This is a genomic window from Bradyrhizobium sp. MI1.10, from assembly GCF_055811035.1.
Map to the genome: position 1 here is coordinate 1 of NZ_JBVVPN010000053.1, position 41,437 is coordinate 41,437.

Below are 41,437 nucleotides of genomic sequence, written 5' to 3' on the forward strand. Positions count from 1 at the left end.
TCCCTGCAATCTCAAATGCCGCCGCAACCGGAAAACTGACTCCTGCTCAATCGCTTAGAGCCTTGTTCACGGACGACTTTCTACGGTGCGAGGGTGCCGCTAGATGTTGAAGCGGTTGCGATCGATGCCATCGAGGCGGCGAGGGGGGAATAGTTCCTGTCGTTAGAACCTCTCAAGCTGTCTACGTAAGCGCGATTACCAATGTGCACATCTTCCCTGATGATGTAATAGTGGAAGTGACATTTGCGAGCATTTCATCGCAGCCTAGGAGATCGGAATACCCATTTCTTGATCGGGACCTATGTCTTGCGCTTCGTCATTTGGCCGTGCCATTCCATCGACTCGATCAAGATCGGCAGGCGCGTGTTCAGAGGCTTGCCGCACAATCGATCTGCGACTCCCATAGCACTACTAGCACGTTTCTCGCGGCGTCTGTACTACACCCGTGTACGATCGCGCCACCCGCTGCGTTCCCGCCAGAGTCGTAGCGCAGCAGTCGCATCGCATGCTCCCGGTGCAGCCCGGTATTCGCCACGAACTCATCGAGCATGCGGCCTCTTTTTCGACCAGGCACATACCCTGTAGCACCGCGCCAAAAGCAGATCTTAACTTTCCTGGGTCCCCAGACTCGATTGCCTCATAGTCGCCCCCGCGCTTCCCTCGCGACTGCAATTTACGTCAGTGAGCAGCTCGGCGTGAGAAACATTTCTGGCGAAGCAATGCCCCTTCGCTAGATGATTGAAGCGCGGCATAGCGATTCGAGCTCAGCAGAGGCGTGCGTAGGAATGGAATTGGGCGGCTTCATCCCTGCGTCGGCGAAACCTTTAGCGGAACAACTGGACGTATGGCACGCGTGATCTGATCGGTATCGATGATGCCACCACGGTAACGAACACCTTTATCAAGTCCCGATCAAACGCGCTGCGGGTTGCGCCGTCCAAGATCGCGCCGGGTGGAGGATCGCCGGCACTCGACGCTGTTGAACTCATCGGCCACGCTGAACCGCGCCTACACAGAATCTGAGGCTGCGAAATGCTACGTGCAATGTAGGACACTGATATGCCAAAAAACATTGCGCAGTGGAATACGTCATAGCCGCGGTTCTAAACGCAGGATTCACCCGCCATTTGGCGCCTGATTGCATGAACCAACGGCTCCCCATTGCTAGACTTAAGAATTAATCGTGGGTGAAGGTCAAAGGGGTTGACCGCCAAGAGTTTCTCTCATCAAGAGACGGGCCGCAGTATGACCGACCAATTCCTGTCCGTTGTCGGTGGGCGCGATAGCTCCGAAGCTGCCGCTCTCACGCAGGCATCTGCTACACCTATGCTGCTCCGTCCTGGTGCGATGCGTTCCAATGCGCGGCCTTTCGTCCGAAACGCGATTCTCGCGAGCACTTCTCTTCAAGAACTCGCCGTAATAGGAGAATACCTTGAGCCGGTCGTTTTGAGAGAACGCATGGTACTCCAAGAACCCAAAAGGGCTCTTGACCACATCTACTTCATAGAGTCGGGGCTCATCTCGCTGAGGATCGTCGCAGCGGGAAGCGTCCTCGAAACGGCCGTAATGGGACATCGGGGTGCGATCGGCGTTTCGCTTTTAGCCGGAGGGCATCTTGCCACGCGTCAATCTGTCGTCCTCGTTCCCGGAAGCGCGCACAGAATTCTTGTAGAGGATTTGAGACGTGTCCTGTCTGCGTGCTCCGACATACGAGAGCATCTTTATCGGTACGCTCAAGCGCAGAACTTGCATTGCGCTCAGACAGGATTGTGCGGCGTTCGACACGATCGGGAAAAACGGCTCGCGTGCTGGCTTTGCTTGGCAAGCGACGCACTGAATTCTGATGTACTCCCTATTACACATGACTACCTCTCTTCGATGTTGGGATTGCGCCGCCCTGGTGTAACGGAATCGCTGATTCGATTTGAACAGCAACTACTGATTCGCAAGACACGCGGCATGTTGCACATCCAGGACAAGCAGCGCCTCGAGCAACAGGCATGCACCTGTTACAAGCTGATTGCAGGAGCTTATGCTCCAACCGCGACCACCGTTTCTACTATCGATACCGCATGCGGCGGCTTGGAGTCTCATTTCTGAGTCTTGTAGCGGCGACCGCAACGGGCCTTTTGGGCTGCTAAGCGGCGACCCGACACCGCCACATGCTCAGCCAACTTCTTTCTACGCACCGGCTTGAGCGAGCAAAGTGGTGGCGGACGCCACCGGCGCAATGGGAAGCCCGGCATAACATCAATCATTTGCTCGAGCACTTCCAGTCTAGCTCGTCGCGGTGAGCCAGGCCCACCATATCTGTTAGTGAAGTTGACGATCGGGCACTCCTGCCGTCAGCTTACCCTTTATCGAAAAGCCAAATGGGGTGGGCGAGGCCGGGGGTTGGGGAGCTACGCCATCTGCATGCGTCAATAAGTATCACTGCGGCAAGCATGGTCAAAGTATTCCTGCGTTGAGGGCCGCCTTGTTTGACGGACGCGAACGCTGCAGGTCCTAGGAGTAATCCTAGGAGAAGCGCTATGACGATTTCGAGGGCGGAGGTGATCACATCGGTCGAGCGGCGGCGCCGGTGGTCACAGGATGAGAAGGAACGGCTTGTTGCAGCATCGCTCGAGCCCGGAGCCTGCGTTTCCGAGGTAGCTCGCATGGCTGGCCTTCATGTAAGCCAGCTGTTCAGGTGGCGCAAAGAGCTTTGCAAGCACGCTGAAGCGAGTATAGCGCCGTTCGTGCCGGTCGAGATTGGGTCGTCTGTGCCGCCGCGGGCGGTTGCCGAAGCGCCACTGACGACGACGGCGGCGCGTCGACGGAAGAGCCTGGGCATCATCGAGATAGATCTTGGTAGCGGGCACTGCATCCGGGTCGATGGCGACGTTGATGGAGACGCACTACGTCGCGTTCTCGATGCTTTGGTGCGCCGATGATCCCGGTTCCGACGGGCGCACGCGTGTGGCTTGCGACAGGCTACACGGACATGCGGCGAGGCTTTCCGACGCTGGCACTCCAGGTGCAGGAGGTGCTGCGCAAGGACCCGCTCAGCGGTCATCTGTTTGTTTTCCGCGGTCGCCGAAGCGATCTTGTGAAGGTGATCTGGCACGATGGCCAGGGAGCATGCCTGTTCACCAATAGACTGGAGAGAGGGCGGTTCATCTGGCCTTCGGTTGCGGGCGATGCGGTGACGATCTCGCCGGCGCAGATGAGTTACCTGTTGTCCGGGATCGATTGGCGCAACCCGCAAGAAACCCCGCGTCCGACGCGGGTCGGATAGCCGTTTTGGGTTTGAATCTGCTGCTTGATCTGATTCAATGGCTTCATGATATCGAAGCCGGACGACCTTCCACCGGATCTTGTCAGTGCCCTGGCGGCGCTGCAGGCCGAGCGTGAGGCCCGGCTGCGAGCCGAGGCGATGGCTGCCAGCGCGCAAGCGGAGCTGTCGGATAACGCGGCGCTGATCGCGCATCTCGAACTGCGGATCGAGAAACTCAAACGCGAACTGTACGGGCAGCGCTCCGAGCGCACGGCGCGTCTGATCGAACAATTGGAATTGGAACTCGAAGAACTCGCCACCACGGCGAGCGAGGATGAGCTTGCGGCTCAGGCCGCGGCGGCGAAGACCCAGAACGTGCGTGCCTTCACGCGCAAGCGGCCGGTACGCAAGCCCTGGCCGGACGACATCAAACACGAGCGCATCGTCATTGAGGCTCCAACGAGCTGCGCCTGCTGCGGCGGATCGCGGCTGGCGAAGATCGGCGAGGATGTGACCAAGACGCTGGAGGAGATCCCGCGCCGCTTCAAGGTCATCGAGACAGTGCGCGAGAAGTTCACCTGCCGCGATTGCGAGAAGATCAGCCAGCCGCCGGCGCCGTTCCACGCGACGCCGCGCGGCTTCATCGGCCCACAATTGCTGGCGACGATTCTGTTCGACAAGTTCGGCATGCACATCCCGCTTAATCGGCAGAGTGCGCGCTTTAAGGCCGAGGGGATCGACCTGCCATTGTCGACGCTGGCCGACCAGGTCGGCCACGGGACCTTCGCCGTGATGCCGCTCTTCCACTTGATCGAACGCCATGTGCTTGCTGCCGAGCGCCTGCATGGCGACGACACCACCATTCGCATCCTGGCGAAGGGCAAGTGCAAGACCGGTCGGATCTGGACATATGTGCGGGATGACCGGCCCTTCGCCGGGCCAGCGCCACCGGCTGCGGTCTATTACGCCTCGAGCGACCGTCGAGGCGAGCATCCACAGAAGCATCTGGCCGCCTTCGCCGGTATCCTGCAAGCCGATTGCTACAACGGCTTCGAGCCGTTGTTCGATCCGCAGAAGAAGGTGCTGCCGATTACGCCGGCGTTTTGCTTCGCCCATGCGCGGCGGGGCTTCTTCGAGCTGGCCGACATCGAGAAGAACGCCCGGGAAGGCCACAGGGGCAAACCGGTCTCGCTGATCGCGTTAGAGGCGGTCAGACGCCTCGACGCTTTGTTCGAGATCGAGCGCGCCATCAACGGCCGCGGCGCCGACGAGCGGTGCGCCGTGCGCCAGGAAAAGAGCAAGCCGCTTCTCGAGGACATGCATGCCTGGCTGCTCCTCGAGCGCGAATCCCTCTCGCGCTCCTCCGAGGTCCTGAAGCCCATGAATTACATGCTCAGGCGCTGGGACGACTTCGCCCGCTTCCTCGACGATGGCAGGATCTGCTTGACCAACAATTGTGCTGAGCGCGCAGTGAGAGGCATCGCCCTGGGAAGGCGCAATTGGACCTTCGCCGGCAGCCTGCGCGGTGCCGACCGCGCCGCCATCATGCTGACGATGATCACCACCTGCCGTCTTAACGATGTCGATCCCAAGGCCTGGCTTGCCGATATCGTCGCCCGTATCGCCGCTCTTCCCGTATCGCGTCTGCACGAACTGCTGCCCTGGGAATAGAAGCTCCTCCGCCAAGGCGACACTCCCGCCGATCAGCAGGCTGCCTGATCTTCACGCAACGCCCTTCATAGAGCTCGTCGCGCTCGCGCGCATGCGTCAATCAGGCGGCCTTCGTCGTATGCGTACAAGAGCTCGTCGCGCTCGCGCGCATGCGTCAATCAGGCGGCCTTCGTCGTATGCGTACTGGTCAAATGCTTTGCCTCCTCGCTCTACTCAGAAGCAGGCTGGACTCGTTCAACTTACTGCGCTGGTCCTGAGTGCGAATGTGTTGCAATCCGCGCGGCTTGTTTAAGCGCTTCAATCATTACACGTCTGCTCATGTAACCCAGCCGGGTTGACGAATAGCGCGCCGTGACTTGCGGCCTCCGGAACGCGCGACGAACGCAACTGATCCCATTGCGTCAATATTGCTTCTCTGCAGTCGAGATCACGAACGGTAGCTGCGCATACGCCCATTCCTATCGCGAGCAGAGAGGACCCGACGATGATCACGCGCACACCGCAATGGCGACATTCAAGTCAATGCGTCAACTGGGCGGCGCTCGCATCCAGTCTCCTCCAGTCTCATCATCACTAAGGCGGACCGTAAGCGCGGCTCACGCATAGCCGTTGCACCCACCGTACTAAAATATGGACTCATGCGTACGAAACGTACGCATACAAGTCGTTACGGTACAGATAGTACCCTTGTGAAGCGATTACATCACGCTGGCCCAAAGCACACTTGCTTCTGTTCGTTTCGTACGAAGTTTTCGTGCCGCTGACTAACGCAATCTGTCAACTTATTCATGCGAGCGGCGGAATGGTCCGCGCCGCGACGTCACCGATGGAATTCATCGGCGGTGTTCAAGGAAGGCCCTGTAGGTCGTGAACGATTGGGGCGGAGGTGGCTGATCTCCTTGAAAGCGAGATTAGCCATTCTTGGGTTAAACAACTGGAGGTTTTTTTTATGCAGATGGCGAAGAGCCTCTTTCTAGGTTCGGCAGCGGGTCTGATCGCTATTGGCGGTGCGCAGGCCGCCGATCTCCCCGTCAAGGCCAAGGCGATCGAATACGTTAAAATCTGCTCCTTGTACGGCGCTGGATTCTATTACGTTCCGGGCACCGACACCTGCATCAAGCTCGGTGGCTACGTGCGTGGCACAACAATCCTCGGGTCAAACGGCGTTTGGGGAGCTGCGACCAGCGGCCTTGGTGGCGCGCACAACCGCCTTAGCAACTACTACACGACTCAATCCCGTGCGGGCCTTAGCATGGATAGCCGGACCGCGACCGAGTATGGTGTCCTTCGCACTTACGCTGAGCTGGCCTTCACTTGGACTGCGGGCGGCTATGGCGGCGCCGGCACGACGGCCATCAACGGCTCGACGGCCTATAACGGAAGTAACCCTGCAGGAAGCGGCAGCGGAATGATTTCCGGCGGTTCGCTCTCTGTTTACTACGCATTCATGCAGTTCGCTGGCTTTACCATCGGTAGAGCGCAGTCGCAGTTCTCTTCACCTTGGACCAACTATCCAGCAAACGGCTTCGATGGCCTGCCTGGCGGCGGTGGTTGGGAAGCTGTTAATCAGTTTGCCTATACCGCTGATTTTGGGCAGGGCATTACGGCGAGTTTCTCGGCCGAGGACCAAGTTTCTCATAGCACGACAAACATTTGGAACGTGAGCGGTGCGACTGCCGCAGGTCTTGCGACGGGTACATATGGAGCAGGCGACATCGGTGGTTCGCGCTCTCCCGATCTCGTCGCCATGCTACGCGTCGATCAGACTTGGGGGCTTTTCCAAGCATCGGTCGCTGCGCACGATAACCACACCGGTTATTACGGTGCTGACGAAACAACTGGACATCCGGGCGACAAGTGGGGCTGGGCCGGCCAGCTTGCATTGTCAATCAAGAACATCCCGACCGGTGCCGGTGACACGATCAACATCCAAGGCGTTTATACAAACGGTGCATCCGCTTACAACTTTCAGCAGTATGCTCCCTGGACCTTCGCGATATACAGCGGTGCGGGACTTCCTGGTGCATACCAGAGCGTGGGTATTGCTGGTCTCTCTGACTCGGTTTTCGTTGCCGGCGCTGGCCAACAATTGACCACGACCTACGGCTTCAACGGCGGCTACACCCACAATTGGAACCCCTATTGGAACTCCTCTATCTTCGGCGGCTTTGGTGCTGTTCGGTACAACGGCACGGCCAAGGGTTACCTCTGCGGAGCAATCGTCGCAACTCTTGCCCTGTCAAGCGGCGCGGGTGGTTGCAATCCGGACTTCAACTATGCAGCGGTCGGTACGGCCTTGCGCTGGAACCCGGTTAAGAATCTGACTTTCTCGACCGAGCTCGCTTACACGATGCTTGACCAGAAGTACGCGAGCGGAAGCACCGTCACCTTGCCGTTGCAGTCCGGTATTGCCAAGCCCGGCGGGGTATACGAACTGAAGGACCAGCAGAGCCTTCAGCTGATGCTGCGCGCTCAGCGCAACTGGTGAGTTTCATTATCTTAGCGGAAGGAGACAACTCAGGCTCAAATACATTTAGGTAGACCTCCAAGAGGCCTCCGGCATGCCCGCCGGGGGCCTTTCTACTCGAAGGTGAAATTCGCAGGCCACATTTCGATTGACTTTGCCGTCACAAGACGTGGCGCACGAGCGGTCGTAAAGCGTCTCGGCGGCTGCCTACGGCAGCTTGCTACTAGACATCGAGGCGACTGGCGCGAAAGTCCAGCGGACCCATGAGTGCGAACGCTCATGGTCAGACCAGCGCTGTAATAGCCCAGCATCGGTTCTTCCAGCAATGAGGCTCAGAGGCAATTCTACCAGCGTCAGTTTCCGCGTGAGACCCCCGGATTGAGCCGCCATCACGGAGAGCGTCGTGAACGGCAACCGTCGGCTGAGGCGCGGCGGCTCGGAAGGCGCACGTCGGGTGCAAGCCGCGCCGCGCGAATCTGACTCAGGTACATCGGCCGACCAGGCAGTAGATGGCTGATGGCAAGCACATGATGACGATCCCGCTGTCATGAGCGTCGCTGCCGCACAGTCAGCAGCTGGATCGGCGAGTTTCACGATTTCTTTGAACGGATCGGACGGGTTTGAGATGCCACCTTCGACCTGCGCCTGCTGAGCCCCCTGAAACGGCGTTTCGCAACCCGCCAGCAACAGTTCCACCGTTTGATGACCGATGACGGATTCTTTGCAGGATGAGCCGCTCGGGCAGGTGCAACAACTTCCAACGATCAGCGGCGGCGATCATGCCTCCTCAAGTTTACTAGCTACGAGCGCTCTATTCGTTCAACATCATGCGACCTCTCACTTCGATCAGCGTCGAACCCTCGGCCTCAAGCGCGCGCAATCGTTCGGGCCACGGTTTTTGGTGCGTCGGGCTTTGGGCGCTGCAACAATAGCGTTGGCAAGCGCCTGACAATCCGATTGACTAGAGCACCGGTCTTGTTCGATGCCAGTCTTCACGTCGTCGGGGATTGCGCCGCGAGCGTCAATGCTCCACGACAGAATGACGAGCGGCAGCATATGCTCGGTCGCGGTGCCGAGTTCGTCGGTCGTATATTCGATCCCGCAACCGCCCATCACTACCGTGCTGGATTTGTCGCGGCAACCAGCTTGCGCCGATTCTGCCCGGAAGCCCAACTCGCCGCTCAGCACTTCTTTTAGCGATTCAGATTTGTAAGATCTGATCGCACTCATTTGTCGTCCTTGTGACTGGATCTAGTGAAAATCTTTGAAACGGGGGGTGAGATGCACAAATTCAACGTTGTGGCAGCAAAGATTGATCAAAAGCGGCTCACTTGTCCGATATCGTCCGCCAGGCCGCTAGTTAAAATGAAACGGGGGAAACGGTGGATCTGATGCGTGCGCCTCTTGCGGGGGTGTCCTTACGAGCTCGATTGTCCGCGGCTGTTGCAATCCTTCGAGAGCCAATTGTGGTCTGGTCAACAGCGGCGCAGTAGTGCAAGCGCCAGCACGCGCGGGGCGGAAAGAGGGACGATGTCGGGCTCGAGCTTTGTGGAATTTTGTGACGTTCAGAAGACCTATGATGGCGAAACGCTGGTCGTAAAGAACCTCAACTTGGGTATCGCGCAAGGTGAGTTTTTGACGATGCTAGGGCCGTCTGGCTCGGGAAAGACGACCACACTCATGATGCTGGCCGGCTTCGAAGCGCCTACCCATGGCTCGATCCTCTTGGCGGGTCGCTCAATCGACAAGACACCGCCGCACAAGCGCGACATCGGAATGGTATTTCAAAATTACGCGCTTTTCCCGCATATGACCGTGCAAGAGAACCTCGCGTTCCCACTCAGGGTTCGCAAGATCGGCAAGTCCGAGACGGAGATCAGGATCAAGCGGGTGCTCGACATGGTTCGGCTCAGCGCATACGCAGGGCGTCGACCCGGGCAGCTCTCCGGTGGCCAGCAGCAGCGTGTCGCACTCGCACGCGCGCTCGTCTTTGATCCCAAACTCGTACTGATGGACGAGCCGCTTGGTGCGCTAGACAAGCAGTTGCGCGAGCGAATGCAGCTTGAGATCAAGCACATTCATGAAAATCTAGGTGTAACCGTGGTCTATGTGACGCACGATCAGGGCGAGGCGTTGACCATGTCTAACCGGATTGCGGTGTTCAATGATGGCATCATCCAACAGCTCGCCGCTCCGGCCGATCTCTACGAGCACCCGCAGAACACATTCGTCGCTCAGTTTATTGGCGAAAATAATCGGCTGCTGGGGAATGTCGTTGGCATCAACGGCACGACCTGCGCGGTGGAGCTTCCCGGCGGTGGTACGGTGCAGGCGCTCGCGGTCAACGTCGACACAATTGGTCGACGGACCCTGTTGTCGCTACGGCCGGAGCGGGTGAAGCTTAATCCGGCGCCGGGGTCGCTGCCCAATGTTTTCAGCGCGCGGGTCACTGAGCTCATTTATTTGGGAGATCATGTGCGCACCCGCGTTTCGGTGTGCGGCCATGACGACTTTGTGGTCAAGCTCCCGAATTCGGACTCGATAGCACAAGTTGAGCCCGGCGCAGAGATCACGCTCGGTTGGAAAACGGAGGATTGTCGGGCGCTTGACGCGCCCTGACTTACCTCGAGCCAGATAGCTGTCTTCTGTAACGCCGCCCCCATCCTGGGCCAAAGAGGGAGAATGGATGATGAGAAAGTCATTGGTGACCGCGAGCGCTCTCGCCTTAACTGCTTTGACGCTGGGCGCGCTGATCCCGCTCGACTCTGCTTCCGCCGGCGATCAGCTGAGGATTGTTGCTGGAGGCGGCGCCCTCCAGGCAAGTCAGCGTAAGGCCCTGTTCCAGCCCTTCTCGATGGCCACAGGCATCAAAATCACCGAAGACGAATACAATTATGAGTCCGACAAGATACGAGCCATGGTCGAAACGAAAACGGTGAGTTGGGACGTAGTCGACATCAATCCATCGGCGGCCATGAGGCTATGCGACTCCGGCATTCTCGAGCCACTCGACTGGAACAAGCTGGGTCTTGATAAGGCCAAGTTCCTGGGAGACAGCAAGTATGATTGCGGCGTGCCGACTCACGTCAACGCCGCAATCGTCGCCTACGATAAGGACAAGCTGCCAAACGGCCCAAAGACCATCGCCGACTTGTTCGACCTGGAGAAATTCCCCGGAAAGCGCGGACTGTATAAGGATCCCTGGCCCAATCTCGAATGGGCGTTGATCGCCGATGGCGTGGCCAAAAAGGACCTCTACGATGTGCTCCGGACGCCAGAAGGCGTGGAGCGCGCGCTCAAAAAACTCGATACGATCAAGAAGGACGTAATCTGGTGGACAAGCGGCGCGCAGCCGCCGCAGCTACTAGCGGACGGCCAGGTCGTCATGACCTCGGCGTTTAACGGCCGGATCTATGACGCTGTGAAAAACTCCGGTAAGCATTTCGAGATCATGTGGGACGCGCAAATTGCGACGTTTAATCTGTGGTCGATCCCCAGAGGCACTCCGCACCGGGACGAGGCGTATAAGTTTATTGGTTTCGCTGCGTCGGCGCACTCCCAGGCCGAGATGACGCGCTATATTGCCTACGGTACCGGCAACACGGAGGCAACGAAACTAATTGATCCGACGATCCTGGCCGACCTTCCAACTGCGCCGGAGCATGCCGCGCAGGCCATCGATTTTGACGTCCTCTTCTGGATTGAGAACGGCGATCAACTGCGCCAGCGCTTTACCGCCTGGCTTGCGAAGCAACAATGAAGCAACTGCGGGGAGGGCAGCCGTAGTCCTCGTCGCCTAATATGCACGAACGAACAGAGAGAGGAATTGATGGCGACAATGGCCGTCCAAATCGCTGGAAGCTTCGACGGCGTGCCGCTGCGTACTAAGCTACAGCGGATCGAGCGGGCACGCAAGCTGAGGGCTTTCGCGCTTGTTCTGCCTCTCCTGTTCTTCATGCTGATAGGTTTTGTATTGCCGATCGGCCGTATGATGTTCAATGCGGTCCACGACGATACGCTGCTATCCCTGATGCCACGAACCATGGCAGCCCTGAGAGGGTGGGACGGAAGAGACTTGCCCGACGAGACGGTTTACGCCGCACTGGTCGACGAATTGAAAGCGTCGTGGGCGGAGAGGACGGCGGCCCGGATCGGCGAACGAATGAACCATGAGCTACCCGGGTCTCGTAGCGAGCTGATATCGAGCGCCCGCAAGGTGAGCACGCTTGCCGCCGGTCCCTACAAGGCGGCGCTGATCGAGATGAATCCGCTATGGGGGCGGCACGAGATCTGGACCCTGTTGAAGCGAGGAACGTCAGCTTTTACGACGTTTTATCTGCTCCGAACTCTCGACTTCCAGTACGGTCCCAACGGTCAGATTGTGGCCTCACCGCCAGAGAACGCGATCTTCCGCGACGTCTTCTTGCGAACGCTCGGCATTAGCATCGGTGTAACAGTTGCGACGCTGCTGCTCGGCTTCCCGCTGGCCTATCTGCTGGCGACATTGCCCCGCAAGTCAAGCAATCTTCTGATGATCATGGTCGTGCTGCCGTTTTGGACTTCCTTATTGGTGCGCACGACGGCCTGGGTCGTGCTCCTGCAGCAGCACGGCATGGTCAATGACACCTTGATGGCCCTGCACGTCATATCGCAACCGGCCGAACTCATCTTCAATCGGGTCGGGACAATAGTGGCCATGACCCACATCCAGCTTCCCCTTACTCTTCTGCCAATATACAGCGTCATGAAAACTATTTCTCCAAACTACGTCCGAGCAGCTCGCTCCCTCGGCGCTGGTCCTTTCTACGCGTTTTGGAAAGTCTACTTCCCACTAACCCTGCCAGGAATCGGCGCCGGCTGCCTGCTGACCTTCATTTTATGCCTGGGCTACTACATAACCCCCGCACTGGTCGGCGGGCCGGCTGATCAAATGGTCAGCTCTTTCGTCGCCTATTATACTAGCGAATCGCTCAATTGGGGGATGGCCTCGGCGCTCGGCGCCATCCTGCTTATCATGACGCTGCTACTGTATTATATTTTCAACAAGCTGGTCGGCATTGAGCGGATCAAGATTGGATGAGACCGATGGCTGCTTCCGTCTACGCCTCTCCAATGGAGGCCGGCTGGTATTATCTCCACCGACTGCTATGCGGGATGGTGCTGCTGTTTCTAGTCGCTCCGATCCTCGTGATCATCCCACTCTCTTTTAACTCTGTGCCCTTCTTCACATATCCCATGCCAGGCCTGTCGCTTCGCTGGTATGAGGAGTTCTTCCTGACTGAACGGTGGCAGGGGGCACTCCACAACTCGCTTCTGGTTGCCGTTTCCGTCACGCTTCTATCGACCTTTTTGGGAACGTTAGCCGCGCTCGGACTCAACCGCCCGCAGTTCGCTTGGCGAACGCCGGTGATGAGCGTGCTTATCGCGCCGATGATCGTACCGGTTGTGATCACCGGTGTTAGCCTCTATTTCTTCTATGCCGATGTCGGGCTGCTTAACACTTTTACTGCGCTAATCTTGGCGCACACCACGCTGGCTACGCCCTTCGTCGTTATCACGGTCGGCGCGACCCTGATGGGCTTTGACTACTCGCTGACCCGCGCTGCGGCCGGCCTCGGTGCGCCGCCAATCACCGTTTTCTTCACGATCACCTTGCCCCTCATCCTTCCAGGAGTACTGACTGGCTCGCTCTTCGCTTTCATCACCTCCTTCGATGAGGTAGTGGTCGCGCTTTTCGTCGCGAGCGCTGATCAACGCACCTTGCCAAGGGTCATGTTTTCGGGGATCCGGGAGTCGATTAGTCCGACAATCACTGCGGCAGCGACGGTGCTGATCCTATTCTCCTTCGCTATGCTGATTACCATTGAGTTATTGCGGCGGCGCTCCGAGCGCCTGCGCGGTATACGCGACAGCTGAACGCCTGCCGTAGCGTGCAACACCGACGGAACGAAAGCGGCCTCATACGTAGAACATTCGAGTAAGACCTGTCTGGCCAAAACGTTGTCCCGCCGTACGCAGTCGACACCGGACGCGCCTGAGTTAGTTGTGGCGATGTTAGCCTTACGTCCAGCAGCTGGAGGAGAGAACGAGCTGCTCTTCTGCTGCCGGCTTGATGGACAACGAGCATAGGTCTTTCATGAAGCCGAAGTGGGCTATGGGACGTTGGACGTTCGGTCGCGAGTTCAACTAGAGGCAGTCAAGCTGGTCGGCCCGACCCGGCGCAAGCGGTCCGAGCCGAACCTCAGCAGCAGCTGACCGAACGGCTGCGCCATGAGGTGGCCAAGCCGGTGGCCGGGCGGGACATCCTAAAACACTGTCCAGCGTCGGGCGCGTTTGCGCGGAGTAGAAACTTGGCTACCATCTGCGGCTGGGAGGCTAAGGGCCATCAGCCTATCGGAGGCACCGTCCCCATTAGCTTGCACAACCAGACATTTGCTAGATCTTGGAGGAGGCCTGGAATGTCATTCTCAAGATCGCCGTGCAGGGACCTACTGCTGCACGCTGCCCGTACGAATTGGCTGAAGGAGGTCGTCTTCGTGATACGCGTGACATCCTCAATTTCGCAATCGTTTCGGAATTCCGGCCAGGCAACCGACTAAGCGGCCAAGGCGTCCACTATGCACCGATACGAGTCTCTCCATAGGGGGCGCAAATACTTCATTGGGGTTAGAAGTGATCCCCAGGGTTTCAATAACCTGCAAGGTGCGCCAGGCGGTTCGCATGATAGTCCGCGTCGCCAAACAGTTCGGCTAGCACTCGCTGTCGTTTCATATACAAGCCGACATCGTACTCGTCGGTCATGCCAATGCCGCCATGCATCTGAATGCCTTCCTGAACAGCGAGCGCGCTAGCCATGCCAGTCACGGCTTTTGCCACCATGACAGCCTGTTCGGCCCGACCCTCGTGATCGTCGAGCAGCTGCTGGGCTTTGAGCACGGCGGCGCGAGCGACCTCCATTTCCGCGTAAAGGTGAGCGGCGCGGTGTTGCAGCGCCTGAAACGAGCCAATCAGACGCCCAAATTGTCTCCTCTGCTTCAGATAATCAATAGTCATGTCCATAGCGCGTGAGCCGACACCGATCAATTCAGCCGACGCACCGGCCCGCAATGCGGTCAGCGTTTTCGTCAGACCTCTAAACCCGTCATCTACCTCGCCTATAACCGCATGTGCGCAGACCTCCACCCCATCGAACTTCAAACGTGCTGCGAAGCTCGCGTCGATGAGCCGTTCGGATTCCGCCTTGAGATCTAGCGCGTTGCTCTCGACGAGGAATAGCGTGACGCCCATCTCCTCGTCCGACGAACCGGCGGTTCGTGCCGCCACGATCACGAAGTCAGCCACGTGGCCGTACGCCACAAAGCGCTTCTCGCCTGTAAGCCGAAAACCACTGCCGACGCGCTCGGCTTTCAGTCCGATTCGATCCGGCCGATGACGCACCGACTCGTCCACAGCCAGCGTGCCCACAGCGTTCCCAGCGCAGATCCGAGGCAGCCAGCTTTGCCGCTGCTCTGCTGAGCCATTCTTCAGCGCCATAACTGCTCCCACCGCCGTCGTGAGGAAGGGCGAGGGGGTAAGATGGTGCCCAATTTCCTCCAGCACAATCCCAGCTTCGACGTGCCCGAGCCCGGAGCCGCCCTCGGCCTCATCCAGCAGCACGCCATTCAGCCCAAGGTCGGCAAACCGCTTCCAAAGATCGGGCGAAAAGCCAACCTTGTCTTCTGCATCCCGCAACGCGCGCATATGGCTGACCGGCGCTTGTTCTGCGAGAAACGATCGAACCGTGTCAGCAAGCATTATTTGATCTTCGGTGCGGAAGAGGGGCACGATTTCACACTCCGGGCAGCTGGAGAATACGCTTGGCGATGATGTTGAGCTGCACTTCAGATGTGCCGCCTTCAATGGAGTTGGCTTTGGTGCGCAGCCAAGCACGAGCGTCAACGCCTAGCTGAGAGCGCTCACTGTCCCATTCCAACGCATCCGAACCTCCTATCGCCATGATTAATTCATAGCGAAGCTTGTTCAACTCAGTTCCGAAGTACTTGATCATCGACGCCTGGGCCGGATGGCCGCGCCCGTGCTTTAGCTCGTCGGCAAAACGTTCAGAGCTTGCTTCAACCGCCTGAGCGCGGAGTTCGAACATTGCAATGCGGCTCCTCAGAATCGGATCATCCAGTCGTCCATCCGATTCGGTTCCGAGCGCCAACTTGGCCCTTTCCCCGAGTGACAGCCGCGGACTTTCCGATCCGCTTCCAGAAATGTTTTCGCGTTCATGGCTGAGTAGGTATTTAGCGACTTCCCAGCCTTTGTTAAATTCACCTACGAGGTTCGTCTTCGGCACCTTCACATTGTCGAAAAATGTCTCGCAAAAAACCGAGTATCCCGAGATCAGCTTGATGGGCTTGACCGAGACCCCAGGCGTTTCCATGTCAAAAAGCAGGAACGAGATGCCGTTGTGCTTGCTCGATCTATCAGTCCGCACGAGGCAAAAAATCCAATCTGCCTTGTGCGCGTAACTGGTCCAAATCTTCTGACCATTTACAAGAAAGTAGTCGCCCTCGTCCTCTGCCCGGGTCGCCAGCGAGGCGAGGTCGGAGCCCGCGCTCGGTTCGGAATAGCCCTGGCACCAATGGATTTGGCCGGCTGCCATTTTCGGCAGGTGTTCTAACTTCTGTTCTTCCGTCCCGTATTTCAGTAATGTTGGGCCGAGCGTTTCGAGACCGAATGGCTCCAATGGACTGCGGCAGCCGAGACGTCCCATCTCCTCGCGGAGGATTTTGGTCTCCTCATGGGAAAGGCCTCCGCCGCCGTATTTTGTCGGCCAGCTTGGTGCCGTCCAGCCCTTTCTGACCATGCGGTCCAACCAGACTTTCTGCGCGGCGTTCTTGAAGACGGGCCGCCGGCCACCAGAGACGATGTCGTCTGCGGAGCGAACAGGCTCCCGCATTTCCGAAGGGCAGTTGGCCGTAAGCCATGTCCGTACCAGTTGCCGGAACGATTCAAGATCACTCACCCTCGCACATCTCCCACCGTAAATTCCACGTCAGTGCCAACATTCCGTTTGTGCATTGTTCTCTAGTCGCCATTCACTTGATACGAAACAACTCCTGTACCCCGAAGTGCTGAACACGCGCGCTGGCTAACAACGTCTTGCTCCCCGGTGCTGTGGCATGGAAAGCCCGCGCGCCTTCTTCAACGCCGTAGGCGCTTTCTTCGGCAGCGACTGTTGCACTTACCGGACGAGCCACTCACGCCATGGGCAACCTAGCGCGTCAATCACGACAAAAGCGGCCGAGAAAAAACCCATTGAAGCGGAATTTCGTCGAAAAACATGCAGCGCGCGCCTTTTTACGCAACCGCCCGGTTTGCGGCCTTTACCCTGCCGAGAGCACAAGTCCACCCCTGTGGTGCCGCCTGCCTAGCCCGCCAAACGAAGGCCATCTGCCGGTCGCTTCGCCTCGCTACAATGCTCGACGATGCATCACGAAATCGGCTAGCGATGAACAATGTCAGCCGTCCTCCTAATCGATGAGGGAACCTGACACCTTGGACCCAGCCGGTGCGAGCAGCGCAGAGCTCACAGGGGCGCCGCAGCCCATACAAAGGCGATTCGCATCGGTGGCCGCACTGCTCGCCGTAATCCGGGCCGCGGTATCAACGTCGTATTCAAGGAAGGAGTGCGGGTTCTCGCGGCACCAGTGCGTGTCCCGCATATTCAAGGGGAATGCTCTATGCATCATATTGGTCGAACGCGCGTCTAATCCCGCCAGCTTAGCAGCGCCCATCTGGCGTACGATTCCTTGCGGCATAACGGCGGAGTACCTTGCAGGCTTTCGCCACTGATCGCCGGACATCCGCAGAATTTGTGCAATGACCTTAGCTATGCTGGTGGCGTCCGATTGAGAAGATCTCGCTTAGCCCGATGCAATTCTTTCGTTTGGCACAATCATCCGCTCCAAGTGCGGATCCATCCGTCCTCTCGCGGACTGGGCCGAACGCCAATTGACGAGGCGAAATAATCAAGGGGCATGTAAGTATCAAAGCGATGGGGAACATGGATAAAGTTGTCCAAACCGAACTTCACGGCAAGATCGCGGTCATCACGATCAACAATCCACCCGTAAATGCGCTCTCGGCGCGAGTACGCGATGGACTGCTCGAGAGTTTCCAGCGTGTTCTCACATCGGATGCCGATGCCGTGGTGCTCATTTGCGAGGGGCGCACCTTTATTGCCGGGGCTGACATCACTGAATTCGGGAGTCAGAAAACGGGGGCGAGCCTTTTTCAGGTGCAAGCAGCAATGGAGAATGCGACTAAGCCGGTTGTTGCCGCGATCCACGGCACCGCTTTGGGCGGGGGGCTGGAGGTCGCATTGTGCGCTCACTACCGTGTGGCGGCTGCGTCGGCCAAGCTGGGGCTTCCGGAGGTGGCGTTGGGTCTCATCCCGGGCGCAGGAGGCACGCAGCGGCTGCCGCGTATCGTTGGCGTCGAGGGGGCGCTGACCATGATAACCTCTGGGCGCCATGTCAACGCCCGGGAAGCACTGGCCATGGGATTGGTCGATCAGCTTGTCGACGACGGCAAACTGAGGGAGGGCGCCCTCGCGTTCGCGCTCAAGGTGCTAGCCGAGGGCGCGCAGCTGGCGAGGGTCCGCGACAAAAGTGCCAAGCTAGAAGCGGCCAAAAGTCATCCCGAGATCTTTGACAAATTCAGGAAGGACAACGCGCGGAAATTCCGGGGGCTGATCGCGCCCGAGTACAACATACGCAGCATTGAGGCTGCAGTAAATTCAAGCTCATTTGACGAGGGCTTACGAGTCGAGCAGCAACTTTTCGCGGAGCTGCTGTCTGGCTCGCAATCGCAAGCTCAGCGCTACTACTTCTTCGCCGAGCGTCGGGCGCGGAAAATCCCGGATGTGCCGGACAGCACGCAGACACGGCCAATCAAAAAAGTGGGCATCCTAGGCGCAGGCACTATGGGTGGCGGTATCGCCATGAATTTCGCCAATGTCGGCATCCCTGTTACGATAGTTGAAGTCAAGCAGGAGGCGCTCGACAAGGGCTTCGCCGTCATCAAGTCGAACTACAACCGAACCGCCGCGCGCGGCGGCTTGACGCTCGAGCAGGTGACCCAGCGGATGGATCTGCTGACCGGCTCGCTCGCGATGGAAGACTTCGCAAACTGCGACCTAATCATCGAGGCGGTGTTCGAGCGCATGGACATCAAAAAGCAGGTGTTCGCCAAGCTGGACAGCATCTGCAAGCCCGGCGCGATCATGGCCACGAATACGTCGGAGTTGAACGTCGACGAGATCGCTGCGACGACGACCCGGCCGCAGGACGTGATCGGACTGCATTTCTTTTCCCCGGCCAACGTGATGAAGCTGCTCGAGGTAATCCGCGGTGACAAGACGGCGAAGGATGTTATCGCGACATCGATGAACTTGGCAAAGAGGATCGGCAAAATTGCGGTGCTGGCGGGCGTCTGTCACGGTTTTATCGGCAATCGCATATTGACGTCGCGCGAACGCGAAGCCAGGAAGCTAGTTCTAGAGGGAGCGAGCCCTTGGGACGTGGATCGGGTGCTGTACGAGTTCGGCTTTCCGATGGGCTCCTTCCGCATGGCCGATCTGTCTGGATTAGACCTCGGCTGGGTGAGGGAGGAATCAACAGGATCTACGTTGCATGAAGTCTTGTGCGAGATGGGCCGTTTTGGCCAGAAGTCTGGCGCCGGCTACTATGACTACGACGATAATCGCAACGCCAAACCCTCGCTGATCACCGAAGGAATCATTCGCGACTTCATCGCCAAAACCGGCACGATTCCTCGCAGCATCTCTGATGGGGAGATCTTGGAGCGCTGCCTTTATCCGATGATCAATGAGGGCGCTAAAATCTTGGAGGAAGGCAAGGCCCTTCGGGCTTCGGACATCGACGTGGTGTGGGTCAACGGTTACGGCTGGCCGGTCTACCGTGGCGGGCCAATGTATTACGCTGATCAGATCGGCCTAGGTAAGGTCCTCGCAAAGATGAACGAGCTGCAATTCTCGATGGGCGACGACTTCAAGCCGGCGCACTTGCTGGAAAAGCTGGTTGCCGACGGCAAGACGTTCGCCAGCTTCGACCAACGCCTGAGCTAGCCTAGTCTACAACTCGCTTCATCCCGACGAGGGATGGGCCAATCAAATCTAAGGACAACTCTTTCCATGCGTGAAGCTGTTATTGTCGCCGCGAAACGGACCCCTCTTGGCAAAGCCTACCGGGGCGCATTCAACAACACCTACGGCGCAACTCTCGCCGCAGAGTCGATCCGCGCGGCTGTAGTGCAGGCTGGGATTGATCCCGGCGAGATCGATGACGTTGTCATGGGCACAGCATTGCCGCAAGGCACCACCGGCTATAACATCGCTCGTCAGGCCGCGCTGCGTGCTGGTCTTCCGGACACCGTCTCTGGCATGACTGTTGACCGGCAGTGCAGCTCCGGGCTTATGGCTGTAGCCACTGCTGCCAAGTACATCATAAACGACGGCGCCTCAATCGCGATCGGAGCGGGGGTAGAGTCGATTAGCCTTGTGCAAAACGACAAGTCGAACCGCTTTATGACTGCTGACCCCTGGCTAGAGGAGCGCATCCCTGAAGTTTGGATCTCGATGATCGAAACTGCCGAACTTGTCGCCGCACGCTATGGAATCAGCCGTGAGGCTCAGGACGAGTACGCCCACCACTCACAGCAGCGCACCGCCCAAGCCCAAGCAGAAGGAAGGTTCGCTTGCGAGATCGTTCCGGTCACTACCACTATGAAAGTCGTAGTTGACAAAGACACTGGCCAAACCGCGGACAAGGAGATCACTATTTCCGCCGATGAGGGCAATCGTCCGCAAACCACGCTCGACGACCTCAAGAAGCTTCAGCCCGTTTTCAAAGGCGGTCGCTACCTGAAAGAAGGCAAATTTATCACGGCGGGCAATGCCAGCCAGCTCTCTGACGGCTCGGCCGCCGTCCTGATGATGGAACGCAAGGAGGCCGAGAAACGTGGTCTGCAGGCGCTTGGCACCTATCGCGGTATGGCCGTGGCAGGCTGTCGTCCGGAGGAAATGGGCATTGGTCCGGTCTTTGCAATTCCGAAGCTCCTAAACCGCCACGGCCTCAAGATCGAGGACGTCGACATCTGGGAGCTGAACGAGGCTTTCGCGTCTCAGGTGCTTTATTGCAGGGACAAGCTCGGTATCCCATACGAGAAGCTGAATGTCTCGGGTGGCTCGATCGCCATCGGCCACCCCTACGGCATGACGGGCGCACGCTGCGTTGCGCACGCCCTGTACGAAGGACAGCGCCGTGGGGCGAAGCTTGCGGTCGTCACGATGTGCGTCGGCGGCGGCATGGGCGCAGCCGGTCTTTTTGAGATCTCCTGAAGCCATCGGACGCTAACCAAGTTGACCCTTCGGCAGCGTCCGACCTTATAGTGCCAGCCCTCGCTCGTGTCAGAGGGGAACTCGTCCGTCAAAGCAGGTCCTTTGGAGGGCTTTATCAACCCATCCTATCATTTCTCTTGGCTCTACTGCCTTCGGCAAACCGTCACAGACTTGGCCCGCAAATCTGCAAGTTGGGCCGGGATTCCCGCATTTGCGTAGCTCGCCGCAATACGCCAATCGCCAAATTGATCGCGGCTTTGCGTCGGAGGCGGGAAGCTTCTGTACGAGGATGTTGGATCACGAGCGACCTTTAAGCGGGCGGCTCGCAACATTGGCTGATTGGCACAATCCAGCAGACCGATGCTGCGAATCAAAGTGCATTCACTCGTGGTGGATTAGCTGCGTAAGCAGATATTTTGGCGGATCGATGCATCACGACCGTCGAATTCGCTGCTTTTCCGCGCGAACAAAGAGCCATACTTCTGGAGCCTTGGCTGCGGTCGTAAGCAGATGATTCACGGCAAGCTGGGGCGAAAGCAAGGGCGTAGATGAGGGAAGATGGCTGAAGAGATGATTCCTCTGGGCGAGAAACTGTTGCGCTCTGCCCAAATGATGCCGGATAAAACAGCGGTGAGTTGCGGCGAGACCACAATTACTTGGGGTCAGCTTGAAGCGCGCTCGACGCGGGTCGCGCGTGCATTGGAGCGGCTGGGTGTCAAGTATGGCGATTTAGTTACCATCGGACTACCCAACAGCATCGACTTCATCGAGGCTTGCTGGGGTGTCTGGAAATTGGGCGCGACACCGCAGCCTGTTTCCTTTCGACTGCCACCGGCCGAGTTGCAGGCCATAGTCGATCTCGCGGATCCGCCCGTGGTAATCGCCTTGCCCGGCATGGAAACCGACCGGCCTCGCGTCACCGTGCCAGACCTGCTTAAGCTGACTGAGGATGACAGTGCGCTAAAGTCGTGCGCTGCTCCCGTGCTGGTGGCTATAACGTCGGGAGGGTCTACCGGGCGACCCAAGCTTATTCTCTCCGGAAAACCTGGTCTGACGGCCGCTGACCCCAGTGGACCGAACTTGTCTCGGTTTGGTGTAGGCGATACGGCCTTAATCCCTGGGCCGCTTTATCATAGCGGTCCCTTCACGTTCGCCCAGTACGGGTTGGCCTGCGACGCTCAAATCGTACTGATGCCGCGCTTCGATGCGGAGGGTGTGCTGGCTGAAATAGAGCGGCGAAGGGCGACATGGGTCTATTTGGTGCCCACCATGATGAGCCGCATCTGGCGGCTGCCGGATGAGGTGCGCGCCCGCTACGATGTATCGTCGCTGAAAACGCTCTGGCACTTCGCGGCCCCTTGTCCGCCTTGGCTGAAAGAGGCCTTCATCAACTGGCTTGGGCCTGAGGTCATATTGGAGCTCTATGCGGCGACCGAGAATCAGGCGGGCACGGTCATTACTGGCGGTGAATGGTTAGAACATCGCGGTTCCGTTGGCCGCGTGGCCTGGGGTGAAATCAAGGTCGTGGACGCTGACGGAAACACGCTGCCACCCGGCGAGAAAGGCGAGATATACTTGCGCGAAACTGATGGGGCAGCGCGCCCCTACGCCTATCGCGGCGCTACTGCGCGTGTGCTTCCCGACGGTTGGGAGACCGTCGGCGACGTAGGTCACTTCGACGAAGACGGCTATCTCTATCTCGCCGACCGCCGCACCGACATGATTTTGGTCGGCGGATCAAACGTCTATCCCGCTGAAATCGAAGCCGCGATAGAAGAGCATCCCTTGGCGATCTCGTGCGCCGTGGTGGGTCTGCCGGATGAAGATATGGGCTCATCCGTCCACGCTATCGTCCAGGCTCGCGCCGGCCTGTCCGCGGAGATGCTGTTGGCGCATTTGGCCGAGCGGCTGGTATCCTATAAACTTCCACGCTCCGTAGAATTCGTCGACCAGCCCCTGCGCGATGAGGCAGGAAAAGTGCGCCGGACACAGCTTCGCGAGGAGCGGATCTCCCGAGCGCAGGCAGTCGAGACCCACCCCAGAAAGAGGTCATTGTCTCAGTGAGGGCTTTGGGCAGCTCCCATCTTTCGCGTGAGTGACATTGAGATCGAGAAAGGAGCGGCCAGGGAGAGCGCATCGACAGGGGCGCTCACCATCGTCGGTCTCCGACGAAGACTTGATGTACTGATGATCGCTTCCAAAGCATTTCAGTACGATCCCGCACTTTCCGGCGGCCTAGTGGCATGTAGAATCATTTTGCGCCACATTCGGGGACGCCGCCAGGTGGCAGCAGGAGCCGAGCATTACTAGCGTCAATTAGAATCGGTTCGATCTCTGGCTAGATAGCACAACTGGATAGAGCGTTCTTAAGCGCTGAGCAGGCCGCTAGAAGGTCTCAGCTATGACGGAGCAGGGAATCGTTCCTATTTGGCACGCAGCACAGCCTTCCCGTTCTTGATCACGGTTGCGCCGCGATCGATCACGCGCGCCTCGAACGAGATCACGTTACCATCTTGCCACAGATCGACAGTGATCGTATCGCCGGGGAACACAGGCGCAGAGAAGCGTGCCTGATGGCTCAGGATCCTGGTGGGATCGTAGTGGCAGAGTTCCTGCAGCACTGCTCGAGAAGTGATGCCGAAGGTGCAGAGGCCATGCAGGATCGGCTGCGAGAAGCCGGCACGATTGGCAAACTCTGGATCGGAATGAAGCGGATTGAAATCGCCGTTAAGCCGATAGAGCAGCGCCTGGTCTCGTCGCGTGTCTAACGCGATCGACAAATCCGGCTTGCGTCTGGGGACAAAATGAGGTTCGGGTGCGCCTACCGACGGCCCGCCAAAGCCTCCGTCGCCCCGCGCAAAGGTGGAGGCGGTGAGGGTCGCTATCTTTTCTCCGTTCTCGTCGGTCCACGTGGTCTCGTCGACGACAACCGCCCCCTTGAACCTGCCCTTATCGTAGGCGCCGATCGTACGGCCCATAACCGTGAACGAGCCAGACGAGGGCAGCGGTTTATGTAACTCGACCTTCTGCTCGCCATGCACCAACATCAAATTGTTCAGGCGGCTGATTCGGATACCTAACTTCTGCTCTATCTCAGCTCCGGCAGGAAGCCCCTTGCCGGAAGCCAGCACTGTGGCAGCCGTCGGCGTGACCTTGATATCTCTTTCGTATACGAAGCACAACTCGCGCTCGTTCGTTGGATCGCGGCCCATCCCGATCCCCAGCGCATACAGTATCACGTCCTTCTCACTATAGGTAAAGAGGCGTTGCTCGGTCTTCTGCTCCAGGATATCAGGGTAATAAATCGGCATGGAATGTCCTGCGGATTGTACCAGGATCGGGAATGCGGCCGAGAGGCAAGCCGCACGCGGTAACGCATCGGCCAGAGGATCTAGATCCGCGAGCGTAAGGTTCAATTGAAAGTCGTGTCGTACGTCATCGTTCAATCATTCATGACTTAAGCACGGCAACAGGAACCGGGATGTTCATATCGTTGGGCGGCCAAAACCACGTTTGGCGATGAAGGGCTCGCTAGGAAACCAATTAGGACTTGTTTCTGGCTGGATATTGCGCTGATCACATTCTGACGCTCTGTGCCATTCGCTTAGGACCTTATCAAGGTGGCTTACTGAATACGCGCTGCTAGTAGATGAGTCCTTGATCACGGCAATATGTAAGCCAGCTTAGTCGGCTGTGATCCCGATCTACACCAGTGAGCACTACAACAAGCTGCACGCCGCGATGCTGCTAAATACCCCTTGGCTGCCCCGAAAACCCGCATGAATCTGTAAAAAACGCTGCACTCCTATTTGAGATAACAGTTGGGCCCATCAGAGCGAAGCGGCTAGAGCCGGTTCTGTTTCACTCAGTAATTTGAGCGACGGTGTGGAATCATGACCTTGTCGCAGAAGGCTTGCTGTGATCAACCACACCTGGACACACACAATGCTCCAGCCTGCTGATTCCGCTCGATGTCGCCTACCCTTCCGGAATGATCTCGCCCACCATTCCGAGATCATCTCGCCCACCATTCCGGGATGATGTCCCCTGGGGGTGACGAGGCCTCTTGGCTTCCGATACGGTCCCGCCTTTCGGCCTTGCGAAGGGGGACCTGGATGCCGACGGAGAGGTTTGCGATGCGCCATGTGCGCGATGTGATCAAATTGAAGTCGGCCGGGATGCCGACCCGCGAGATTGCGCGACGGGTGGGAATGGCCCCTTCGACGGTGCGGCTGACGATCCGCCGGTTCGAGGCATCGGGGATCATCGACGCTGTGCTGGAGCCCCGGCTGTTCGCCAGCGCAGGTGCCGGTTCCGGCACGCGGCGGGGCTATCGCCGGCAGGCGGAGCCGGACTGGGCGGCGGTGAATCGCGAGCTCAAGCGCAAGCACGTGACACTGTCGATCCTGTGGGAGGAGTACATCGCGAGCGAGCCCGACGGGTATCGGTATTCGCGGTTCTGCGAACTCTACCGCGGCTGGGAAGGCCGCCTGTCGGTGACGATGCGCCAGTCGCATGCGGCCGGAGACAAGCTATTCGTCGATTATGCGCGCGACGGCGTGCCGGTTGTGATCGATCGGCACACCGGCGAGCGGCGCGCCTGCGCAGATCTTCGTCGCGGTGCTCGGCGCATCCAGCTTCACCTACGCGCAGGCGACCTGGATGCAGGGGCTCACCGACTGGATGAGCGGCCACGTCGGTGTCTTCGAGGCGATCGGCGGCGTGCCGGCGCTGCTGGAGCCGGACAATACCAAGGTCACGGTGATCAAGGCATGCCGCTACGATCCGCAGATCAACCGCAGCTACGCCGACATGGCGGCGCATTACGGTACCACCAAGCTGCCGGCGAGGCCTCGACGGAACCGGGACAAGGCCAAAGTCGAGCAGGCGGTCCTCATGGTCGAGCGCTGGCTGCTCGGGCGGCTGCGCCACCGCACATTCTACACCCTGGCCGAGATCAACGCGGCATCGCCGAGTTGCTAACCTGGCTCAACGAGGAGCGGCCGATCCGGCGGCTCGGCGTCATCCGCCGCAAGCTATTGGAGGAGATCGACCGGCCGGCGCTCCAGGCCTTGCCGGAGAGCCCTCACGTGTTCGCCGAGGGCGGATCTGCCGGGTCAGCATCGACTATCACGTCGAGGTCGAGGCGCACTACTACAGCGTCCCGCATCGCTTCGTCCGCGCCGAAGTCGAGGTGCGCTTCACTGCCCGCACCGTCGAAATCTTCCACAAGGGCGAGCGGACCGCAGCGCATCAGCGCATGAGCGGCAACCACAAGCACACGACGTGCCGGAGCACATGGCGTCCAGTCATCGGCGCTACGCCGGCTGGACCATCGAGCGCATCCGCAAGGACGCCACCACGATCGGGCCGATCAATACGTGGTGCGGGCGTTGCTGCTCGATGAGCATTGTCAAAGCCGCGGATGGGCGTTCGACCTGCATGTCATCCCGCATCGCCCAGCCGGCGATGTTTCGATTGAATATTTCCATGAGGATGGCCAGGTACAACCAGCCTTTCTCGGTTGGATGTACGCGATGTCGGCAAGCCTGACCCGGTTTGACGCTGCCGCGGTAATGTCACGCCGGATCAGGTTCGGGGCGATCGGCAGATCGTGATGACTGTCGGTGGTGCGAACCCGACGGCGGGCGCCATGATCGCTCGAATGCCATATCCACGCATCAGCCGTCCGATCCCGCCGCGACTTGGCGTCCCTGCGTCCGGAGAGCGGCACGGACCCGCGGGCTGCCATAGCGATGACCGCTGTCGTGATGGAGCTGCCGGATCTCGGCGATGAGTGTGGAATTGCAGCCGTACGCGCGCTCACTGGTGCTCGAGCCGGGCGTAATAGTCGGCGGACGAGACCTCGAGCACGGCGCACATCAAGCTCGGATAGGCTTCGTGATCCTCGATGAAGCGAAAGCTCATGTCCGGGTTCCGGCGAAGATCGCGATCGACTTTTGCAACATGTCGCACTCCATGCGCAGCGGTCCGCTCTCCTGGCGCAACCGGGAGATCGCCGAAGCCCGGTCAATCGACATCGGCTCGCCTGCGTGGCGGGAGGCCACGCCGCCGATGCCGGCTCCTGCCGGAGCTTGTCAACCCAGCGTCGCAACCGAGTAGCGCAGCCCGAGTTCCTTGGCCACCGACCCGATCGAACGACCGCTCGAGACCCGTTGTACTCTTCTGTGAACCGTTGACGTTCCATTCGACAGCTCCGGGCTCAACGAGCTAACGCAAGTGTTCACTCATTCCGAAGGAGGCTCAAACGCTGACACGGCTGGCACCGCCAGACCACCAAAGTAGGTAGTATGTCGATCTTCGGTCGATGGCCTAAAGTGAATCAGTAGCTCGGCGCCGAGTCAGCTTTGAAGCGATATACGAGGGTGCAGCAATGACTAACGTAGTTAGTCCGCCAGACGTATCATCTTTCCTTGTAGTTGATTGCGTGACCGTTCCTGCGCAGCACATCCGCTCGAGCAGTTCGCAGCGGTGTGGCACGAGCGGCCGAGTTCACGAGGATCGTCAAAGCGTAGTACGTCACGCCACCCATAGATACATATTGGCTGATCGGCATCGACCCTCCAAAGTACGCGGGGCGCGGCACCTGGCCTCCTCAGCAATCCAGGAATCCAGACCGTTTGTTCAAGCTGGATCAGCGCTTGGCCTCAGAGTCATCACTCGCAAAAGTAATTGCAGCCTAGTGGGTACGGCGATCGCTGTCTCGATAGATTCACATGTTGCCAAGTCTCGCAGCGGAGCGTCAGGGGGATTCATAAAATGGATCGAGCGAAGAAGGTGCTATCGCATTTGCGGGTCGTCGAAATCGGTAGCTCAGCCGCAACCAGTTACTGCGCGCGATTGTTTTCAGACTTCGGGGCCGATGTTCAGAAGGTCGAGCCGCCGGCAGGGGATCCACTTCGGCGCAGTGCCCCAGTTACGCCAGAAGGTGGGAGCGCGTGGTTCGCGTTCCTGAATTTCAACAAGTCAAGCATCATAATGGACCGAACTAAGCCGGACGCAAGCACAAGCCTGTCATTACTGATCGAGAGTTGCGACATTTTGATCGACGGGCGTGACATCGACTCCGCAGCTTGCCCTGCCATTGATGTCGTCGCGATACGCAAGCGGCACCCCGAGTTGATCCACGTAGGAGCGAGCTGGTTTGCCGACAAGGGTCCCTATGCAGGCTTCACCGCAACTGATTCAACCATTCGCGCGCTCGCCGGACTTATCAAGCTGGTTGGGCCAGTCGAGGGTCCCCCATTGCACGCACCGGACTTCCAAACGGGAATCCTCGCCGGCTTGTGGGGCTTTATTGCTGCGGCTTCTTCTGCCTTTGAGCGGATACAAGGTGGAGCAGGGCGCTCGTGGTCACTCAGTATTTTCGAATCGAGCCTCACTGCCAACGAGTATCAGATGCTCCAAGCATTTCAGCACGGCGATGTAATGCATCGGATTGGTGTCAACCGGTTCTGGCCCATTTTCCCGTTGGGTATTTACGAGACCCAGAAGGGCTGGCTCGGGGTCACAGTGGGGACGCGGGCGCAATGGCGCGAACTCTGTGACATGCTTGATCTATCCCACTTGCGTGATGATCCAGCTTTGGTCATCGGCCAAGATCGTCTGCAGCAGATCGACAGCATTGAAGAACAGTTGAGCCCGAAATTGAAGACGCGCACCGCGCTTGAGTGGCTTGCCGAGGGAGTAAAGCGAAAGATCCCCGTTGTGCCCGTACCCGACATCCCCAATTTGGTAGACGATACAGAGAAGAAGCGGCGCGGGGTGATTGTGCCTGTACGGATTGGAGAAGAAGAAGCCTTCACGGTTGGCTCGACTCTGCGGCTGATGCTGACGCCGCCGCTGCGCGGGGGGAAGGTCCCCAGTCCCGGCGAACAGCAGGTTTTCGCAAGTGTTTCAAGATCGTTGATGCGTACGACTTTCGCAGCGCCGAGCAGCACCGATTCCAACCGACGGCCATTAAATGGGGTCCGCGTCGTCGACTTCACCATGGGTTGGGCGGGCCCGTTATGTACCCGCACACTCGCTGATCTCGGTGCCGATGTCATCAAGATTGAGGCTATCCAATATCCGGACTGGTTGCGTGGCGTTGACCGGCGTCCGGCCTTCGTCCAAGGGCAAATGTACGAAAAGGCTGCACCATTCTGCGTAATGAACCGCAATAAGCGGGGTATCACGCTAGATCTCACGCGACCGCAGGGCGTCTCTCTTGCGAAACAACTTTTGGCTGGAGTCGACGTTATCGTCGACAACTATTCAGTCGATGTGCTGCCCAAGCTCGGACTCGGTTACGACGTGATCAGAGCACTGAACCCCCAGGCTGTGATGATGTCGATGTCCGCATTTGGTACGAACAGCATACATCGAGATTGCCGAGCCTACGGCTCGACGCTCGAGCAGGGCTCCGGCCTGCCGAGCGTAATCGGAAACGCCAACGGGCCACCTGTGATGAGCCACATCGCTTTTGGGGATCCGGTCGGCGGATTGAACGGCTGTGCTGCGGTTCTAGTTGCGCTCATCCACGCCCGCCGTACCGGGCAGGGTCAGTTCATAGATCTTGCGCAAACCGAATGCATGATGCCGTTTGCGGCGCCCTGGATAACCCTCCACTCGATCGACGGCGAGGCTCCGAGAAGGTATGGTAATCGACATCCTCAGTTCGTGCCACATGGCTGCTTCCGGTGTGCGGGTGAGGACAATTGGATTGTGTTAGCCGCGACGGACGAACGCATGTGGCAGAGACTTGCGTTGCTGATTGATCGAAGAGAATGGGCGGCAGACGAGCGGTTAAAAAATGTGAAAGCGCGTCGTGAGATCGAGGATGCCATCGAGAGTGGTATCGAAGCTTGGACGCTGACTCGCAACTCGGACCAGGCTATGACCGAAATGCAAGCCGCAGGGATCGCTGCCGGCGTGGCTCGCCTGCCAATTGACCTGCTCAATGATCGGCATCTCAGGTCGCGTGCATTTCTGCAGGAAGTGGAACGTGCTTTCATGGGCCCACATCCGCAGCCTTCGATGCCTATCCGCGACGGCCAACATCCCTATGCAATCCGGGCGGTGGCGCCGACGCTAGGACAGCACAACCGAGAAATCTTATCAGGGCTCCTCGGCATCTCCGATGCCGAGATTGCGGAGTTAGTTAGGGATGGCATCATTGGCACGACGATGCTCCACGAAGAGGAGCTCGCAAAAACAAAGAAGACATGGTCAGATTGAAAAAAAGCTGTGCAGGAAATGAGATGATGGCTTCCACTGGACCGCGTATAGCGGTCGTCCAGAGGTGGCAACGCCCTACAGATGAATGACACTGCCACGGCCTCAACGTCTATGTCGCGAACAAGGGGCGCGACAGGGGCCGACGGGAGAAGCTAGTCGCCGGCAATGTCGCCGTCGCTCGGCCGTTGAGGAAAACAATCAGTGAAATGCCGCATCACTTGCATTGTTTGGTAGTCGGATGCACAGTGATGCTGCACACTTATAGTGCGTGTGCGCTGCCGATGCAAAAGCAAATTGAGCCGGCTCCGCAAATCTGAACAGCCCGATAAGTGGAGTTTCTGCCTGACGGCGGGCAAGATTGACCCGCGAATCAGGAGAGACGATGAGCAGACGAGCACGCCGCAAGCACACGCCAGCTTTCAAGGCGAAGGTGGCGCTTGCCGCCGTCAAGGGCGATCGAACGCTTGCCCAATTGTCGGAGCAGTCCGATGTCCACCCCAATCAGATCGCGGCGTGGAAAGCGCAGCTTGAAGGAGGTGCCGCCGATGTTTTCGGCCGCCGGGGGCGGCAACGCAACGGCGCTACCTGCCATCGACGTGAATTCGCTGAACGCCAAAATCGGCGAGCTGACGCTGGACAACGATTTTAGAAGGAGCGCTCAGCAAGGCCGGCCTGCTGAGCGCAAAGCGATGATTGACCGTGCGCACGAGTTGCCGATCACCAGTCAGGCGGAGGCTCTGAACATTAGCCGGGGCAGCGTCTATTATCTGCCGCGTCCGGTCTCGGCGAGCGACTTCACGATCATGCGACGGCTCGACAAACTGCATCTGGAGTTCCCATTCGCCGGTTTGCGTACGTTGCGAGATCTGTTGGCTGCCGAGGGTGCAAGATCGGCCGCCGGCATGTCAAGACGCTGATGCGGCGTATGGGGATAGAGGCGCTGTACCGCCGGTCGCGCACCACCAAGCCCGAGCCCAGCCACAAGATCTATCCCCATCTGTTGCGCGGCATGGAGATCACGCGGCCGAACCAGGTCTGGGCGATGGACATCACCTACATCCCGATGGCGCGCGGCTTCGTCTATCTCGCGGTGGTGCTGGACTGGGCGACCCGCCGGGTTCTGTCGTGGCGGCTGTCGATCACGATGGAGGCGGCCTTCTGCGTCGCCACGCTGGAGGATGCCCTGGCGCGTCACGGCAGGCCCGAAATCTTCAACACCGACCAGAGCTCACAGTTCACCGACGTGCTTGCCGGCAACGGCATCGCGATCAGCATGGACGGCAAAGGCGCCTGGCGGGACAACGTGTTCGTCGAGCGGCTGTGGCGCAGCGTCAAGTACGAGGAGGTGTATCTGCGGGCCTACGACAGCGTCAGCGAGGCGCGCAACTCGATCGGCCGCAATCTCGACTTTTATAATCGCCGCCGACCACATTCGAGCCTTGACGGCGGCACACCGGATCAAGCAAAACTTCAACCCGCTGCCAATCCACATGGCGGCCTAACCCGGCAGACCCGCTACTTATCGGAACGGAGATTCTGTTCAGACAACCGGGACCAGCCCAAATCTCACGATCCAAACCGAACATCAATTTTGCCGTTGATGCGCGATCGCGCGTCCAAGCCTTGCCGCATTTGCATCAAGGTTTAAGGGATAGTCGACAAGCAAGCCGGAACCCGCACGAGCTGGGAGTGTGAGACGCGAAGCCAAGGTAGGAATAGCCTCTCCGCAAGAGGACCTCTATTGCAGACCGGCTCACTCGTGATGCGCAACTTCATTGGACACAACTGCTCGCTGTGCGTAAGCCACCGGTGAGGCTTTCAATCACCCAGAAGTTCTCCTCCGACCACGGTGCCTGACGCCATGTCGGTCAACCGACAGCCCGCGCCACATGACTCTGGTGCCAGGGGGTGGATTGCTGACACGGGCGAGATGACCGCCGAGCCGCCGATCTTGATGACATAGTGCAAAAGCGTCTTTCTCGCTTCTGGTTTGTCGTTGACGAGGTGATCAAGCGCGCCGATTCCGGTCGCCTTCAACGCGAGGGTTGGTGGCGGTCCGGAACGGAACGGTTTGGAGCGTCATCCAGAAGACACGCCAACTCAGGATGCAAAAGAGCGAGATCAAATAGGTCAGACGCTGGGCGGTCCTAAGCTTCGGCTCCTCGGCTCTGGAGCCTGACTTGAGTATCTCATGTAACACCTCGATCTTCCATCTCAAAGCATACCATTCGAGCTCTCCGTCGCCACGGCTAGCAGGCAGATCTGTGATCCACCTTCCGCTCGATCTTCGTTCTGTTCTTCGGCACCACGCGCTCTTCGGCATGGATCACGGCCAAGGTCAGCGCCGGATAGTGCTTCTGCTTTCAGATGGGCGGCAAAACCCGAATCTTGCGCTCTCGATGACGGCTTCATCGGGATCACCGTTGTTGTCTCTGGTGTCGATGCAATGGCGTCTTTTGATGGCAACCTTCGTCCATTTCGTCGGCGATCGTGTGATCTCCATCCCGAGCCAAACGATCAACGCAAGTCTTCCACCAAAGCTTCCGGCTTCTCGAGCGGCGTAGAAAGGCTCATAGATGTTGCTCTCGCGATCACCGACATAGATGCACATCGCTCCGGATCGTCCAGCAGCTTCGGGGAGTGACGGACATGACTCAGCCACGGAATGCTCTCCTCCGTCTGGATGGGAACACGACTCCGATTGATCTTCTTAATAAGCGCCGCGGTCCTCTTGAATTTCTTCCGGGTCCAAAATTTGTGGGCCGTCAGTCCAAGCGGCAGCCCATCGCTTGTCACCGCCACGCTCGAGTGCATCAGGATGGCGCAAACCGTGTGCGATCTCAGGCGCCGCTTGTCCCGGCCGCTGTTTATGCTCTTGGTGATCCCCATCGCCTCTGAGTTCTCTGTTTGATAGCTGAACTAGGTCGTGTCATGGAGCACGAGGACAGGACCGTCGGTGGCAATCGTGCGCTCACGCGCAGATTGAAAGTGGCCGGCCAGAATGTCCTCCTCACTGATCCGGTCGTTGGAGAAGAAACGATACGAAGCCTGGTGTTGGACCAGTCCTGCCAGACCAGCGGAATACTCTCGCCCATGGCCCTCCCGATCTGCGCTACCAGTTTGCGGAGGCGCTTGTTCAGGAACTCGTCGCAACGCTGAAGCGAACCACGGGCGAAAGTGCGAGAAATGTGTTCGCTTGAGCTCCTCCAGAAATGCAACGGTTGTTCACGTGCAGAAATCCCTCACAAGAGCTGGTAGTGTCTAGATCCCCGCTGTTAAGGTAGAGCTGTTCTCGGAGGTGGTATCTTATTGCAAGGAAAGAAGTATCAACGACAAGGGTCGGTGACGCGCCTAGCTGCTCTTAATCTCCGGCAGGAAACTCGTGCGTCATTGGGTCTGCCCGCGTCTCGACGTCGAGCAAGTGATGAGCCGCTCATTGCCAGGTAAGGCGCGCCCGCCAAGCCAACGTCTTCGTCAACAGCGTGCTGATGGGTCGTTTGCTGTCTCGGACCTCCCCGGCGCCGAGCAGCGGCTATGGTGATCACAGATGTGAACGAGCTTCTAACCTCAAACTGTGCCTGTTAGCAGATTTGTGTAGCCCTCTGAAGTAAAGGTACAAAGATGCGTCCCACGAAAGTTAGGCAGTCCCGGCTTCAAGAGCGCGTGGCAACGGTGGTGAAAAAAATAGAGACGCTCGAATCCGCTTATGAGACGATCACGATCGGTGAGCTGGTTTCAAACAAGGCAAAAACGCACGGCTCGAAGATCGCAATAGACGTTTTCGACCGTGGCGAGCGCGCGACCTACACGGAGATCGATGCACAGTCAAACAGGTATGCATCTGCGTTGCGCGCATTGGGCGTACGCAAGGGCGAACGCATTGGGGTGATGCTGCCGAATCGAATCGAGTTTCCGATACTTTGGTTCGCAATTGCGAAGCTGGGCGCAGTGATGGTCCCGATTAACATGCGCTACACGCCAAGGGAGATGGAATACGTCTTGAGCGATGCACAGGTGACGTTCGCCGTCGTCGATGAATCGGCGTGGTCGGTCTTAACCGCGATGAACACTTGGCCGCAAGATCTCGCAATAGAGCGGGCGATTCTTGTGGGGCAGTCATCCGATGGGACAGTCACTACCCTGGACAAATTGCTCAAAGGCGTGCCCGACACTTTCGCCACGGAAGATATCGTTCCCGACGACCTGTTGAACATTCAGTATACCTCGGGGACAACGGGCCTTCCTAAGGGATGCATGTTAACTCACGACTATTGGGGCGTGTTTTCCTATCAGGCGGCGAGTTGGGACGAGCAACCCTACCAAAGGTACCTCTCTGCTCAACCTTTCTTCTATGTAGATGGACCATGGCATCTTCTGCAGTCGTATCGACATGGTGCCACGCACTACTTGGCTCCGCAAATCAGCTCAACGCGCTTCATGAGTTGGGTCAAACAGCACCGGATCGAGTGGTGCCAGTGTCCCGAACTGGTAGCCCGTCAAGCCGAGGCTGGCGCCGAAGACGGTGCGACGAGCCTCAAGCAGATCCTGAATTGGGGCTGGGGACCCGAGACCGTACGCCGCTTCCGGAAGAGGTTTCGAGTCCGCACTCAGGAAGCTTACGGTATGACGGAAATCGGCTTCGGCACGCGAATGGCTAATGAATTTGACGAGCTGGCCGACTCAGGGTCGGTAGGCATCCGCGCGCCATTTCGGCAACTGCGGCTGATAAACGAGGATGGCAGCCCCACGCCCGTCGGCGGGGTTGGCGAGCTACTGGTGAGAGGTCGTGGGATTTTCAAGGGCTATTGGAACAACCCAGAGGTCGATTCCACCTTTTTCCAAGGGGAATGGTTCAAGACCGGCGATCTAATGCGATCCGATGAACTTGGGTTTCATTGGTTAGTGGGGCGCACGAAAGACATGATTCGGCGTTCGAGCGAGAACATCGCTGCACGCGAGATAGAGGGGGTTATTCGCGAGATGCCCGAGATTGCAGATGTGGCCGCCGTGCCCGTTCGCGACGCCAAGCGCGGGGAGGAGGTGAAGATTTGCGTCGAGTTAAGGGAAGGCGTCACGCCAGACAATCTGGCCATCGACCGTATCCTAGAACATGCTCGTACGCATCTTGCCGTATTCAAGGTGCCGCGGTACATCAGCTTCATTTCGGCGCTCCCTAGAACGAGCTCCAGCCATAAAGTCCTCAAAAGTGAGCTGATGGGAGTCAGCGACCCGCTCGCGGGCACTTACGACGCTCAGGAGAAGCGTTGGCGATAGGGAAACTCTCTTGATTTTTGACGCATCGTTGGAGTCGTTCGGGAGGCAAAGCATAAATGTACGCTTGGATCGAATGAGCCAAGCCGACCGATGAACCGACGGCGATGCTCGGCGGCGGCAAGCACGCCGCTCACAAGCGCAAGCGAGCTGCAGATTTTGCTGGCGCCGAGAGGGGCGGCCGCGACGAGGAGATTGCCCGGACCTGACTGCCAGCCTGTCCACCGGCGGCCGGACCAAGCGCCGCTTCATAGGAGGCAGTCTTGAGCGGGCCTTGAGCGAAGAGCCGCGTCCGGGCCGCGGAACGCAAGCTGACGGGCTAGGAAGACGCCCTGCTGGTCGCGACCGCACGCGTCGAGCGGCGAGCGGTGGACGCTGAGGCTGCTGGCCGACACGACGCCAAGCTCACCGGTCACGACAGCCTCTGGCGCGCGACCGTGCGTCGCCGGCTGGCCGAAAACGACCTTACGCCATGGCGCGGGGACATGTGGTGCATTGCCCCTTGGACGGCGAACACGTCGCCCGGATGGAGGACGTGCTCGATTGTAAGGCGCCGGATTCCGAGCGGCGCTGGTCTGGTTCGACGAGACCCCGTCCAGCTCATCTGTGCGGTGCGTCAGCCGAGGCTCGGCCAGCCCGCGACAGCGCCAGCGCTAAGATCATGAGTACGCCGCAACGGCACCGGTCAATCTCTTCGTCACCTTCGATCCGCATCGCGGCTGGCGCAATGTTAAGACAACAGACCTCCGCGCCGCCGTGGACTACGCCCACTGCATGCCTGAACTCGCCGAGCTCCATTATCCTGATGCCACCTGTATCGGTCTCGTGCAGGACAATCTGTCGATCCACACCGGCGGCGCCCTGTACCAAGCGTTTGCGCCCGCCCAGGCCCGTCGCATCTGCATCGCCTCGAGTTCGACTACACACCGCAACACCAGTTGGCTCAACATGGTCGAGTGAGACATAAGCGTCCTCCAGCACCAGCCTCTCGCCGCCGCATCCACGGGCCCAAACCGCTCCGAAAAGAGATCGCAGCTGGCAACGGCAGCGAAAGAAGGATGAGACCGCATGAAATGGATGTTCACAACTGGCAAAGCCCGCGCCAGACTCGGCCGCGCATTGATGGGCCATTTGATTTGGTAGCTAGCTGAGCGAGTAGTCACTGGCTAATTTCGTGGCCCCTCGCCTATCAGGCCCGCTCACAACTGTACGGAAGTTCCGTTCGCCCGACGTCGCCACGCGCTAAGAAGCGGTACAGCTGAGCGGCCTAGCGTATTCTTCAGTAGACAAAATGGAGCACGAGTTGCAATCTCACATTGGTGCCACGAACGTTGTCCGACGGACTGAAGTCTTTCGCATTACCGACCCATACTTAGATGCAGCCTTGTCAGCTGACCTCATCGCAGTTCACGGATTTCCCACGATCAGATGCTCCATCGCTGCTGGCAAAGGCCGACTTAGGGACCCAGTCGATTTTGTGCGAAGTTCCTACCTAAGCCTCGATAATCATCCGGCACTCGCCGCTGGGGCGATCGCCGCAATCCAGGCGCAGTGTTCATCGAGGTCGTGCTGCGGAAAGCGACATCATATTGATCTTCTAGCGCAACTTGAAGAAAGTCTCTCCGAGATGTTCTATGCGCGTGTGCTTGCCTTTTCCAGCGTTATGATGGTTGATTTAGTCACGATGCCGCTCCTTGCTTCTGGTCAATTGACGGGCGGGAGAAGGCCGATCGTTGTGTTCGATAGCTTTTCACGCATGTCACTCGCCAGTAAGAACCTGATCGTTGACGACGCACGGGTGAGAACAATCCGCCACAATGATATATCAACTCTCGAACGCTTATGCCGCGAGAATCCGGTGGTAACCTATGTGTGCGAGGGTGTTTACTGGATGGGAGGTTATTCGCCCGTCCAGGAGTTGCGTCTGCTTCAGGAACGCTATGGGCTCTTTCTCTATATCGACGATGCTCACGGCTTATCGACCTTCGGAGGTCAAGGTGAGGGTTTCGCTCGATCTCAGTTTCCGCAAGAGCTCGGGGACCGTACGATGATAACAGGATCGCTGGCCAACGGATTCGGCGCATCGGGCGGAATATTGATGCTTGGGACGGCCGGCCACGAAGCCTTATTTCGATTTCACTCCGATGCGGATGCGTGTTCCGGGATAGCGAATGTAGCGGGGATTGGCGCCGCGCTCCAGTCGTGCAAAATCCACCGTTCTGCGGAACTTAGGCAGCGACAGGAGCGACTGGCGCAACTCGTCGACTTGTTTGACCGCCGTATCGCAACTGCCGGCCAAGGCAATTCAATTCCGATCAGAATGGTTACTGTTGGATCGGAGACCAATGCCGTCGCAATCGCGAGAGGACTTGTTGACAGCGGCTTCTATACCTTGGTTGCGGTCTTGCCGATTATAGAGGCGGGAGCGGCCGCCATTCGGGTGTGCATTAGAGCGGAGCACGAGGCAAGCGACATAGAGCGGCTGTGCGACTGCATTTTGGAACAAGTCGCCAGAAGGACCGGAAGGCCTTATCCTCTGAGGTGATGTGATGGGTGCTGCAGGGGTAAAGTCGTGTGAAAGACGTGCAGGGCAGCAGATGCTGTTCGCCAACGACTCCATTGGCGGGGTCGCTCCGGGACTTGCCTCTCTCTTTACCCTTTTAGCCGCTGCGCGAGGGCTCCATATCTGTGGATTCGAAAAATGCATCACATCGATGCGATAACATGCGAGATCGATGATCTAGCTGGTGACATCAGGACATGAGCCGTGTTCGCCGAGCAAGGGCGGTGCTCTGAGAAAATCACCACGAACCTGACAGCTGGAGCGGGCGTTTCCCCGCAGTGCCGGGAAGTCTTGGCCGGAGAGATGCCGAGCGTGTCGGCGAAGGGTTTGCACCAGGGCTAAATTGTTAGGCTATATTGACGCGGGGCAGGGACGGCGTTTTGGTATCGAAGCGTGTCCGCTTTGAACGCGGTCCCGTCAGCACTCTAACACTGTGCGACGCAATTCCGACAACATGCAGTTTCGTGCACGCTGCTTCCTGGCTAGACAGGTGCTGCGCCCGAGTTGGCGGCTGGCACGTCGATTGCTTCGATGAGTACTGTCGCCACAAAGGCGTTCACAACCTATCCAACGACTGCGGACGGTTCTCTCGCGGTTCACTGGTTAAGTGATGCTACTCTCGCTGGAACACCGGTAAACATCATAAGGTAAAAGTTGCGTCACTCGGGCTGGTTGGCACTTTGAGCGAAAGGGAGAAACTAAGATGATTTCCGAGGTGTTCATCACCTGCGCGGTAACGGGAAGCGGCAAGGGGGTGGAGCGCAGTCCACATGTGCCGGTGACTCCGGAACAGATAGCAGAATCGGCCATCGAGGCGGCGAAAGCAGGGGCCGCAGTGGTGCACATTCATGTGCGTGATCCTGGTAGCGGACGGGGCTCGCGGGACCCCGCGCTATATCGGGAAGTGGTGAAGCGCATTCGAGGCTCGCATTCGAATCCGGTGATTAATCTCACCGCTGGCATGGGGGGTGACCTCGTGTTGGGTGGCGCTAACTCGCCGCTGCCAATGGACGCTTCGACAGACTTGGTTGGCGCGCGGGAGCGGCTGGCGCATGTGGAAGAGCTGCGTCCCGAGATCTGCACGCTGGACTGCGGAACCATGTGCTTTGCTACCCGGAGTGAGTACATAATGGTGAACACCCCAGGAATACTGCGCGCGATGGCAGCGCGCGTGCGGGAGCTTGGGGTACGTCCTGAGCTTGAGGTTTTCGATACTGGTCAGCTTGTGTTGGTGCACGAGCTGATCGGGGAGAAACTGATCGAAGAACCGCCACTGATCCAGCTGTGCATGGGGATTCCGTATGGTGCGCCCAGTGAAACGAGCACCTTAATGGCGCTCGTGCAACAGCTTCCGGCGCGCTCGGTCTATTCGGCTTTCTCGATTGGGCGGATGCAGCTTCCCTACGTGGCTCTAGCGCCTTTGGTGGGCGCGAACGTGCGGGTAGGCCTAGAGGACAATCTCTATCTCTCCCGAGGTCGGCTCGCGACCAACGTCGAGCTCGTTGAACGGGCGGTAGAGATCCTAGAGAGGATCGGGGTTCGGGTGATGTGCCCAGACGAAGTGCGCGAGAAGCTTGCGCTCAAAAATCTCGCCTAGATTCGACAATCCAACTAGAAGGTGCAAAGTCCATGACGGAAGGTTCAAAGGCCATCTCAGATAGGAGACCGCGAAGCGTCGGGCTGCTGGGTGGCGGCGTGATCGGCGGCGGCTGGGCCGCACGGTTTATGCTCAACGGAGTGGATGTGCGGCTATATGGGCCCTCTACCAGTGCTGTCGAGCGCGTCCAGAAGATCCTGCTCCAGGCGCGACGCGCATATCAGCGTCTTACTCAAGTTCCGCTGCCGGCGGAGGGATCGCTATTGGTGGTGGACTCGGTAGCGGACGCCGTACGCGACGTGGAACTCGTCCAAGAATCTGCGCCGGAGCGCCTGGGCCTCAAACAGCAACTGCTCGCGATGGCTAGCCGGGCGGCCGCGCCAGAAACGCTAATATGCTCCTCGACCTCGGGGCTTCGACCGTCCTTGCTGCAGGTGGATATGAAACACCCCGAGCGCCTGCTCGTGGCGCACCCATTCAATCCGGCCTATCTGATGCCTCTAGTTGAATTGTGCGCAGGGCAGCGCACCGCGCCCGAAACGTTGGAGCGGGCAACCGAGATCTACCGGGCGGTGGGCATGCATCCGCTCGTGGTGCGCAAGGAGGTGGACGGATTTATCGCAAACCGCTTGCAGGAGGCGATGTGGCGCGAGGCGCTCTGGCTGGTCCACGACGGTGTGGCCTCCGTACAGGAGGTCGATGATGCTGTCCGTTACTCTTTCGGGCTGCGCCGAGCCGTCCTCGGCCCCTTCCGAATCAGTGGCGGTGCGTCCGGGATGCGCCGCTTCATGGAGCAATGGGGACCTATGCTGAACTCCCCCTGGACGAAGCTCAGCGATGTGCCCGAGCTGACCGAGGAGTTCCTCGAAAAGCTCGCCGAGCAATCGGACGCGCAGGCCATGACGGAGAACCTAAGCCTCCCTGAACTCGAACAAAAGCGTGACGACTGTCTCGTGGCGGTGCTACAGGGGCTGCGGACTGAGTGCTACGGCGCGGGCGAGACGCTCGCACGGTGGGAACAGGCGCTGCGCGACCGCGCTCGTCCGGCTTAGTGGCTTCTTGGCAGGCTAAAAAGTCATCCGTTAAGAAGGCGAATTGAGCGGGGCTGGACTGGCCAGCCCGCGCCATAGTTGGACCAGGAACAGGCGCAAGAGTTCTCGAAGCCAGGCGAGAATGCGGCGGAAGTTGTGGCGGCCGGCTGAGAGGATGACGTTGGCGGCGTCTCCGGCGCGGCCTTTGAGGTGGCAGCGACCGAGGTGACCTTCGGTCTTCATGTGGCGATGATGGGCTCGATCCGGAGCGGCGGCGCAGCTCGCGCTTGATGATGCCGAAGACGCCGCGCTTTGGCCGGAGATGAAAGACGCGACGTGGATTTTGAGCGTCGTGGACGCGGTATCCCTTGTCGACATAGGCCCGCTCGATCGGGCACCCGGTGAGCGTCTCGGTGCCGTCGATGACGTTCCGCAAGGTGTGACCGTCGTAGGGATTTTCGGGCAGCTAGCTGGCATGCAGTACCAACAGGCCGCCGGGAGCTCGGTGATTGTTGGTGACGATGGAGGCCTTCACGCCGAACTCGTAAGGGCTCAGGCCTTGCGTTTGCCGATGCATGAAAGGAATAGAGCTTCCAGCCGCGCTGGCGCTGCTGCTGGGAGCGGATGTGGCTGGCTCTGCCAAGCGGAAGGGCGAATGCCTCCTCGAGGGCTGGCTGTGATCTTCCCCCGAAAAAGTGGACGGGTTTAAGCGGCTTTTAGCTCCATTTCGATCGGGGCGATAAATCCGATGGCGGAATGGAGCCTGGTTCGGTTGTAGAAGCCCTCGATGAAGGCGAAGATATCGCGCTGGGCCTCGGCGCGGGTGTTGTAGTCGCGATGATGGACGAGCTCGGTCTTCAAGGTATGGAAGAAGCTCTCCATCGGGGCGTTGTCGTAGCAATCGGCCTTGCGGCTCATGGATGCGGTGATGTT

The 41,437-nt window shown here is 58.7% G+C and carries 28 protein-coding genes and 4 pseudogenes; 20 read left to right on the forward strand and 12 right to left on the reverse strand.

What is annotated here, in order from left to right:
* The first annotated feature begins 1,245 nt into the window (after window positions 1-1,245).
* The 5 genes from AC0L3K_RS34870 (at window position 1,246) to AC0L3K_RS34890 (ending at window position 7,415) form a co-directional block, all read left to right on the forward strand.
* On the forward strand, window positions 1,246-2,100 hold the full coding sequence (locus AC0L3K_RS34870; protein ID WP_473367710.1) for a Crp/Fnr family transcriptional regulator: 855 nt from the start codon (window positions 1,246-1,248) through the stop codon (window positions 2,098-2,100).
* Window positions 2,101-2,531: 431 nt separating this feature from the next.
* Window positions 2,532-2,933: an IS66-like element accessory protein TnpA gene (gene tnpA, locus AC0L3K_RS34875; RefSeq protein ID WP_473367711.1), complete on the forward strand. Its 402-nt coding sequence runs from the start codon at window positions 2,532-2,534 to the stop codon at window positions 2,931-2,933.
* The gene (gene tnpB / locus AC0L3K_RS34880) at window positions 2,930-3,277 is read left to right on the forward strand and encodes an IS66 family insertion sequence element accessory protein TnpB (protein ID WP_473367712.1); all 348 of its coding nucleotides are present in this window, start codon (window positions 2,930-2,932) and stop codon (window positions 3,275-3,277) included. Before tnpA ends, tnpB begins: the two co-directional genes overlap by 4 nt.
* Before the next feature lie 45 nt (window positions 3,278-3,322).
* Window positions 3,323-4,927, forward strand: a complete 1,605-nt coding sequence (tnpC, locus tag AC0L3K_RS34885) for an IS66 family transposase (protein ID WP_473367713.1) — start codon at window positions 3,323-3,325, stop codon at window positions 4,925-4,927.
* A 949-nt stretch (window positions 4,928-5,876) separates the two neighbouring features.
* On the forward strand, window positions 5,877-7,415 hold the full coding sequence (locus tag AC0L3K_RS34890; protein ID WP_473367734.1) for a porin: 1,539 nt from the start codon (window positions 5,877-5,879) through the stop codon (window positions 7,413-7,415).
* An 825-nt stretch (window positions 7,416-8,240) separates the two neighbouring features.
* On the opposite strand, the gene AC0L3K_RS34895 is transcribed toward AC0L3K_RS34890, so the two are convergent.
* Window positions 8,241-8,624 (reverse strand): hypothetical protein, encoded by a 384-nt coding sequence (locus AC0L3K_RS34895; RefSeq protein WP_473367714.1) that lies wholly within the window; start codon window positions 8,622-8,624, stop codon window positions 8,241-8,243.
* Window positions 8,625-8,924: 300 nt separating this feature from the next.
* Between AC0L3K_RS34895 and AC0L3K_RS34900 the strand changes: the two genes are divergently transcribed.
* The 4 genes from AC0L3K_RS34900 (at window position 8,925) to AC0L3K_RS34915 (ending at window position 13,310) form a co-directional block, all read left to right on the forward strand.
* Window positions 8,925-10,013 carry an ABC transporter ATP-binding protein gene (locus AC0L3K_RS34900; RefSeq protein ID WP_473367715.1) on the forward strand — a complete coding sequence of 363 codons (1,089 nt, stop codon included), beginning with the start codon at window positions 8,925-8,927 and terminating at the stop codon, window positions 10,011-10,013.
* 67 nt (window positions 10,014-10,080) lie between these two features.
* A complete protein-coding gene (locus AC0L3K_RS34905) occupies window positions 10,081-11,154 on the forward strand; it encodes an ABC transporter substrate-binding protein (protein WP_473367716.1) in 1,074 nt (357 codons plus the stop codon).
* Between the two features lie 69 nt (window positions 11,155-11,223).
* Window positions 11,224-12,474, forward strand: coding sequence for an ABC transporter permease (locus AC0L3K_RS34910; protein WP_473367717.1), 1,251 nt, complete (start codon window positions 11,224-11,226; stop codon window positions 12,472-12,474).
* A gap of 5 nt (window positions 12,475-12,479) precedes the next feature.
* Window positions 12,480-13,310: an ABC transporter permease gene (locus tag AC0L3K_RS34915; protein WP_473367718.1), complete on the forward strand. Its 831-nt coding sequence runs from the start codon at window positions 12,480-12,482 to the stop codon at window positions 13,308-13,310.
* 771 nt (window positions 13,311-14,081) lie between these two features.
* Here AC0L3K_RS34915 and AC0L3K_RS34920 read toward each other — a convergent pair.
* Window positions 14,082-15,218 (reverse strand): acyl-CoA dehydrogenase family protein, encoded by a 1,137-nt coding sequence (locus tag AC0L3K_RS34920; protein ID WP_473367719.1) that lies wholly within the window; start codon window positions 15,216-15,218, stop codon window positions 14,082-14,084.
* 4 nt (window positions 15,219-15,222) lie between these two features.
* Entirely contained in the window at window positions 15,223-16,404 is a 1,182-nt protein-coding gene (locus AC0L3K_RS34925; RefSeq protein WP_473367720.1) for an acyl-CoA dehydrogenase family protein, read from the reverse strand.
* Between the two features lie 1,041 nt (window positions 16,405-17,445).
* On the opposite strand from AC0L3K_RS34925, the gene AC0L3K_RS34930 reads away from it, so the two are divergent.
* The 3 genes from AC0L3K_RS34930 to AC0L3K_RS34940 all read left to right on the forward strand — a co-directional run bounded on the left by AC0L3K_RS34930 (window position 17,446) and on the right by AC0L3K_RS34940 (window position 22,866).
* Window positions 17,446-19,530 (forward strand): 3-hydroxyacyl-CoA dehydrogenase NAD-binding domain-containing protein, encoded by a 2,085-nt coding sequence (locus AC0L3K_RS34930; RefSeq protein ID WP_473367721.1) that lies wholly within the window; start codon window positions 17,446-17,448, stop codon window positions 19,528-19,530.
* Window positions 19,531-19,596: 66 nt separating this feature from the next.
* Window positions 19,597-20,802 (forward strand): acetyl-CoA C-acyltransferase, encoded by a 1,206-nt coding sequence (locus tag AC0L3K_RS34935; protein WP_473367722.1) that lies wholly within the window; start codon window positions 19,597-19,599, stop codon window positions 20,800-20,802.
* Between the two features lie 558 nt (window positions 20,803-21,360).
* Window positions 21,361-22,866 carry an AMP-binding protein gene (locus AC0L3K_RS34940; protein ID WP_473367723.1) on the forward strand — a complete coding sequence of 502 codons (1,506 nt, stop codon included), beginning with the start codon at window positions 21,361-21,363 and terminating at the stop codon, window positions 22,864-22,866.
* A 359-nt stretch (window positions 22,867-23,225) separates the two neighbouring features.
* Here AC0L3K_RS34940 and AC0L3K_RS34945 read toward each other — a convergent pair whose 3' ends face one another.
* Together AC0L3K_RS34945 and AC0L3K_RS34950 are read right to left on the reverse strand one after the other, a co-directional pair.
* On the reverse strand, window positions 23,226-24,113 hold the full coding sequence (locus AC0L3K_RS34945) for a MaoC/PaaZ C-terminal domain-containing protein (RefSeq protein WP_473367724.1): 888 nt from the start codon (window positions 24,111-24,113) through the stop codon (window positions 23,226-23,228).
* A gap of 704 nt (window positions 24,114-24,817) precedes the next feature.
* Complete coding sequence (locus AC0L3K_RS34950; protein ID WP_473367736.1) at window positions 24,818-25,069, reverse strand: hypothetical protein; 252 nt, start codon at window positions 25,067-25,069, stop codon at window positions 24,818-24,820.
* On the opposite strand from AC0L3K_RS34950, the pseudogene istA reads away from it, so the two are divergent.
* A pseudogene (gene istA / locus AC0L3K_RS34955) lies at window positions 24,981-26,172 on the forward strand (IS21 family transposase); the annotation flags it as partial. The gene AC0L3K_RS34950 and the pseudogene istA overlap by 89 nt on opposite strands.
* Here istA and AC0L3K_RS34960 read toward each other — a convergent pair.
* Window positions 26,121-26,312 carry a hypothetical protein gene (locus AC0L3K_RS34960; RefSeq protein ID WP_473367737.1) on the reverse strand — a complete coding sequence of 64 codons (192 nt, stop codon included), beginning with the start codon at window positions 26,310-26,312 and terminating at the stop codon, window positions 26,121-26,123. The pseudogene istA and the gene AC0L3K_RS34960 overlap by 52 nt on opposite strands.
* Window positions 26,313-26,483: 171 nt before the next feature.
* Window positions 26,484-26,651 carry a transposase gene (locus AC0L3K_RS34965; RefSeq protein WP_473367735.1) on the reverse strand — a complete coding sequence of 56 codons (168 nt, stop codon included), beginning with the start codon at window positions 26,649-26,651 and terminating at the stop codon, window positions 26,484-26,486.
* 931 nt (window positions 26,652-27,582) lie between these two features.
* Here AC0L3K_RS34965 and AC0L3K_RS34970 point away from each other — a divergent pair.
* Together AC0L3K_RS34970 and AC0L3K_RS34975 are read left to right on the forward strand one after the other, a co-directional pair.
* A complete protein-coding gene (locus AC0L3K_RS34970) occupies window positions 27,583-30,042 on the forward strand; it encodes a CaiB/BaiF CoA-transferase family protein (RefSeq protein WP_473367725.1) in 2,460 nt (819 codons plus the stop codon).
* A 382-nt stretch (window positions 30,043-30,424) separates the two neighbouring features.
* Window positions 30,425-31,507 (forward strand): annotated as a pseudogene (locus AC0L3K_RS34975) (IS3 family transposase); the annotation flags it as partial.
* A 353-nt stretch (window positions 31,508-31,860) separates the two neighbouring features.
* Here AC0L3K_RS34975 and AC0L3K_RS34980 read toward each other — a convergent pair.
* From AC0L3K_RS34980 to AC0L3K_RS34990, 3 genes are all read right to left on the reverse strand, one after another.
* Window positions 31,861-32,079, reverse strand: a complete 219-nt coding sequence (locus AC0L3K_RS34980; RefSeq protein ID WP_473367726.1) for a hypothetical protein — start codon at window positions 32,077-32,079, stop codon at window positions 31,861-31,863.
* A 480-nt stretch (window positions 32,080-32,559) separates the two neighbouring features.
* Window positions 32,560-32,931 (reverse strand): hypothetical protein, encoded by a 372-nt coding sequence (locus AC0L3K_RS34985; RefSeq protein ID WP_473367727.1) that lies wholly within the window; start codon window positions 32,929-32,931, stop codon window positions 32,560-32,562.
* Entirely contained in the window at window positions 32,910-33,260 is a 351-nt protein-coding gene (locus AC0L3K_RS34990; protein ID WP_473367728.1) for a transposase DNA-binding-containing protein, read from the reverse strand. Before AC0L3K_RS34990 ends, AC0L3K_RS34985 begins: the two co-directional genes overlap by 22 nt.
* Window positions 33,261-33,705: 445 nt before the next feature.
* Between AC0L3K_RS34990 and AC0L3K_RS34995 the strand changes: the two genes are divergently transcribed.
* From AC0L3K_RS34995 to AC0L3K_RS35015, 5 genes and pseudogenes are all read left to right on the forward strand, one after another.
* Window positions 33,706-35,316 carry a class I adenylate-forming enzyme family protein gene (locus AC0L3K_RS34995; RefSeq protein WP_473367729.1) on the forward strand — a complete coding sequence of 537 codons (1,611 nt, stop codon included), beginning with the start codon at window positions 33,706-33,708 and terminating at the stop codon, window positions 35,314-35,316.
* Between the two features lie 104 nt (window positions 35,317-35,420).
* Window positions 35,421-36,456: pseudogene (locus AC0L3K_RS35000) on the forward strand (IS630 family transposase).
* 148 nt (window positions 36,457-36,604) lie between these two features.
* Complete coding sequence (locus AC0L3K_RS35005; protein WP_473367730.1) at window positions 36,605-37,858, forward strand: aminotransferase class I/II-fold pyridoxal phosphate-dependent enzyme; 1,254 nt, start codon at window positions 36,605-36,607, stop codon at window positions 37,856-37,858.
* A gap of 721 nt (window positions 37,859-38,579) precedes the next feature.
* Window positions 38,580-39,473 (forward strand): beta-keto acid cleavage family enzyme, encoded by an 894-nt coding sequence (locus AC0L3K_RS35010; protein WP_473367731.1) that lies wholly within the window; start codon window positions 38,580-38,582, stop codon window positions 39,471-39,473.
* Between the two features lie 32 nt (window positions 39,474-39,505).
* The gene (locus AC0L3K_RS35015; protein ID WP_473367732.1) at window positions 39,506-40,525 is read left to right on the forward strand and encodes a 3-hydroxyacyl-CoA dehydrogenase NAD-binding domain-containing protein; all 1,020 of its coding nucleotides are present in this window, start codon (window positions 39,506-39,508) and stop codon (window positions 40,523-40,525) included.
* A 30-nt stretch (window positions 40,526-40,555) separates the two neighbouring features.
* Here the strand turns inward: AC0L3K_RS35015 and AC0L3K_RS35020 are convergent.
* Window positions 40,556-41,181, reverse strand: a pseudogene (locus AC0L3K_RS35020) (transposase family protein); the annotation flags it as partial.
* A gap of 28 nt (window positions 41,182-41,209) precedes the next feature.
* On the reverse strand, window positions 41,210-41,437 hold a 228-nt coding region (locus tag AC0L3K_RS35025), incomplete at its 5' end, for an IS3 family transposase (RefSeq protein ID WP_473367733.1).

Coding starts and splice junctions, on each gene's coding strand:
- AC0L3K_RS34870 (WP_473367710.1), top strand. CDS start 1,246: ATGACCGACCAATTCCTGTCCGTTGTCGGTGGGCGCGATAGCTCCGAA.
- AC0L3K_RS34930 (WP_473367721.1), top strand. CDS start 17,446: ATGGATAAAGTTGTCCAAACCGAACTTCACGGCAAGATCGCGGTCATC.
- AC0L3K_RS34915 (WP_473367718.1), top strand. CDS start 12,480: ATGGCTGCTTCCGTCTACGCCTCTCCAATGGAGGCCGGCTGGTATTAT.
- AC0L3K_RS34905 (WP_473367716.1), top strand. CDS start 10,081: ATGATGAGAAAGTCATTGGTGACCGCGAGCGCTCTCGCCTTAACTGCT.
- AC0L3K_RS34900 (WP_473367715.1), top strand. CDS start 8,925: ATGTCGGGCTCGAGCTTTGTGGAATTTTGTGACGTTCAGAAGACCTAT.
- AC0L3K_RS34890 (WP_473367734.1), top strand. CDS start 5,877: ATGCAGATGGCGAAGAGCCTCTTTCTAGGTTCGGCAGCGGGTCTGATC.
- AC0L3K_RS35015 (WP_473367732.1), top strand. CDS start 39,506: ATGACGGAAGGTTCAAAGGCCATCTCAGATAGGAGACCGCGAAGCGTC.
- AC0L3K_RS34940 (WP_473367723.1), top strand. CDS start 21,361: ATGGCTGAAGAGATGATTCCTCTGGGCGAGAAACTGTTGCGCTCTGCC.
- AC0L3K_RS34935 (WP_473367722.1), top strand. CDS start 19,597: ATGCGTGAAGCTGTTATTGTCGCCGCGAAACGGACCCCTCTTGGCAAA.
- AC0L3K_RS34950 (WP_473367736.1), bottom strand. CDS start 25,069: ATGATCCCCGATGCCTCGAACCGGCGGATCGTCAGCCGCACCGTCGAA.
- AC0L3K_RS34945 (WP_473367724.1), bottom strand. CDS start 24,113: ATGCCGATTTATTACCCTGATATCCTGGAGCAGAAGACCGAGCAACGC.
- AC0L3K_RS34895 (WP_473367714.1), bottom strand. CDS start 8,624: ATGAGTGCGATCAGATCTTACAAATCTGAATCGCTAAAAGAAGTGCTG.
- AC0L3K_RS35005 (WP_473367730.1), top strand. CDS start 36,605: ATGGAGCACGAGTTGCAATCTCACATTGGTGCCACGAACGTTGTCCGA.
- AC0L3K_RS34985 (WP_473367727.1), bottom strand. CDS start 32,931: ATGGGGATCACCAAGAGCATAAACAGCGGCCGGGACAAGCGGCGCCTG.
- tnpA (WP_473367711.1), top strand. CDS start 2,532: ATGACGATTTCGAGGGCGGAGGTGATCACATCGGTCGAGCGGCGGCGC.
- AC0L3K_RS35010 (WP_473367731.1), top strand. CDS start 38,580: ATGATTTCCGAGGTGTTCATCACCTGCGCGGTAACGGGAAGCGGCAAG.
- tnpC (WP_473367713.1), top strand. CDS start 3,323: ATGATATCGAAGCCGGACGACCTTCCACCGGATCTTGTCAGTGCCCTG.
- tnpB (WP_473367712.1), top strand. CDS start 2,930: ATGATCCCGGTTCCGACGGGCGCACGCGTGTGGCTTGCGACAGGCTAC.
- AC0L3K_RS34970 (WP_473367725.1), top strand. CDS start 27,583: ATGGATCGAGCGAAGAAGGTGCTATCGCATTTGCGGGTCGTCGAAATC.
- AC0L3K_RS34910 (WP_473367717.1), top strand. CDS start 11,224: ATGGCGACAATGGCCGTCCAAATCGCTGGAAGCTTCGACGGCGTGCCG.